Genomic DNA, 57,671 nt, shown 5'->3' with positions numbered 1-57,671 from the left:
ATCGACGGCGGTCAGCCCGCCGCCAATGACCACCGCCGGCATGCGCACCTGTAGGTTGGCAATGCTCTCACTCTTGCCGGCCCCAGTCAGCTGCAGGGCCATGAGGAAGTCGTTGGCCTGGCGCATGCCCCGGGCCAGGCTGTTGCCGACCTCCAGCACCCGGGGGTAGCCGGCCCCGGTGGCGATGCAGACGTGGTCGAACCCGAGCGCCCAGGCATCCTCTAGGGTGAGGGTGCCGCCCAGCCGGACGCCGCCGTGGACGGCATAGCGCTCGCGCCGGGCCAGGGTGAGGTAGATGAGCTTAAGGAAGTTCTTGTCCCAGCGGTTGGTGATGCCGTACTCGGCGACGCCCCCAAAGCCGTAGAGGGTGCGCGTCTGCAGCGGTTCCCAGACGTCGCCCCAGTCGCGGATCGGTCCGTCCAGCCACGCCTGGGGCAGCGGTTCGATTTTCAGGCCGTCGACGGCCACCACGGTGCACCCGGCCATGGTCAGGTGGTGGGCCATGGTGAAGCCCGCGGGCCCTTGCCCGGCGATCAGCACCCGGCGGCCGTTCTCCTCGGCGGGCAGGTACTGACGGGCGCGCAGCGGGTTCCAGCGCGCGAGGAGGTGGTAAAGTTCGACGCCCCAGGGCAGCCCGAGCACGTCGGTGAGGGTGCGGGTCTCGATCTGCGGGACGTCCACCGGGTCCTGCTTCTGGTAGATACAGGCCTTCATGCAGTCGTTGCAGATCCGGTGGCCGGTGGCCGGAATCATGGGGTTATCCACCATCGCCACGGCGAGCGCGGCCAGCGGGTGGCCGTCGCGGTAGAGGCGGTTCATCTCCGAGATGCGCTCCTCCAGCGGGCAGCCGGTGAGCTGTACCCCGAGCGGATCCGCCTTGTACCCAAGCTCCGGGTCGCCCTTCCTCTCGGGGAAGCCCCGTGAGCAGAAGTCGCCCTCGTGGTCGTGGCAGTAGATGCAGTAGTGGGCCTCGGCGCTGACTTGGCGCTGCGGGGCGCGGCCGTCAGTGAGCTCGAAGCCGTCCCGGCTGCGCCAGCGCGCGCGGGGGGCGTGGAAGCGGACGGGCTGGCCCTGCGCCTCGGTGGCCTCGGCCTCCAGCGCCACCAGGTTGGTGTGGTCCACCCGCTGCGGCAGCCGGAACGCCGCCCAGTCGGCGACGGCGGCCTGGCCCGGCGGGGTGTGCAGGGCCGCGGCACACCAGTCCAGCAGACGCTCACGTTCGGCTTCTGCGTCGCTTTCGGCGGTGTACTGTGCGGCCAGCCGGGCTACGGCCAGTTCGCGGTCCCGGCGGTCAATGCCCCGGGCGTCCAAGGCCTGATCCAGCCACCTGTCGAGCTCGGCGAATGACACCTGGGGGGGCGTCTTGCGTCGGCGGGCCCGCTTCTGGACCCAGTCCCGCCGGAAGGCGAGCACCTCGCCGTCCCGGGTCAGGGCGTCACGGACGGTCTGCAGGGAGGCCTTGATGCCGAAGGCCTCGGCCAGGAACGCCTCAAGGCAGGGTGCCGTGGCGATGAGCCATTCCCCCAGGTCGCGGTCACTGAGGTTCGGGCGGTCCGGGTCGCGGTGCGCCTCGAGCTGCGCCGCCCGTTCCGGAGCCACGGCGCGGAGGTGCGCCAGGAAGCGCCGATCGAGTTCCAGCAGGCCGGTCCGGCTATGCAGATCCCTGTAGTTCAGGCCCTCGAGGCAGATGGGGTCTTCGCTCATTCCTCTCGCTCCACGCGCACCCGGTATTCGAGGGTTGTCTCGTCATCGGCCTCCAGCGCCAGGTCCCACAGGGCCCAACGGCCTTCAGCGCGTTTCGGCTCGTGGCTGGTCTCGAGCAGCTCCCAGTCGCCGGGGAAACGTTCCTCGAGCTCGATCCGAGTGGCGGCCTCGCCGCGGTTGCGCAGGCGGATGCGCCAGGCGGCCTCGAAGCCTTCGGTCGTCTCCAGTGCCCGGCGCTCGCGCAGGGTGCGCTCGCCGGTGACGGTGAAGGCGGGGCCCAGCTCCACCTCGATTTCGTCCCCGGCGGCGGTCCCCGGGATGCGCCCCTCGCCCACCGGCTCGGCGGCCCCGGGCGGGCCGGTGAGCAGCGTTACGCGGCCAGGGGGCAGATCGGTGCCGGCCTGCCAGCTGGCTACGCGCCGGGCCGGCGAGTGCTGCGGGCGGTCTGGCTCGGCACCGGCGTTGCTGCGCAGCCGGTGATAGCGGTCGAAGGCGTCGGGCGTCTGGCTGAAGAGCTGGATGCGGTGGCTGCGCCCGGCGAGCAGATCGTGGGGTTCGGCGGTCTGGAACCGGGGCAGGCCGTCGAGTCGATCGGCCGTGACCGACTCGGCCCGGGCGAGGGTGCGGACAGGGGCGTCACCGAGGCTGGCGCCGATCAGGCTCAAGCGGGCCTGTTGCAGGTCGATACCGGTTTCGTTCTCCACGCGGGCGTAGCCGTCCAGGCGCGGCTCGGCGTCTTCGATGACGCGCAGCTGGTAGTCGGGATGCCAGGTCAGGCCCTCGCTGCGGTAGGCCAGGTTAGCGGGGTGGGTGCCGCCGCGCTCGCTGTCGATGGCCAGCTCGAGGGTGGGTCGCCCGTGCAGCCGGGGCGGTCGCTCCGGGAAGGCGAAGCGGGTCTCGCTGCCGCGTGGCAGCGGGTAGACCGCCTCGTCGGTGGCGACAATCACCTCGTCGGCGTCGAAGGCGAGCAGATAGCCACGTTCCCAGGTGCGGTCGGCGCCCGCGCGGTAGCGGATCTCGCTGCCCAAGTGGTGGCGCAGCAGCCCATCCTCATCGAGGTCGCCCGGCGTGAAGGCAACCGCACCGACCCGGGGGAGGTGCTCGGAATCAAGGCTGACCGTGCCGGCATCGATGTGTTCCGGGACGTCGGTGAGGACGAGCCGCGCCGGCTCGTCGGGGAGCCCGATCTCGCGGGTCTCGCGGAACACCGCCGGCCCCCGCAGGTAGACGGTGACCGCTAGCGCCGTGCGATCCTGTCCGTCGCTGATTACCTCACGCACACCCTCGGGCAGCGTGCGGGTGCCGAGCGGGACCGGTTCCAGCTCCGCCGGCGCGGTCTCGGCGGCGTGGCCGGGGTTGGCGAGAGCGAAGAGCAGCAACGGGGTGACAAGCATGGGCAGCGGGACGGGCGTGGTCATGGTCAGCCGGCGAATCATCGGTGGTCCTGGTGCGCGGCGCGGGTCAGGGTCGAATGTAGCATGCAGGCCAGGCGCCTTTCTCGGGGCACTCGGGGTAGGGTTGTCGCTAGCTGCCGGTGTGCCCGGCCCGGCGGCGGGTGAGGAGGCCGCGCTGCCGCCGGTGGTCGCCACCGTGCCCGGGCTCGATGTGGATCCCGACGCCTATCCGGCGGCGGTCTCCGTAGTCGGCCGGGAGGCCTACGCCGATCGCCGCCGCCTCTCCCTGGACCAGGGGCTCGACCGCGTACCCGGGGTGCACACCCAGAACCGCTACAACGCCGCCCAGGATCTGCGCCTGTCGGTGCGGGGTTTCGGCGCCCGCTCGCCCTTCGGGCTGCGCGGCGTCCGCGCCTTCGTGGACGATGTGCCGTACACGGTGGCCGACGGCCAGAGCCAGCTCGATGCGCTGGACCCGGCCTTCGTGGAGCGCCTGGAGGTCATCCGCGGGCCGGCCTCCGCCCTCTACGGCAACGCCGCCGGGGGCGTCTTTCGCTTCACCACGCTGGAGCCCCCGGACAGCGGTGACTTCCTGGGCGGCGAGGTGCTCTTCGGCAGCCACGGCGAGCGGGCCCAGCGGGTCTGGGGCGGGCGCGCCGAGGAGACGTGGCGGACGGCGGTGACCGCCTCCAATCAGGAGATGGATGGCTACCGCGACCACTCGGGCTCGGCGCAGCGGCGGCTGAACATCAAGCTCGATCGCGATCTGGAAGGCGGTGAGCGGCTGCGTTTCATCGCCAACCTCCTCGATGCCCCGGAGGCCCAGGACCCGGGGGGGCTCAGTCGCCGCGATGTACGGGAGGATCGGCGGCAGGCGGCGGGCAGCGCGCTCCAGTACGACGCCGGCGAGGAGGTGGAGCAGCAGAGCGGGGCGGTGATCCTCACCGCGGAGCCGTCGGCCACCGAACGCTGGGAGGGCCGGGCCTTCCTGCAGCGCCGGGACTTCTACCGGCGGAATCCTTTTGACGGCGGTGATGAATATCAGGGGCCGGATGGTGAAGACCGGCTCAGTCCTGGTGGCATTGTGACCTTCGAGCGCTACTTCGGCGGCGTCGGTGGCCGCCACGTGCGCCGCACCGAGGCCGCCGGGCGGCCGGTGCAGGTCTCCGTGGGCGCCGACGCCGAGTGGCAGTACGACGACCGGCAGCGCTACGAGAACCTCGATGGGCGCGAGGGCGAGCGGACTAACGATCAGATTGAGCAGGCCCAGGTGGTGGCGGGCTATCTGCAGGCGGAGTGGCAGGTGGCGCCGCGCTGGCGGCTGGTCGGCGGCGGCCGTCTGGACTGGACCCGGATGAGCATCGACGATCGCAAGGCGACGCATGGGGGAACCGAAAGTCAGACCTACACCGAGCCGAGCTACCTGGCCGGGGTGCGCTACGCCGTGGCGGAGGATCACAGCCTCTACGCCAACGCCAGCTCCGCCTTCGAGACGCCGACCCTCTGGGAGCTCTGGGACCGCGACGAAGGGGGCATCAACGACGCGATCGAGCCGCAGCAGGCGCGCTCCCTGGAGGTCGGGGTCAAGGGGCGGGCCCTGGATCGGCGGCTGCGCTACGAGGTGAGCCTCTTCCAGGTGGTGACCGAAGACGAGCTGGTCCCGCAGGGGGAGACCGACGGTCCGGAGTGGTATAGGAACGCCGGCGAGACCCGCCGGCGGGGCGTGGAGCTGGGGGTGGAGGCGTTCCCGACGGATCGCCTGGAGCTGACCGCCGCGCTGGCCTACGGGCAGTTCACCTTCCGGGATTATGTTACGCCGGCACTGGATGAGGTCGACGGCGCCCAGAACAACGATCAGGTCCGCGGCAACCGCATCCCGGGCGTGCCCCGCGCCCACGGCTATCTGGAGGCCGCCTGGCAGGCCCCCAACGGCTGGCGGGTGGCCGGTGACCTGCGGGCCAGCGAGGGTATTTGGGCCGACGACCGCAACACCCAGCGCAGCTCCGGCTACTCCGAGGTCGGCCTGCACGCCAGCCGCACCTTCGTCACCGACGCCTACGAGGCGCAGCCCTTTTTCGGGGTCAACAACCTCTTCGACGAGACCTACGACGCCAACGTGCGCATCAACCAGGCCAACGAGTTCGATAATCGGCTCGAGGATGGGGGCTACTTCGAACCCGCCCCGGAGCGCACCATCTACGCCGGGATTCGCTTCGAGACCTACTGAAACGAGGGCCGGGAGGGGTTATCCTCCCGGCCTTCGTCGCGACGCCAAGCCTCCCGCCGGGCCGGCGGGGTCATCCAACAGGGAGTTCAGTCAGTATGCCGCGGAGCGCTGCGCCCTTCGGCGCCCAGGACCGTGCCAAGGGCCTGATGATCGCCGCCGCCGGAGTGACGGCGCTGAGCTTCGATGCGGTGCTGGTGCGCCTGGCCGGGGCCGGGGGCTGGGATGTGGTCTTCTGGCGGGGGCTGCTGATGGCGGTGGCGGTCAGCGCCCTGCTCTTCGCCACCCAGGGCCGCTACACCCTGCGCATCTGGCGCCGGGGAGGCTGGGCCGCGGCGGCCTCCGGGCTGTTCTTCGGGCTGAACTCGATCCTCTTTGTCTTCGCGGTGCTCAACACCCACGCCGCCAACGTGCTGGTGCTCTTCGCCACCGCACCGCTTTTCTCGGCGGTGTTCACCTGGCTCTTCCTGCGTGAGCCGATCCAGAGCCGGACCTGGTGGACCATCGCCGCGGTGATCGTCGGCATGGCCGTGATCTTCAGCGCTCCGGCGGAACCCGGCGGGCGGCTGGGCGACCTGGCGGCCCTGCTGGCCGCCGCCAATATGGGCGCCAACCTCACGCTGCTGCGTGCCCGTCCGGAGATCAACCGCCTGCCGGTGGTGGCCACCGGCGGCGTCGTCGCCGCCCTGTGTGCCGCCCCCTGGGCGGCGCCGTTGGCCCTGGGCTGGGAGAGCTACGCGGTGCTCGGCGTCATGGGTCTGGTGCAGATGCCCCTGGCCCTGGTGCTCATCGCCCAGTCCACCCGCTACCTGCCCTCGCCGGAGGTCAGCCTGGTGCTGCTGCTCGAGGCGGCCCTGGGGCCGGTCTGGGTGTGGCTGGTCTTCGCCGAGGTGCCGCCGGTGCCGTCGATGCTTGGCGGGGCGGTGATCGTGCTGGCGCTGCTGGGGTATTTCGCCCGGGACGCCTGGGAGGGCGCGGTGGGGTGGCGCTTCGGGCGGAGCTGAGGGTGGCACTCAGGCGCCGTCGTGCACGGCGCCGGCGATCTGCGTCTCGGCCCAGTCGAGGACCTCGCGGACACGCGGCGACGCAAGTCGGTACGCCTCGCCCGGCGTGACCCATCGGTACTCGTGGTGCTCCGGGCGGCCGAGTTCCGGGTTGATGCCGAGGACCACGCGCCGCGTGGTGGTCTCGGCGACGTAGTAGCGGGCCACCTTGCCCTGGGCGTAGGGGCCGGTCTCGAAGAACGCGTAGCCCCAGCGGAAGGTCAGCTCGGTGATTCCGGCCTCTTCCTGGACCTCGCGCCGGGCTGCCTCGAGTGGCTCCTCGCCGGGCTCGACCTTGCCCTTGGGGAAGTCCCAGTACTGGAAGGCGCGCAGGAGCAGATAGAGACGCCCCCGCTCGGCGAAGCGCACCGGAATGACGCCCGCCGAGAGGGTACGCCGTCTCCGCCGCCTACGACGTGGCCGAGGTGGCCGCTGCGTCATGGTAGGCCGGGGAGAGTTCGTGAAGGGCACGGATCATGGCGTCGACGTTCTCGGGCGGCGTCTCCGGCTGGATCCCGTGGCCGAGGTTGAAGACGTGGCCCGGCCCGTGGCCGAACTCCTCGAGGCAGCGGGCCACCTCGCGGCGGATTACCTCGGGGTTGGCGTGCAGCATGCACGGATCCAGGTTGCCCTGCAGCGCCACCCGGTCGCCGATGCGGCGGCGGGCTTCGGTCAGTGAGGTGGTCCAGTCAAGACCGACGCCGTCACAGCCGGTGTCGGCGATGTCTTCCAGCCACTGCCCGCCGCCCTTGGTGAACAGGGTCACCGGGATGCGCCGCCCCTCGCGCTCGCGGGGCAGCTGCTCGACGATGCGCTGCATGTAGGCCAGCGAGAACTCCCGGTAGCGCACCGGGTCCAGCGCGCCGCCCCAGGTATCGAAGATCATCAGCGCCTGGGCACCGGCCTCGATCTGCCCGTTGAGGTAGTCGGCCACCGTGTCGGCCAGCTTGGTCATCAGCCGGTGGGCGGCCTCCGGCTCGTTGAAGAGCAGGCTCTTGCTGGCCGCGAAGGTCTTGCTGGAGCCGCCCTCGATCATGTAAGTGGCCAGCGTCCAGGGGCTGCCGGTGAAGCCGATCAGCGGCACCTGACCGGCCAGCTCCTTGCGGCAGGCCGCGACCGCGTCCATGACGTAGCTCAGCTCCTTGTCGGCGGAGGGCTGCGGCAGGCGGTCGATGTCGGCGGCCGTCTTGACCCGGTGCTCGAAGACCGGTCCCTCACCGGAGACGAAGTTCAGCCCCAGCCCCATGGCCTCCGGGATGGTGAGGATGTCCGAAAAGAGGATGGCGGCATCGAGCTCATAGCGCTCCAGCGGCTGCAGCGTGACCCGGGCCGCCAGCTCGGGGCTGCGGCACAGGCCCATGAAGCTGCCGGCCTGGGCCCGCACCTCTCGGTATTCGGCCAGATAGCGGCCGGCCTGGCGCATCATCCAGACCGGGGTCCGGTCCACGGGCTGGCGCTGGAACGCGCGCAGGATTCGATCGTTCTTGAGCTCAGAGCTGCTCACCGCGTCACTCCTATACCTGTAGGTGATCAAGGATGCCCTTGGCTGCCTCACGGCCCTCCCAGACAGCCGTCACGACCAGATCGGAGCCGCGGACCATGTCGCCGCCGGCGAAGATCTTCGGGTTGGTGGTCTGCCCGAAGGTTCCGTCCTGCCGGCTGACCCGCACCTGGCCCCAATCGTCGAGCTCGACGCCGTGCTGCTCCAGCCAATGCGGCGGGCTGGGCCGAAAGCCGAAGGCGATGATGAGGCTGTCGGCCGGCAGCACCTCTTCGGAGCCGGGCACCGGCTCCGGCCGGCGTCGCCCGTGTTCGTCCGGGGCACCGAGCTCGGTCCGGACTACCTTAACCCCTTCGATGTGGTTTTCTCCAATGACTTCGATTGGCTGGCGATTCCAGAGGAACTCGACGCCCTCCTCCTTGGCGTTCTCGACCTCGCGCCGGGAGCCGGGCATGTTCTGCTCGTCGCGGCGGTAGGCGCAGGTGACGCTGGCCGCCCCCTGCCGGATGGCGGTGCGGTTGCAGTCCATGGCCGTGTCGCCGCCGCCGAGGACCACGACGCGCTTGCCGCGCATGTCGATGAACTCGTCCTCGGTGCCCTGCCAGCCCTCCTCGCGGTTGATGTTCGAGACCAGGTAGGGCAGCGCCTCGTAGACCCCGGGCAGATCCTCGCCGGGGAAGCCGCCGCGCATGTAGGTGTAGGTGCCGGTACCAAGGAAGACGGCGTCGTACTCGGCGAGGAGTTCGTCGAAGCTGACCGCCTGCCCGACCTCGGTGTTGAGGCGGAACTCGACGCCGATGCCCTCGAGGATTTCGCGGCGCCGGCGGACGATGTCCTTGTCGAGCTTGAACGGCGGGATGCCGAAGGTCAGCAGGCCGCCGATCTCCGGGTAGCGGTCGAAGACCACCGGCCGGACCCCGTTGCGGGCGAGCACGTCGGCCGCACCAAGCCCGGCGGGACCGGCGCCGATGATCGCCACCCGTTTGCCCGTGTCGACCACGTCGCTGACATCGGGCCGCCAGCCCTGGCGCAGGGCCTCGTCGCTGATGTACTTCTCCACCGACCCGATGGTCACTGCACCGAAGCCGTCGTTGAGGGTGCAAGCCCCCTCGCAGAGCCGGTCCTGTGGGCAGACGCGACCGCAAACGTCGGGCAGGGTGTTGGTCTTGTGGGAGAGTTCCGCGGCCTCGAACAGGTTGCCCTCGGCCACCAGCCGCAGCCAGTGCGGGATGTAGTTATGGACCGGGCACTTCCACTCACAGTAGGGGTTGCCGCAGTCGAGGCAGCGCCCCGCCTGGGCGGCGGCGGTCTGCTCGTCGTAGCGGCCGTAGATCTCGGCGAAGCGGCGGATGCGCTCGTCGACCTGGAGCTTGTCCGGGTCGCGGCGCGGGATCTCGAGGAACTGGAAGACACTGCTGGACATGGCTGACTAATCCGTCCGTGCTCGGGCGCCGCCGGCGGCCGTCAGGCCGCCTGGCGGAGCGTATCGAGGATGGTGTGAAGATCGGCGGCCTTCGGCTTGACCAGCCAGAAGCGGGGCAGGTAGCCGCGGAAGTCGTCGAGGACCGCCCGTCCCCACACGCTGCCGGTCTCGGCCACGAACTCGCGGATCAGCTCGCGCAGGTAGTTGCGGTGAGCCTCCATGTTTTCCGACTGCAGTCGGTGGATGTCGATGAGCTCGTGGTTGTAGCGGTCGGCGAAGGTGCCGGCCTCGTCAAGGACGAAGGCGAGACCGCCGGTCATGCCGGCACCGAAGTTGACCCCGGTGGGCCCGAGCACGCAGACCACGCCGCCGGTCATGTACTCGCAGCCGTGGTCGCCGACGCCCTCGACCACCGCGGTGGCGCCGGAGTTGCGCACACCGAAGCGCTCGCCGACGGTGCCGGCGGCGTAGAGCCGCCCGCCGGTGGCGCCGTAGAGGCAGGTGTTGCCCATGATGGTGGTCTTGCGCGCCTCGAACCGGCTGCCTTCGGGTGGGTAGAGGACGAGCTTACCGCCGGCCATGCCCTTGCCCACGTAGTCGTTGGCGTCCCCCTCGAGCACCATGTGCAGCCCGCCGGCGTTCCAGACGCCGAAGCTCTGCCCCGCGGTACCGGTCAGGCGTAGGGTGACCGGGCTGTTCGCCATGCCCTGGTTGCCGTGGCGGCGGGCGATTTCGCCGCTGAGCCGGGCGCCGATGGAGCGGTTGTTGTTGCGCAGGGTGTAGTGGAACTCACCGCCGGTGCCGGCCTCGATGGTCGGTAGGCAGTCGGCCACCATCCGCTCGGCCAGCTCGCCCTTGTCGAAGGGCACGTTGGACGGCTCCAGGCAGCGCTTGGGCTTGTCTTCGGGGACACCGCCGTCGGAGAGGATCGGCGACAGGTCCAGACGCCCCTGGCGCTCGGTCTCGCCGGGCAGGATCTCCAGCAGGTCGGTTCGCCCGATGAGGTCCTCGAGCCGGCGTACACCGAGCAACGCCAACCACTCGCGGGTTTCCTCGGCGACGAAGCGGAAGTAGTTCGCCACCTTCTCAGCGGTCCCGACGAAGTGCTTCAGGCGCAGGACGTTGTCCTGGGTGGCCACGCCGGTGGCGCAGTTGTTCAGGTGGCAGATGCGCAGGTACTTGCAGCCGAGGGCCACCATGGGCGCGGTGCCAAAGCCGAAGCTCTCGGCGCCGAGGATCGCCCCCTTGATCACGTCCAGGCCGGTCTTCATGCCGCCGTCGGCCTGCAGCCGCACCTTGTCGCGCAGGTCGTTGGCGCGCAGGGTCTGGTGGGTCTCGGTCAGGCCCAGCTCCCACGGGCCGCCGGCGTACTTCACGGAGGTCAGCGGGCTGGCGCCGGTGCCGCCGTCGTAGCCGGCGATGGTGATCAGGTCGGCATACGCCTTGGCCACGCCGGCGGCCACGGTGCCGACGCCGGCCTCGGCCACCAGCTTCACCGAGACCTGCGCCTGCGGGTTGACCTGCTTGAGGTCGAAGATCAGCTGCGCCAGGTCCTCGATGGAGTAGATGTCGTGGTGCGGCGGCGGCGAGATCAGGGCCACCCCGGGCTTGGAGTAGCGCAGCCGGGCGATCATCTCATTGACCTTGTGCCCCGGCAGCTGTCCGCCCTCGCCGGGCTTGGCGCCCTGGGCCACCTTGATCTGCAGCACCTCGGCGTTGACGAGGTAGTGCGGGGTGACGCCAAAGCGCCCCGAGGCGATCTGCTTGATCTTCGAGACCCGATCAGTGCCGTAGCGGGCCGGGTCTTCGCCGCCTTCGCCGGAGTTCGACCGGCCGCCGAGGCGGTTCATGGCCATGGCCAGGGCCTCGTGGGCCTCTGGCGACAGCGCCCCGAGGCTCATCCCGGCGGAGTCGAACCGGGTGAGGATGTCGTCGATGGGCTGGACCTCGTCCACCGCAATGCCCTGCTCCGGGGCCTTGAGCCCGAGCAGATCACGCAGGGTGGCGGTGGGGCGCTGGTTCACCTCGTCCGCGAACCGCTTGTAGGTGGCGTAGTCGCCGTTCTCCACCGCCTGCTGCAGGTAGGAGACCACCTCGGGGTTGTAGCAGTGGTACTCGCCGCCGTGGACGTACTTGAAGACCCCGCCCTGGTCGAGGAGTTCGGTGGGGCGGTGGGCGCGCCGGGCCAGTTCGCGCGCGTCGGCCTCGAGGTCGGTGAAGTCCATGCCCTGGATGCGGTTGGTGGTGCCGGTGAAGCACAGGTCCACCACCTCGTCGGACAGGCCCACGGACTCGAACAGCTGTGCCCCGCGGTAGCTGGCGATGGTGGAGATCCCCATCTTGGAGAGGATCTTGTACAGCCCCTTGTTCAGCCCCTTGCGGTAGTTGAGGCAGAGCTCCTCGACGTCCCCCTCGATCCGCCCGGAGCGGGCCATCTCGGCCACGACTTCGTAGGCGAGGTAGGGGTAGACGCAGGTTGCCCCGTAACCGATCAGGCAGCCGATGTGGTGGGGGTCGCGGGCGGTGCCGGTCTCGACGATGAGATTGGCGTTGCAGCGCAGGCCCCGGGCCACCAAGCGGTGGTGGACGGCGCCGGTGGCCAGCAGGGCGTGGATGGTCAGCCGGCCGCGCTCGACCCGGCGGTCGGAGAGCACCACCAGCGTCGACCCGGCGCGGACCGCTGCCTCGGCCTCGGCGGCGACGGCCTCGATGGCGCTGCGCAGACTCAGTTGAGCGGGGTCGTAGGTCAGGTCGATGACGGTGTGGGCGTACTCCGGGTCGTCCAGGGCCTTGAGCGCCGCGAACTTTGCGCCGGAGAGCACCGGCGAGTCCACGGTAATGCGCTTGGCGTGATCCTCGGACTCGTCGAAGAGGTTCTTTTCCCGGCCCAGACAGGTCTCCAGCGACATCACGATCCGCTCGCGCAGCGGGTCGATCGCCGGGTTGGTGACCTGGGCGAACTGCTGTCGGAAGGTGTCGTAGAGGGCTCGGACCTTGCGCGAGAGCACCGGCAGTGGGGTGTCGTCGCCCATCGAGCCGACGGCCTCCTGGCCGTCCTCGGCCATCACCTTCATCACCTGGTCGCGCTCCTCGAACGAGACGCCGAAGAGCTTCTGGTGGACTTCAAGGGCCTTGGCATCGAGCTGCGGCGTGCGGCCGTCGTGGCCGGCGAGGGGCTCGAGGCGGCGCAGGTGGTCGCTGAGCCAGACCTTATAAGGCTTGCGGCGCATCAGCCGCTCGTCGATCTGCTCGGGAGTGAGCAGCTGTCCGGTTTCGGTATCGGCGGCGAGCATTTCGCCGGGCTTGAGTCGCCCCTTGGCCACCACCTCGGCCGGGTCGTAGTCCCAGACGCCGATCTCCGAGGCCAGGGTGATGTGGCGATCGCGGGTCATCACCCAGCGTGCCGGCCGCAGGCCGTTGCGATCCAGGGTGCAGGCGGCGTGGCGGCCGTCGGTGAGGACGATGCCGGCCGGACCGTCCCAGGGCTCGCAGTGCATGGAGTGGTACTCGTAGAACGCGCGCAGGTCCGCGTCCATAGAGTCGACGTTCTGCCAAGCCGGGGGCATGAGGAGGCGCATGGCGCGGAAGATGTCCATCCCCCCCTGGAGGAGCACGTCGAGCATGTTGTCGAGGCTCGAGGAATCGGAACCCTCGCTGTTGACCAGCGGGTGCACCGCTTCCATGTCAGGGATCAGCGGGGTGTTCAGCGTGAAAGCCCGGGCATTGGCCCAGTTGCGGTTGCCCTGGATGGTGTTGATCTCGCCATTATGGGCCAGGTAGCGGAACGGCTGGGCGAGGCGCCATTGGGGCAGGGTGTTGGTGGAGAAACGCTGGTGGAAGACGCAAAGGGAAGAGGCGAGGCGCGGGTCCTGAAGGTCCTGGTAGAAGGAGGGGAGGTAATCCGGCATCACCAGCCCCTTGTAGGAGAGGACCCGGCCCGAAAGGCTGGCGACGTAGAAGACCTCGTCTTCGCTGCTGATTGCCTTCTCGGTAAGCCGGCGGGCGATGAACAACCGCCGTTCCAGGTCCTGGGCCTCCATCCCCGGATCGGCGTTGACGAAGACTTGTTCGATCCGGGGACGGGTTTGGAGGGCCTGGGCCCCCAGCGCCGAGGGGTCCACCGGGACCTCGCGGAATCCGGCCGGCTCCAGCTCCTGGCTGCGCAGCGCCTCACGTAGGGCCTCGCGGGCGGCTTCCGCGCGCTGGTCGTCGGGGTGGAGGAACAGGCTGCCCACGGCGTACTGCTCGCCGAGTTCCAGGCCAGCCTCCTCTGCCACGGCGCGCAGGAAGGCGTCGGGCTTGGTCAGCAGCAGGCCGCAGCCGTCGCCGGTCTTGCCGTCGGCCGCCACCGCGCCACGGTGAGTGAGTCGCCCGAGGGCGGCTACAGCGGTTTCGATGAGCCAATGGCTGGGGTTACCATCCATATGGGCAATCAGCCCGAAACCGCAGTTGTCTCGTTCGAAGCTGGGCCGGTACAGGCCGGGTGCGTTTTCGTCCGTCACGGTCGCCTCTGGGATGCTGCGGGGTCGTTTTTTTCAGGGGGCGGCCGGCCCTCTGGGCGCGGTGCGCCGCCGGTGTCGATCACCCGCCGACAAAAGCGGGACGGTAGTATATGCACGAGCCCCCGTGGGCGCAAACGCCGATTGCCGGCGGTCCGGCACGGCGTCCCACTGGCCTTTTTGCACCCGCGCGTGTCAGAGTGACAACCCAGTCACCATCCGTATTTACCGCGTTCAACGACGGCGAGCGGGAGCAAGAAGCGCATGGTTCATGAGCTGCAGGGGTATTGCGTCGAGGATCTGGAGCCGGGGATGGCGGGATCCTACACGCGGACCGTCACCGAGGCCGACCTGGTCCTCTTCGCCGGCCTCTCCGGGGACAATAACCCCGTGCACATCAACGAGGAGTTTGCCTCGACGACCTTCGCCAAGGGGCGCATCGCCCACGGGCTGTTCCTCGGTGGGCTGATCTCCTGCGTCCTCGGCACCCGCATGCCGGGGCCGGGGGCCATTTACCTCGGTCAGCAGCTGCGCTTCCAGGCGCCGGTGCGCATCGGTGACACCGTGCGCGCCGAGGCCACAGTCATCGAGGTGGAGCGCGAGCGCCATCGCGTGCGCCTGGATACCCGCTGCTACGTGCGCAAGCGCACCGTGCTCACCGGTGAGGCCGAGGTCATGGTCAACAGCCGCGAGGCCTGAGCGGCCCCGCGCGTAGACAGGCGGTTCAGGCCCCGCCGCGCAGCGCCTCGATGACCGGAGCAGTCTGCGGGTAGGTGCCGCGCCAGAGATAGAACGATTCCGCTGCCTGCTCAACGAGCATGCCCAGACCGTCGCAGACCACGGCGGCGCCGCGCGCCCGTGCCCAGGCCATGAACGGCGTGTCGCCGTCGGCATAGACCAGGTCGTAGGCGGCGGCGCCGGGGGCGAGCAAGTCGTCGGGCAGGGGTGGCATCTCGCCCTGCAGCCCGGCGGCGGTGGTGTTCAGTACCACGTCAAAGGTATGCCCGTGCAGCGCTTCGAAGCCGCAACCGCGGATGCGCGTGTCGGCGGAGGCGAGGGCCTCGGCGCGACTCACCGTGCGGTTGGCGATGACCAGCGTCTGTGGCCCCTCGGCGAGCAGCTCGCTCAGGACCCCTCGGGCGGCGCCGCCGGCGCCGAGCAGGAGCAGGCGCCGGCCGGCCAGCTGGACCCCGTGATTGTCGCGCAGGTCGCGCAGCAGGCCGATACCGTCGGTGTTGTCGCCGAAGCGGCGACCGTCGGCCTCGGCGCGCAGGGTGTTCACGGCGCCGGCGGTTCGGGCCCGCTCGCTGAGGGTGTCGGCGAAGGCACAGGCTGCCTCCTTGAACGGCACGGTGACGTTGAGCCCGTGGCCGCCGCCGGCGAAGAACGCTTGCGCCACGGCGTCGAAGTGTTCCTCCGGGGCCCACAAGCGCTGGTAGAACAGGTCGGCCCCTACCTCCGCGGCGAAGCGGGCGTGGATTTGGGGTGATTTGCTGTGGGCAATCGGGTTGCCGACGACGGCGTAGTGATCGCTCATGGGTCTGTCCCGGTTCAGCCGAAGCTCCAGTAGAGCAAGTAGAAAAAGACCACGGCGAGGATGCCACCGGCGGGCAGGGTGACGAGCCACGACATGAACACCCCGGTCACCACCCGCAGGTCGATGGCGGCCAGTCCACGGGCCAGCCCGACGCCGAGCACGGCCCCGACCAGGGTGTGGGTGGTGGAGATGGGCAGGCCGATGCCCGAGGCGGTGACCACGGTCCCGGCGGTGGCCAGATTGCAGGCGAACCCCCGGCTCGGGGTGAGCTGGGTGATGTTCTTGCCCACTGTGGCGATGACGTGGCGGCCGAGCATCAGCAATCCAGCGACGATACCCACTGCGCCCAGGACCAGGACCCACACCGGGACCGGTGCCTCGGGCTGGATCTCGCCGCTGGTCACGGTGGCGACCACCGCGGCCACCGGCCCGACGGCGTTGGCTACGTCGTTGGAGCCGTGGGCGAAGGCCATGGCGCAGGCGGTGATGATCATCAGTACGGCGAAGACCCGTTCGACGTTACGGAACTGGTAGCGCCGGTGAGGGCGCTCGTCGAAGCGGGTGCGATGGATCGCCAGCTTGCCGGCCCAGGCCATGACCAGGCCGATGGCGAGCGACAGCAGGAGGTTGGTGGCGAAGCCCAGCTCCAGCCCGATGTGCTGCAGCCCACGGAAGAGGGTGATGACCGAGACGAAGAACCCGGTGAGGAAGATATAGAAGGGCACCCACTTCTTGGCCGCCTCCAGCGGATGGCGGCGGTCAAGGACCAGCATCTGCACTGAGCGGAACAGGGCGAAGCTGACCACCGCAGCGATCAGCGGCGAGGTGACCCAGCTGGCGGCCACCTGCCCGACGGCCGGCCAGTGGATGGCCCCCCAGCCCAGTCCGGCGATACCGAAGCCGACCAGGGCGCCGATGATCGAGTGCGTGGTGGAGACCGGCCAACCTCGCCAGGAGGCCACCAGCAGCCAGCAGCCAGCGGCGGCGAGGGCGGCGAGCATGCCGAAGACGAGGATCTCCTCCTCGCCGACCAGTGATGAGGTGTCGACGATGCCGCCGCGGACCGTGGCTGCCACCGCGCCGCCGGCGAGCACCGCGCCGGCGAACTCGAAGATGGCGGCGATCACCACCGCCTGGCGAATGGTCAGTGCCCGCGAGCCCACCGACGTGGCCATGGCGTTGGCCACGTCGTTGGCCCCGATGCCCCAGGCCATGAACAGTCCGAACGCAGCGGCGAGGGCCAGGTAGACGACGGCGTATTCCATGCCTCAGCGCGCGAGCAGGATCTGAAAGCGGGCGCCCGTCTGCTGGGCACGGTCGGCGAGGGTGCCGAGGGCCTCGATGATCTGGTAGAGGAACATGACATCCACCGGGTAGAGCTCGCGCTCGATCTCGAACAGCTGCGAGCGCAGCTGGACCTGCATGCGGTCGGTTTCGGCCTCTACGTCGTCGAGTTTGTCCAGCAGGCTCTCGACGATCTCCAGCTCCGCGCCGCGGAAGCCGGCCTCGACCAGCTCATCGAGCTCGCGTACCGAGGCCTTGGCCTGGCGGGCCGCCTCGATGCCCTGATCGAGCAGACCCAGGGTGGCCTCTTCCAGTGCCGCCGGCCACTGCATCTGGCGGCCGATCATCAGCCCGGCGATGTCCTTGCTCTTGTTGGCGATCCGATCCTGGGCGCGCAGCAGCTCGAGGAAGTCACGCCGGTCCCACGGCATGAACAGATCCGGCGGCAGGTGTGCGCGGATCTCCTTCTTCAGGCGGTCCGCCTCGTGCTCGTGCTGGACGATCTGGCGGTGGGCGTCGCGCATGCGCTGCACGTCGCCCGCCGCCGAGGCCCGGAAGAGTTCCGGCAGCACCTCCACGCAGTCGACCACCTCGGCCATGTGTTGCTGCAAAGGTGCGACCGGCGAGGAGCCGAAGATCCGGGCGAAGTAGCTCTTCAAGATCTCAGTCCTCTTCGCGCATCCACTGAGCCGCAGCCCGTGCGTGGTAGGTCAGGATGCCATCGGCGCCCGCCCGGCGCAGCGAGAGCAGCGCCTCGAGCACGCACTCGCGCTCGTCGAGCCAGCCGTTCTGGGCGGCTGCCTTGAGCATGGAGTACTCGCCGCTGACCTGGTAGGCGAAGGTCGGCACCCCGAATTCGTCCTTGATCCGCCGGATGACGTCCAGGTAGGGGAGGCCGGGTTTGACCATGAACATGTCGGCCCCCTCCTGCAGATCGAGGGCCACCTCGTGCAGGGCCTCGTCGCTGTTGCCCGGGTCCATCTGATAGCTGTCCTTGCCCGGTCCGGCCACGCCGCTGCCGAGGTTGTCCGAGGAGCCCACGGCATCGCGGAACGGACCGTAGTAGCAGGAGGCGTACTTGGCCGCGTAGGAGAGGATGCGCACATTGCGGTGGTCGTGGGACTCCAGGGCGCTGCGGATCGCCCCCACGCGGCCATCCATCATGTCGGAGGGGCCGACCACGTCGGCTCCGGCCTCGGCGTGGGAGAGCGCCTGGCGGACCAGGACCTCGACGGTCTCCTCGTTCATGACGTAGCCGGTTTCGTCGATCAGCCCGTCCTGGCCGTGACTGGTGAACGGGTCGAGGGCGACGTCGGTCATGACGCCCATCCCGGGGACCGCATCCTTGACCGCACGCACGGCGCGCTGGGCGATGCCGCTCGGGTTGTAGGCTTCGCGCGCGTCCTCGCTTTTCACTTCGGCGGGGGTCACCGGGAAGATGGCGATCAGCGGGATGCCGAGGGCGTGCAGCTCCCGCGCCTCCTGGACCAGTCGGTCGATGGTCATGCGCTCGACGCCGGGCATGGAGGGCACCGGCTCGGTGCGATCCTCGCCGTCGAGGACGAAGACCGGCTGGATCAGATCCTCCGGGCCGAGCCGAGTCTCCCGCATGAGTCGGCGGGAGAAGGCGTCGCGGCGCATCCGGCGCGGGCGCCGTAGGGGGTAGCCGCCATTGAACTGCGGTTGGGAGCTCCGTGTCACGACCGCCTCCATTGTTTCACGCTGCCGTTGAAGGCCTTGATTATGCCCGCTCCCCTGGCGTCGCCCAAGGGTTCACCCCGGGGGAACTTGACGCAGTGTGCCGGTGTCCTTGTGATTGAGGCGGGGGCGCGTGCTGATGCGCGCTTCCCCGGATCATTCCAAATCGCCTAGAGAGGAGAGGACTGATGCGCAAGCTGGCAACCATCCTGGGGGTCCTGACCATCGCCGGCGGGCTGACGCTGGCGGGCTGCGGCGGCGGCGACGACTTCGAGGAGCTCGACGAGTTCGAGGAGATGCCGGAGGGCGATGAGCCGGCCCCGATGGACGAGGACGAGGCCTTTGATGACTTCGAGGACGACTTTGATGACGACTTCGATGACGACTTCGAGGATGACTTCGGCGACGAGGATCTCGAAGAGCAGTTCTAAGTCCTGACGGCCCGCCCCGAGGTGGGTCGATCCCGAATAAAGAGGGGGCGTCACCGCGGTGACGCCCCCTCTTTCGGTTTCTCCTGCCGGCCGCGGGTCGCGCCGCCTAGCGCGAGCCCTTGAGCTTGCGACTGCGCTCGACGAACTCGTGGATGATCGGCGTCATAATCAGCTCCATGGCGAAGCCGGTCTTGCCGCCGGGGACCACCATGGTGTTCCGCCGCGACATGAAGGAGTCGGGGATCATGTTCAGCAGGTACGGGAAATCGATCCCGAAGCGCTCCGGCTGACGGAAGCGGATCACCGTAAAGGACTCATCCGGCGTCGGCACGTCCCGGGCGATAAACGGGTTCGAGGTATCCACCGTGGGTACGCGCTGGAAGTTGATGTCGGTCCGCGAGAACTGCGGCGTGACGTAGTTCACGTAGTCCGGCATGCGCCGCAGGATGGTGTCCACGGTCTTCTCGGCTGTGTAGCCGCGCTCGGCGCCGTCGCGATGGATCTTCTGGATCCACTCCAGGTTGACGATGGGCACCACGCCGACGAGCAGGTCCACGTGCTGCGCCACGTTGTGCTCCTCGGTCACGACGCCGCCGTGCAGCCCCTCGTAGAAGAGCAGATCGCTGTCCTGGCCGGCGTCCTCCCAGTCGGTGAACTCGCCGGGGCGCAGTCCGTAGGGTTCCGCCTCCTCATCGCTGTGAAGGTACCTGCGGCGTCGACAGATGCCCTCCTGGCCGTACCGGCGGAAGGAGTGCTCGAGCTCGTCGAAGACGTTGGCCTCCGGCCCGAAGTGGCTCAGGTTGCGCCCCTCCTCGGCGGCTCGGGCCAGCTGGTCGCGCATCTCCTGCCGGTTGAAGCGGTGGAAAGCGTCGCCCTCGATCACCACCGGGGTGACCTGTTCCCGGCGGAAGATGTGCTCGAAGGCGTTCTTGACGGTGCTGGTCCCTGCCCCGGAGGAGCCTGTGACCGCAATGATGGGATGCTTCTCGGACATGGCTTGACCCTCTTGCTCGCTGACTAGAAATTCCCTTGAACGCGAGCTCAACCGGCGCGGTGCGCAGCCTCGAGCTCCTTGCGCATATCGGCGATGGCCTGGCCGTAGTCTTCGGCCCCGAAGACCGCCGAGCCGGCCACGAAGGTGTCCGCGCCGGCCTCGGCCACCTGACGGATGTTCTCGGCCTTGATCCCGCCGTCGACCTGCAGGCGGGCGTCCGGGTTCAGCTCATCGATCAGTTGCCGCGCCTCGCGGATCTTGTCGATGGTCCCGGGGATGAACTTCTGCCCCCCGAAGCCGGGGTTGACCGACATCAGCAGCGCCATGTCGACCTTATCGGCGACGTAGCGCAGGCAGTCGAGCGGCGTGGCCGGGTTGAAGACCAGGCCGGCCCGGCAGCCGTGCTCGCGGATCAGGCTCAGGGAGCGGTCGACGTGCTCGCTGGCCTCGGGGTGGAAGGTGATCCAGTCGGCCCCGGCCGCGGCGAAATCGGGGATGATCCGGTCCACCGGCTTGATCATCAGATGCACGTCAATGGGCGCAGTGATGCCGTGATCGCGCAGCGCCTGGCAGACCAGCGGGCCGATGGTCAGATTGGGGACATAGTGGTTGTCCATGACATCGAAGTGGATGGCATCGGCGCCGGCCCGGAGAACGGCGTTGACCTCATCGCCCAGGCGGGCGAAATCGGCGGACAGGATGGACGGTGCGATCCACGGCTTGTTCATGGGTACTCCTCCCGGCTTGAACCCAGGGCGCCCCGGCAAGCTAAGCCCGGGGCGCCCCGCGGGGAACTAAGGATTGATGATTATTGGAATAAACGGGCTCACGGAACGGCCTGCAGCGGCGGTTCCTGCGGGGGCGCAACCCCTGGCGTCTCCGGGACCTGCCAGTGCCGGTGGGCCTCGTCGAGGATGAACTGACGGAACGCCTCCGCCGCCGGCGAGAGGCGCTTGCCCGAGCGGTGGACCAGGTACCACTGCCGCTCCAGAGGGAAGCCCTCGACGTTGAGCACCCGCAGCCGGCCCAGCTCGAGCTCCAGGGCTACGGTGTGGATGGAGACGACGCCGAGCCCGAGTCCGGCCTGTACCGACTGCTTGATGGCCTCGTTGGAACTCATTTCGAGTCCGCCGCGCAGGTTCATGCCGCGTTCCTCGAGCACGCGCTGGACCGCGTTGCGGGTGCCCGAGCCCTGCTCGCGCAGCACGAAGAGCTCGTCCTGCAGGCGTTCGAGTGGGATCGGCGAGCCGTCTGCCAGTGGGTGGTCCGGCGCGGCGATGATCACCAGCGGATTCGGCATGAAGGCCTCGGCGGCGACATCCAGCCCCTCCGGCGGGCGACCCATGACCGCCAGGTCCATCTCATTGTCCTGAATGCGGCGGATCACCCCCTCCCGGTTGGTGACCTCTAGCTGGAACGTCACCCCGGGCTGTCGCCGGGTGAAGGCGGCGAGCAGGTCGGTGGCGAAGTAGTTGGCGGTCGAGGCCACCGTCAGTCGCAGTCGGCCGCTGTTCAGCCCGCGCAGGGCTTCGAGGCCGTCGGCGAGCTCGCGCAGTTCGGCGGAGATGCGCTGGGCATAGCGCCGCACCTCCTCGCCGGCCTCGGTGAGGTAGATTCGTTTACCGATCTGCTCGAACAGGGGCAGTCCGACCTGCTGCTCGAGCTGCTTGATCTGCATGGAGACCGCCGGCTGCGTGAGATACAGCTCCTCGGCGGCACGGGTGAAGCTGAGATGTCGGGCTACAGACTCGAACACCTGTAGCTGCCGTAGTGTGATGTTCATCCTCCTGGGCCTCCCCCAATGCTTGTTAATAATGGAAAACTTATCCAAGCACCAAAAACAATTTCTTTTTCTTCTTGAACTGCAAGGCTATGCTGTCTGAAGACATGCCGCAAGGGGCAGCCACAAGAACCGGTGCTGCTCATCAAAGCCCCGGGGCGTGTTTGGACTTACGAGCAGAAACGCTTGAGGAGAGGATCGATGGCTAGCAAGACGTACACCGCGGGCGTCAAGGATTATCGGGAGACCTACTGGGAGCCCGATTACAAGATCAAGGATAGCGACCTTCTGGCCGTGTTCAAGGTGACGCCGCAGCCCGGCGTGGACCGCGAGGAGGCGGCCGCCGCCGTCGCCGCCGAGTCCTCCACCGGGACCTGGACCACGGTCTGGACCGACCTGCTCACCGACCTGGAGCACTACAAGGGTCGCGCCTACAAGGTCGAGGACGTGCCGGGCGACGACGAGGCCTTCTACGCCTTCATCGCCTACCCCATCGACCTCTTCGAAGAGGGCTCGATCGTCAACGTCTTCACCTCGCTGGTGGGCAACGTCTTCGGCTTCAAGGCCGTGCGCGCCCTGCGCCTGGAGGACGTGCGCTTCCCGCTGCACTTCGTGATGACCTGCCCCGGGCCGCCGAACGGCATCCAGGTCGAGCGGGACAAGATGAACAAGTACGGCCGGCCGCTGCTCGGCTGCACCATCAAGCCCAAGCTCGGCCTCTCGGCCAAGAACTACGGCCGCGCGGTCTACGAGTGCCTGCGCGGCGGTCTCGACTTCACCAAGGACGACGAGAACGTCAACTCCCAGCCCTTCATGCGCTGGCGCGACCGCTTCGAGTTCGTCATGGAGGCGATCCACAAGGCCGAGGAGGAAACCGGTGAGCGCAAGGGCCACTACCTCAACGTCACCGCCCCGACGCCGGAGGAGATGTACAAGCGTGCCGAGTTTGCCAAGGAGATCGGCGCGCCGATCATCATGCACGACTACATCACCGCCGGCTTCTGTGCCCACCAGGGCCTGGCCAACTGGTGCCGCGACAACGGCATGCTGCTGCACATCCACCGCGCCATGCACGCGGTGCTCGACCGCAACCCGAACCACGGCATCCACTTCCGGGTGCTGACCAAGATCCTGCGCCTGATGGGCGGCGACCAGCTGCACACCGGAACGGTGGTCGGCAAGCTCGAGGGTGACCGCCAGTCGACGCTGGGCTGGATCGACCTGCTGCGCAAGCCTTACATCGAGGAGGACCGCTCCCGCGGCCTGTTCTTCGATCAGGAGTGGGGCGCGATGCCGGGCGCCTTCGCCGTCGCTTCCGGCGGGATCCACGTCTGGCACATGCCGGCTCTGTTGTCGATCTTCGGTGACGATGCGGTCTTCCAGTTCGGCGGCGGTACGCTGGGCCACCCCTGGGGCAATGCCGCCGGCGCCGCGGCCAACCGCGTGGCCCTGGAGGCCTGCGTCAAGGCCCGCAACGAGGGCCGCGAGCTCGAGAAGGAGGGCAAGGAGATCCTCACCGAGGCCGCCAAGAGCAGCCCCGAGCTGAAGGCCGCCATGGAGACGTGGAAGGAGATCAAGTTCGAGTTCGACACCGTGGACAAGCTGGACACGGCGCACCGGTAAAGGGGAAGGAGACTGAGCAATGAGTGAGATCCAGGATTACAAGTCCAAGCTGTCCGATCCGAACAGCCGTCGCTTCGAGACCTTCTCCTACCTGCCGGAGATGAGCGACGCGGACGTCCGCAAGCAGGTCCAGTACATCGTCGACCAGGGCTGGAACCCGGCCATCGAGCACACCGAGCCGGAGAACGCCTTCGACCACTACTGGTACATGTGGAAGCTGCCGATGTTCGGCGAGACCGACGTGGACGCCATCCTCAAAGAGGCCGAGGCGTGCCACAAGGAGCACCCGGAGCACCACGTGCGCCTGATTGGCTACGACAACTACCGGCAGACGCAGGGCACCGCGATGGTGATCTATCGGGGTCCCATCGACGCCTAGTGGCCGAGGTGTGCCCGGCGATCGCCGCCCGCGCCGGGCGGTGGTCGCCGGGACCGCACCGCTGCTTTTCGAATGGTGGCCGGGATCGCCCCCGTCGCCATTCGAAAAGCCAGTACCCGAGCGGAGGGGCCGATGACCGAGCACGATGTGGACCAGTATCGCGTCACTGAAGCGCCGTACTACCGGCCGGTCAGTGACGAGGTCGATCTCTACCAGGCCGCCTACCAGGCCCGCATGCCGGTGATGCTCAAGGGGCCGACCGGCTGCGGCAAGTCTCGTTTCGTCGAGTACATGGCCTGGCAGCTGCAGCGTCCCCTGGTTACGGTGGCCTGCAACGAGGATATGACCGCCGCCGACCTGGTGGGCCGCTACCTGCTCGACGCCAATGGCACCCGCTGGCAGGACGGGCCGCTGACCACCGCGGCGCGGATCGGCGCCATCTGCTACCTCGACGAGGTGGTCGAGGCGCGTCAGGACACCACCGTGGTGATCCACCCCCTGACCGACCACCGGCGCACCCTGCCGCTCGAGAAGAAGGGCGAGCTGGTGCACGCCCACCCGGACTTCCACCTGGTGATCTCCTACAACCCCGGCTATCAGTCGCTGATGAAGGACCTCAAGCAGTCCACCAAGCAGCGTTTCGGCGCCCTCGACTTCGACTACCCGGAGGCCGCGGCCGAGGCGGAGATCGTCGCCCACGAGACCGGCGTCGACAGCGATATCGCCGACAAGCTGGTGCAGATCGCCCACCGCGCCCGCAACCTCAAAGGTCACGGGCTGGATGAAGGGATCTCCACGCGTCTGCTGGTCTACGCCGGCAACCTGATCGCCAAGGGCATCGAGCCGCGCTCAGCCTGCACCATGTCGCTGGTGCGCCCCCTGACCGACGATCCGGACATGCGCGAGACGCTGGATCAGGCGGTGGCGACCTACTTCTGAACGACCGGGTGATCACCCGGGGGCAGTGCGGGGGATTGCGATGACGGTGCGCCTCGAGGACTACCGTGAGACCCTGGTGGCGGCGGATCCGCGGATCGCCGAGACGCTGGAGGCGAGCTTCGCCGAGGCGTCGCGGGTGATGTCGCCACGGGGGCTGCACAACTACCTGGAAGGGGCCCGGGCCCTGGCCGAGCTGGGCCGCGGCGCCGACTTGGTCATCTGCTACCTGGAGGCGATGCCTGCGGTGGCCAAGGAAGTGGGCGAGGACGTGCTCACCGAGGTGGTCACTGCCGCCATGAAGCTCTCCTCGATGGTCAGCGGCCAGGTGATTGCCCTGCTGCTGGCCGGCTTACCCACTGCCGCGCGACGGCTCGGCGATCCGGAGCTGCTGCGCCAGTTCCTGAACCTCGTCCACCAGCTTTCGGCCAAGGCTCCGCGCGGCCTGCGGCCGATGCTCGAGAACCTCGACGAGCTCTTCTCCAAGCTCACCCTGGGCGGGTTCCGGCGCTGGGCGCTGTGGGGCGCCCAGGCCCACGCCCGCGATTTCGAGCAGCAGCGCGCCTACTTCGGCCTGCAGAGTGCCGACAGTCAGGCGATGCTCCAGCAGGAGCGCCGCGGCACGCTGCTGGTGGATAACCAGCGCAAGCTCAACTTCTACCTGCGTGCGCTCTGGGCCCGGGACTTCTTCATGCGGCCGACCTCCGGGGACTTCGAGACCCGCGAGGGGTACAAGCCGTTCATCGAGCAGCGGGTGATCCATCTGCCCGACGCTTACGACGACTACCACGGGCTGCCGGGCAAGGACCTCTATCGGGCCGCGGCCGCCCACGCGGCCGCGCACCTGGTCCATACCATCGAGCCGCTCTCGCCCGAGATGCTCAATCCGGCGCAGATGGCCGTCATCGGCCTGATCGAGGACGCCCGGGTCGAGGCGCTGGCCATCGACGAGTTTCCGGGGCTGCAGCGGCTGTGGCTGCCTTTCCACCGGGCCCGGGCCGCCGAGCGCGAGGCGGAGCTGGATCCGGTGGTCGAGCGCCTGGAGCGGGCTGCCCACGCCCTGCTTGACCCGGAGTACGCCGACGACGACCCCTGGGTCCAGCAGGTGCGCGAGATCTTCCACTACCACTTCGCCGATCGCCCCCGGGACGTGGGGCTGTCGTGGGAGCTGGGCATGGAGCTGCACAATAGCCTGGCGCAGCGCTACCCCATGCCATCGGCCCGCGTCCTGCAGCGGATGGCCGTCCCTTACCGCGACGACAACCGCTACCTCTTCGCCAGCGATGAGGAGGAGTGGCTCGAGGCGGAGTACATCCCGGCCAGCCACCGGCAGGTGCGCCGCCAGGTCAACCTGATGGAGTTCGTCAACGAGGTTGACTGCGAACTCGCCGGCGACGACGCGCAGGAGGTCTGGGTCCTCGGGACGGAGCTCTTCCCCTACGAGGACTTCGGGGTCAGCTACAACGAGATGGAAGGGGTGGAGCCGGCCAGCCCGCCGTTCCATTACCCGGAGTGGGATTACCAGGTCCAGCTCAATCGCCCCGACTGGGTCACGGTGGTCGAGCGCCGTCCGAAACGCGGCGACCCCGAGGTCATGGACCAGGTCCTCAAGGACTACCGGCCGGTGGCCAGCCGCCTGCGCTACCTCGTCGACGCCTTGCAGCCCCAGGGGGTGATCCGCGAGCGCCGACAGGAGGACGGCGACGAGCTGGATATCGACGCCGCCGTGCGCTCCATGGTCGACCTGCGCCTGGGCATGAGCCCCGATCCGCGCATCAACACCCGCTACATCCGTAAGACCCGGGATCTGTCGGTGCTGCTTCTGCTCGATCTCTCCGAGTCCACCAACGACGCTATGGGCGGCAGCGAGAAGACCGTCATCGAGCTGACCCGCGAGGCCACCTCGCTGCTCGGCTGGGCCATCAACGGCATCGGTGACCCCTTCGCCGTCCACGGCTTCTCCTCGGACGGTCGGCACGACGTCCAGTACTACCGGTTCAAGGACTTCCATCAGCCGTGGAGCGAGGAAGCGAAGTCCCGCCTGGCTGGGATGCGCGGGCAGTACTCGACCCGCATGGGCGCGGCAATGCGCCACGCCGGGGCCCACTTGGTGCGTCAACCGCAGCGGCGCAAGCTGTTATTGATCGTCACCGACGGAGAGCCGCACGACGTCGACGTGCGGGATCCGCAGTACCTGCGCCACGACGCCCGCAAGGCTGCCGAGGAGCTGTCCGCCCGAGGAGTGACCAGCTACTGCCTGACCCTGGATCGGGACGCGGACGCCTACGTGTCACGGATCTTCGGGGCCAGCGGCTACTCGGTGGTCGAGCACGTGGAGCGCCTGCCGGAGCGCCTGCCGGCGGTGTTCGCCCAGCTGACCCGGTAGCCGCTTATTCGGACGATCAGGACGGTTTGCTTTTGCTGATCGTTCGCGATCCGTAAAGTTTCGGGGCAGTATGGCGGCATGCTCGACCCGAGCCGCAACAGAACAATATTCCATTGAGGGAGGTAGAACATGGCGTCGACCGAACTGAGCCGACGAGAGCTCGCCAACGGCATTCGCGCCCTGGCCATGGACGCTGTCCAAAAGGCCAACTCCGGCCACCCGGGGGCACCGATGGGTATGGCGGACATCGCCGAGGTGCTGTGGCGGGACTACATGCGCCATGCGCCCCAGCGGCCGGGCTGGTTCGACCGCGATCGTTTCGTCCTCTCCAATGGTCACGGGTCGATGCTGCAGTATGCGCTGCTCCATCTGACCGGCTACGACCTCACCACCGACGACCTCAAGAACTTCCGCCAGCTGCACTCCCGGACCCCGGGGCACCCGGAGTACGGCTACACGCCGGGCGTGGAGACCACCACCGGGCCGCTGGGCCAGGGGCTGGCGAACAGCGTTGGCCTGGCGCTGGCCGAGCGGATGCTGGCGGCGCGCTTCAACCGCCCGGGCCACGAGATCATCGATCACTACACCTACGTCTTCATGGGCGACGGCTGCCTGATGGAGGGGGTCTCCCATGAGGCGTGCTCGCTGGCCGGCACCCTGGGGCTGGGCAAGCTGATTGCCTTCTACGACGACAACAGCATCTCCATCGACGGCAACGTCGAGGGCTGGTACACGGAGGATGTCCGCAAGCGTTTCGAGGCTTACGGCTGGCAGGTGATCGGCCCGGTGGATGGTCACGACGGCGAGGCCGTGCGGCAGGCCATCGAGCAGGCGCGCGCCGATACCAGCCGCCCGACGCTGATCGACTGCAAGACGGTGATCGGCTTCGGTGCGCCCAATCAGTGCGGCACCGCTGGCGTGCACGGTGCCCCCTTGGGCGAAGAGGAGATCGCCGCCTGCCGCAAGCAGCTGGGCTGGGAGCACGGCCCGTTCGAGATCCCCGAAGCCCATTACAAGGCGTGGGATGCGCGTGCTGGTGGCGAGCAGCTGCTCCAGGAGTGGGGCGAGCGCCTCGAGGCGTACCGCAAGGAACACCCCGAGCTGGCCGACGAGCTGGAGCGGCGGATGCGCGGTGAGTTGCCGGGCAACTGGCAGGAGCTGGTTGCCGAGGGCCTGGAGAAGTTCGCCGGCGGCAAGAAGGACGCCACCCGCAAGTCTTCCCAGGCGGTGCTCGGTCACTTCGGGCCGCAACTGCCCGAGCTGCTCGGCGGTTCCGCCGACCTGACAGGCTCGAACAACACCTGGTGGGACGGTTGCTCGACGGTCAGCCAGGAGCAGCCCGACGGCAACTACGTCTTTTACGGCGTGCGCGAGTTCGGGATGACCGCTATCATGAACGGCATCGCCCTGCACGGCGGGTTCATCCCCTACGGCGGCACCTTCCTGATCTTCTCCGACTACGCCCGCAACGCCGTGCGTATGGCGGCGCTGATGAAGCAGCGGGTGGTGATGGTCTACACCCACGACTCCATCGGCCTCGGCGAGGACGGACCCACGCACCAGCCTGTCGAGCAGCTGGCCAGTCTGCGCCTGATCCCCAACCTGCACGTTTGGCGTCCGTGTGACGCCCAGGAGACTGCAGCGGCCTGGGCGGCGGCCATCGCCCGCGAGGACGGACCGAGCGTGCTGGCACTGTCGCGCCAGGGCATGGAGCCGCAGCAGCGCAGCGGCGACCAAGCCCGGTCCATCGCCCGCGGTGGCTATGTCCTCAAGGAGGCCGGCTCCGGCAAGCCCGAGCTGGTCATCCTGGCCACCGGCTCCGAGGTGGATCTGGCCATGGCGGCCCGGGACCGTCTCGAGGGCGAGGGGCGCAGCGTTCGCGTGGTCTCCATGCCCTGTGTCGAGGCGTTCTGCGCGCAGGACGAGGCCTACCGTCAGCAGGTGCTGCCCGGTGATGTACCGCGGGTGGCCGTCGAGGCCGGTGCCACCGGCCTGTGGCAGGGCTGGGTCGGTCAGTGCGGCCTCGTAGTCGGCCTCGACACCTTCGGCGAATCGGCGCCGGGGCCGGAACTCTACGAGCACTTCGGCCTGACCGCGGACAGCGTGGCTGATGCGGGCCGGCGGGTCCTCGGCTGAGGGCCCCCGCCCGCGGGCGCAGAACCAGAATCGACTAGAGGAGAGTGGCCGTGAAAGCGAAGCGCATGACCGATCTCGACCTGGCGGGCAAGCGGGTGCTCATCCGCGAGGACCTGAACGTCCCGATCAAGGAGGGCCAGGTCGCCGACGATACCCGCGTGCGCGCTGCCGCCGAGAGCATCCGCCAGGCCATGCAGGCCGGTGGCCGGGTGCTGGTGATGTCCCACCTCGGGCGGCCCAAGGAGGGCGAATACGACGCCGAGGCCTCGATGGCTCCGGTGGCCCGCCGCCTGGGCGAGATCCTGGGTTGCGAGGTGCCGGTGGTGCGTGAATGGCTCGATGGCGTCGACGTTGCCGAGGGCGGCGTCGCGCTGGCGGAGAACGTGCGCTTTCAGCCCGGCGAGACCAAGGACGACGAGGATCTGGCCCGACGCATGGCGGCACTGTGCGATGTCTTCGTCATGGATGCCTTCGGCACCGCGCACCGTGCCCAGGCCTCCACCCACGGCGTGGCCCGTTTCGCGCCCGAGGCGTGTGCCGGTCCGCTGCTCGCCGCCGAGCTGGAGGCCCTGGGCAAGGCGCTGGACAACCCGGCCCGGCCGATGATCGCCATCGTCGGCGGCTCCAAGGTCTCCGGTAAGGTGCAGGTGCTGGAGGCGCTCACTCACAAGGTGGATCAGCTCATTGTCGGCGGCGGGATCGCCAACACCTTCATTGCCGCGGCGGGATACTCCGTCGGCAAGTCCCTCTATGAGGCTGACTTCGTCGAAACCGCCAAGCGCCTGATGCAAGAGGCCCGCGCCAAGGGTGGCGAGATCCCGATCCCCGAGGATGTGATCACCGCCAGGGAGTTCTCCGCGGACGCCGAGGCCAGCGTCCACCCGGTGGAGGCCGTGCCCGACGACGAGATGATCCTCGATGTCGGGCCGAAGACCCGTGCCCGCTACGACGGCATGCTGCGCAATGCCGGTACGGTGGTCTGGAACGGCCCGGTGGGCGTGTTCGAGATGGCGCCCTTCGCCGGCGGTACCGAGGCACTGGCCGAGGCCATTGCCGCCAGTGACGGCTTCTCGATCGCCGGCGGCGGTGACACCCTGGCCGCCGTGGAGCAGTTCGGCATCACCGAGCGGGTCTCCTACATCTCCACCGGCGGTGGCGCCTTCCTCGAGTTCCTCGAGGGTCGCGAGCTGCCCGGTGTTGCGGCCCTCGAGCAGCACGCGGCGGCGCATTCGTGATCGACGCGGTACTCAGTCAGGGAGTCGGTGGCGTGATGCCCCGCAGAACCAAGATCCTGGCGACCCTCGGGCCGGCGACGGACCGGCCCGAGGGCCTGGAGGCCGTCCTCGCCGCCGGGGTGGATGTGGTGCGCATCAACCTCTCCCACGGCGAGGCCAGCGACCACCGCCAGCGGGTCGAGGCCGTGCGCGCCTGGGGCGAGGCCCATGGTCGCCGTGTCGGGGTGCTGGTGGATCTGCAGGGGCCGAAGATCCGCATCGAGCGCTTTCGCAATGGCCCGATCCAGCTGCGCCGCGGCGACCCCTTTATCCTCGATCCCGCCGTGGATCCGGATGCTGGGGACCACACCCGCGTCGGGGTCGCCTACCGGGCCCTGCCGGATGACCTGCATCCCGGCGACGAACTGCTGCTCGACGACGGCCGCCTGGTGGTCCGGGTCGAGCGCATCGAGGGGACCGCCGTCCACACCACCGTGCAGGTTGGCGGTGAACTCAGCGATCGCAAGGGCATCAACCGCCGCGGTGGCGGGCTCTCCGCACCGGCGCTCACCGACAAGGACCGGGTCGATATCGTTACGGCCGCCGAGTTGGCCGCCGATTACGTGGCGGTCTCGTTCCCGCGGTGCGCTGACGACATCCACGAGGCCCGGCGGCTGCTCACCGAGGCCGGTGGGCGCTCCGGGATCGTGGCCAAGATCGAGCGCGCCGAAGCGCTGGACGCCGCCGAGGAGATCATGGATGCCGCCGATGCCATCATGGTCGCCCGCGGCGATCTCGGCGTGGAGATCGGCGATGCTGCGTTGCCCGAGGTCCAGAAGCAGCTCATCCAGACCGCCCGGGCTCGCAACCGGGTGGCCATCACGGCGACGCAGATGATGGAGTCGATGATCGACAACCCCATCCCGACGCGGGCCGAGGTCTTCGACGTGGCCAACGCCGTGCGGGACGGCACCGACGCCGTGATGCTATCGGCCGAAACCGCCACCGGCTCGTTCCCGGCCGAGACGGTGGCCGCCATGGACCGGGTCTGTCGGGCGGCCGAGCGCAGTCGCACGGTGACGGTTTCCCACCACCGGCTGGACGAGCACTTCACACAGGTCGACGAGACGGTGGCCATGGCGGCGATGTACGCCGCCAACCACTTCTCCATCAAGGCGCTGATCGCCATCACCGAATCCGGGGGAACGGCCTCGTGGATGTCGCGGATTAGCTCGGGGCTGCCGATCTACGTCCTGACCCGCCACCCGGAGACCCGGGGGCGGGTGACCCTCTACCGCGGCGTCTATCCGCTGGAGTTCGATGCCGAGCAGGAGGACCTCAACGCCCTCAAGAGCCGGCTACTGGCGCGCCTCTCCCGTCAGGGACTGGTCAACCAGGGCGACTACGTCCTGGTCACCCACGGCGAGGAGCTCGGTGCCGCGGGCGGTACGAACACGTTGCGCATCGTCTGCGTGGACGATTATCTCTAGAGTGAATGCACAGATAGCGGAGGAGTCGAGACTATGGCGATGATCACCCTGCGACAGCTGCTCGATCATGCAGCCGAGCACGGCTACGGCATGCCGGCGTTCAACGCCAACAATATGGAGCAGCTCCACGCCATCATGGAGGCGGCCAAGGAGTGCGATAGCCCGGCTATCGTCCAGGCGTCCGCCGGGGCCCGCAAGTACGCCGGCGTCCCCTTCTATCGGCACCTGATGGAGGCCGCCGTGGAGTCCTATCCGGACGTCCCGCTGGTGGTCCACCTGGACCACGGTGCCAACCCCGGTGCCTGCATGCGCGCCATCCAGTCCGGGTTCACCTCGGTGATGATGGACGGCTCGCTGAAGGAAGATGGCAAGACCCCCGCCGACTATGACTACAACGCCGGAGTGACCCGCCGCGCTGCCGAGATGGCGCATGCCGGCGGTGTCTCGGTCGAGGGCGAGATCGGCGTGCTCGGCTCCCTCGAAACCGGTGAGGCCGGCAAGGAGGACGGCGTCGGGGCCGAGGGCAAGATGGACAAGGACAAACTGCTCACCGACCCGGAGGAGGCGGCGCAGTTCGTCCGCGATACCCATGTCGACGCCCTCGCCATCGCCTGCGGCACCAGCCACGGCGCCTACAAGTTCACCCGTCCGCCCACGGGCGACATCCTGGCCATCAGCCGGATCAAGGAGATCCACCAGCGCCTGCCGGACACCCACCTGGTCATGCACGGCAGCTCCCAGGTGCCGCAGGAGTGGCTGGAGCTGATCAACCAGTTCGGCGGTGAGATCCCCGAGACCTACGGCGTACCGGTCGAGGAGGTCCAAGAGGGCATCCGCAACGGGGTGCGCAAGGTCAACATCGATACCGACCTGCGCCTGGCCTCCACCGGCGCGGTGCGCAAGCACCTGGCCGAGAACCCGTCCAACTTCGACCCGCGCAAGTTCCTGAAGGCCTCCACCGAGGCTATGAAGGAGATCTGCAAGGCCCGCTACGAGGCCTTCGGCTCGGCGGGGATGGCGTCCAAGATCAAGCCGGTCCCCCTAGAGACCATGGTCGAGCGTTACGAGTCCGGCGAGCTCGCCCCCAAGGTGAGCTGAACCGGGAGCTGTCCCCAGAGCCTTGCCGGGGCGCCACGGCGCCCCGGCAAGCCAGCGGGGAGCAATACCATGCGCAGGATTAGCGGTATTTTCCTCAAGGGGCTGCTGGCGGTTCTGCCGGCGGTCGTCACCCTCTATCTTCTCTACTGGCTGATCATGACCGCCGAGCGGGCGCTCGGGAGCGTCGTGCAGCTGATCATCCCCGAGACCTGGTATCACCCCGGCCTGGGCGTGGCCCTGGCACTGGCCGGCATCTTCGCCATCGGCGTCCTCCTCAACTTCTACCTTCTGCGCCGCCTGTGGGAGTGGTTCGAGCAGATCCTCCTGCAGCTGCCGGTGGTCAAGACCATCTACGGGGCGGTGCAGGACCTGACCGGGTTTGTCTCCCGGGCCGAGGAGCTGGGCGACCAGGTGGTCACGGTGCCGCTGCCCGGTAGCGATTACCGGGTGCTCGGCGTGGTGACGCGCAGGCAGTGGGCGGGGGTGGCCGAAGGGCTCGGTGACGAGCACACCATCGCCGTCTACACCCCCATGAGTTACCAGGTGGGTGGCTACACGCTGCTGGTTCCGGCCTCGGTGGTCGAGCCCGTCGATATGAGTGTCGAGGACGCCATGCGCTTTGCGGTCACCGCGGGGATGTCGACGCGCAAGAGCGCCTCGCTCGACGAGCTGCTCGAGGAACCGCCCGAGGGAGCGGAGAGGCAGCCGTGACCTAGCGACGACAAGAACAACAAAGCTCGCCCGTCTGCGGGGATCCCCCGGGGGCCCACAAGGCCGCCGGGTGCGGGACGGCCACCCGCCGTGTCGCGCCCCGTGGGTCCCGGCGACTCTTAACCAGGAGGTGGACCATGAAATCGATACCCGAGTTGCGCGACGATCCGGATCCGGAGGAGATCCAGGAGTGGCTCGACGCCCTGGATGCGGTGATCGAGCACGAGGGGCCCGAGCGGGCGCAGCAGATCCTCGAGCACCTGGTCAGCAAGGGCCGGCGCCGGCTCGGCCATCTGCCCTTCAAGGCCACCACCGGCTACATCAACACCATCCCCCGGCACCTCGAGGTGCGCCCGCCGGAGTACACCGATCACCACCTGGAGTGGCGTATCCGGGCGCTGGTGCGCTGGAACGCCATCGCCATGGTGGTTGCCGCCAACCGTGAGCACGACGGCATCGGCGGGCACATCGCCAGCTACGCCTCGGCCTGCACCCTCTACGAGGTCGGCTTCAACCACTTCTGGCGGGCGCCCAACGAGGAGCAGGACGGCGATCTGGTCTTCCTCCAGGGGCACTCCGCGCCGGGGATCTACGCCCGCGCCTTCCTCGAGGGGCGGCTCAGCGCCGAGCAGCTGGCCGGTTTTCGTCAGGACGTCGACGGCGACGGCATCAGCTCCTATCCCCACCCTTGGCTGATGCCCAACTTCTGGCAGTTCCCCACCGTCTCCATGGGCCTCGGCCCGATCCAGGCGGTGCAGCAGGCGCGCATGATGAAGTACCTGCACCACCGCGGGATCGAGGACACCGCAGACCGCAAGGTCTGGTGCTTCATGGGCGACGGCGAGATGGACGAGCCGGAGTCGATGGGCTCGATCGGCCTGGCCGCCCGCGAGCAGCTCGACAACCTGATCTTCGTGGTCAACTGCAACCTGCAGCGCCTCGACGGTCCGGTGCGCGGCAACGGCAAGATCATCCAGGAGCTCGAGGGCGAGTTCCGCGGCGCCGGCTGGAACGTGATCAAGGTGATCTGGGGCTCGCGCTGGGATCCGCTGCTCGAGCTTGACCACGAGGGGCTGCTGCAGCAGCGCATGGAGGAGGCCGTCGACGGCGAGTACCAGGCCTTCAAGGCGCGCGGCGGTGATTACACCCGCAAGCACTTCTTCGCCAAGTACCCGGAGCTGGAGAAGATGGTCGCCGGCATGTCCGACTACGACATCTACCGGCTCAACCGCGGTGGCCACGACCCGCACAAGGTCTACGCGGCCTACCACGCCGCGGTGAACCATACCGGGCAGCCGACCGTGATCCTGGCCAAGACCGTCAAGGGCTACGGCATGGGCGAGGCCGGCGAGGGGCAGAACATCACCCACCAGCAGAAGAAGATGGGTGAGAACGCCCTGCGCCGGTTCCGCGACCACTACGAGATCCCCATCCCCGACGAGCAGCTCAAGGAGACGCCCTTCTACAAGCCCGATGACGACGCCCCGGAGATGCGCTACCTCCACGAGCGTAGGCAGGCCCTGGGCGGCTACATGCCGGTGCGCTACGAGCGGGCGCCGGCGCTCGAGGTCCCGCAGCTCTCCGCCTTCGACGCGCTGCTCAAGGACAGCGGCGAGCGGGAGCTGTCCACCACCATGGCCTTCGTGCGCGCGCTGACGGTGCTCACCCGCGACAAGCAGATCGGCCAGCGGGTGGTGCCCATCATCCCCGACGAGGCGCGCACCTTCGGGATGGAGGGGCTGTTCCGTCAGCTCGGCATCTACTCCAACGTGGGGCAGCTCTACGAGCCCGAGGACGCCGATCAGCTGATGTCCTACCGCGAGGCGCAGACCGGGCAGATCCTCGAGGAGGGGCTGGATGAGGCCGGTGCCATGTCCTCGTGGATGGCGGCGGCCACGGCCTACGCCAACCACGGCGTCAACATGATCCCCTTCTACATCTTCTACTCCATGTTCGGCTTCCAGCGGGTGGGGGACCTGTGCTGGGCCGCCGGGGATATCCAGGCCCGGGGCTTCCTGATTGGTGGCACCGCCGGCCGGACCACCCTCAACGGCGAGGGGCTGCAGCACCAGGACGGCCACAGCCACGTCCTCGCCTCGACCATCCCCAACTGCGTCTCCTACGACCCGGCCTTCGACTACGAGCTGGCGGTGATCGTCCAGGACGGGCTGCGCCGGATGTACGCCGAGCAGGAGAACTGCTTCTACTACCTGACCGTCTACAACGAAAACCACACCCATCCGGCGATGCCCGAGGGGGCCGAGGAGGGCATCCGCCGCGGCATGTACCTCTTCCGCGCCGGCCCCAAGAAGAAGGGGCCGCGGGTGCAGCTGATGGGCTCGGGGAGCATCTTCCGCGAGGTGATCGCCGCCGCGGAGCTGCTCGCTGGCGATTTCGGCGTCCATGCCGATATCTGGAGCTGCCCCTCGTTCACCGAGCTGGCCCGCGACGGCATGGCCTGCGCCCGGGGCAACCGCCTCCACCCGGAGTCCGAGCGTCGGCAGTCGTACCTGCAGGCGTGCCTGGAGGGCTACAGTGGCCCGGCCATTGCCGCCACCGACTACATGCGCGCCTACCCGGATCAGATCCGTCCCTACATCGGACGCAAGTTCTGGTCCCTGGGTACCGACGGCTTCGGCCGCTCGGATACCCGCGAGAAGCTGCGGCGCTTCTTCGAGGTGGATCGCTACCACATCGCCGCGGCAGCCCTCTACGCCCTGGCCGATGAGGGCGAGATCGAGGCCGGGAAGGTCAGCGAGGCCATCGGCAAGTACCAGCTGGCGGCGGATGCCCCGAACCCGTGGGAGGTGTGACCGTGGCGGAACAGGAGCTCAAGGTACCGGATATCGGCGGCTTCGAGGCCGTGGAGGTGATCGAGGTCCTGGTCGCGCCCGGGGACCGGATCGAGCCGGAGCAGTCGCTGATTACCCTCGAGTCCGACAAGGCGAGCATGGAGGTGCCGGCGGAGGTCGGGGGCGAGATCCGGGCGGTGCACATCGCCGTCGGTGATATGGTCTCCGAGGGGAGTGTGATCGCCACCGTCGACACGGCCGCCGCCGATGCCGCATCCGGGCCGGCTGAGCCGGCGGCACCGGCCGAGGCCCCGGCTGCTGAGGGCGCCCCGGCCGAGGAAACGGCCGGATCGTCCGGAAGCGAGAAGCCGGCCGGCGGATCGGCGCCGGTGGCCCCTGCGCCCGCCCCGGCGGGCAGCGGCACAGGGCCCGCCGCGTCCAGCGGCGGGCAGCCGCCGATCGATCGCGACGGCCACCGCGCCGCCCACGCCAGCCCTTCGGTTCGTCGCTACGCCCGCGAGCTCGGCGTCGACCTCGGGCGCGTCAGCGGCAGCGGACGCAAGGGGCGTATTCGGCGCGAGGACGTGGAGGCCTACGTCAAGCGCGTGATGCAGGGCCAGGAGGTCCCGCCAACGGGTGCCGCCGCCGGCGCCCCGGCCGCCGAAGGGGTCGGGATCCCGCCGATCCCCGAGCAGGACTTCAGTCGTTTCGGCGAGGTGGAGCGGGTGGCGCTGACCCGCATCCAGCGGCTCTCGGGGCCGCACCTGCACCGCAGCTGGCTGAATGTCCCCCACGTCACACAGTTCGATGAAGCCGACATCACCGAGATGGAGGCCTTCCGCCAGTCGTTGAAGAAGGAGGCCGAGGCCCGGGGCGTGAAGCTCACCCCGCTGGCCTTCCTGGTCAAGGCGGCCACCGCGGCCCTCGCCGAGTACCCGCGTTTCAACGCCAGCCTCTCGGCGGACGGGCAGGAGCTGATCATCAAGCACTACTGCCATATCGGCGTGGCCGTCGACACCCCCGAGGGGCTGGTGGTCCCGGTCCTGCGCGACGCCGATCAGAAAGGTGTGCTGCAGATCGCCGAGGACCTCGGCGCCCTCTCGGCCAAGGCCCGCGACGGCAAGCTCTCTCCGGCGGACATGCAGGGAGGCTGTTTCTCCATCTCGAGCCTCGGTGGCATCGGTGGTACGGCGTTCACGCCCATCGTCAACGCCCCGGAGGTGGCGATCCTCGGCGTCTCCAAGTCGGAGACCCGGCCGGTGTGGGATGGGCAGGCCTTCCAACCGCGGCTGATGCTCCCGTTGTCGCTCTCCTACGACCACCGCGTCATTGACGGCGCCATGGCCGCCCGGTTCACCACCTACCTGAGCCAGGTCCTCGGCGACCTGCGCCGGCTGGTGCTGTAAGGGGCGCCCAGCGGGCGGGGGCGGCCGCCGGCCGCCCCCGCGCAAACCAGCGCCGGCGTGCTGCGCCGGCGGACTCGGCAAGGATTGGAGCACGGCATGGCTGAGCAACAGGTCAAGGTACCGGATATCGGCGGCTTCGAGGCCGTGGAGGTCATCGAGGTGCTGGTCGGACCGGGGGATCGGGCCGCGTCCGAGCAATCACTGATCACCCTGGAATCCGACAAGGCGAGCATGGAGGTGCCCGCATCCGCGGCCGGGGTGGTGCGTGAGGTGCACGTGGCGGTGGGCGATACGGTCTCCGAGGGGTCTCCGATCCTGACCCTCCAGGCGGAAGAGGCCGCCGGCGGTGATCCGGCTGCCGGCGAGGGCGCGGCCGGTGGGGCCGCCACCGGGGCACCCGCCGAGCAGACCCCGGCGGACGAAGGGGTGGCCGCGGCCGCCACCGATGCCCCGCAGGAGGCGGACTGCGACCTGGTCGTCCTCGGCGCGGGGCCGGGGGGGTACAGTGCCGCCTTCCGGGCCGCCGACCTGGGGCTGAAGGTGATGCTGGTGGATCGGTACCCGGTCCTCGGCGGCGTCTGCCTGAACGTCGGCTGCATCCCCTCCAAGGCGCTGCTCCACGCCGCCAAGGTGGTGGACGAGGCGGATCAGTTCGCCGCCCACGGGATCGCCTTCGGTAAGCCGAAGATCGATCTGGAGCGGCTCAACGACTGGAAGCGCGGCATCATCAAGCAGCTGACCCAGGGGCTGGCCGGCATCGCCAAACAGCGCAAGGTTGAGGTGGTCACCGGCGAGGCGACCTTCGCCGATGCCCACCACCTGCGGGTGGCCGGTGAGGAGGGAACGCGGACCATCAGTTTCCGGCACTGCATCATCGCCGCCGGGTCGCGGCCGGCGATCCCGCCGTCGCTGGCCGTGGACGACCCGCGGGTGATGGACTCCACCGGTGCCCTCAAGCTCGAGGAGATCCCCGAGCGATTGCTGGTGGTTGGCGGCGGGATCATCGGCCTGGAGATGGCCTCGGTCTACTCCGGGCTGGGCAGCAAGGTGACGGTGGTCGAACTCTCCGACCGGCTCATGCCCGGGGCCGACCCGGATCTGGTCAAGGTCCTGCGCAAGCGCCTGGCCAAGCGCTGCGAGGCGATCCACCTCAACACGGAGGTGACCGGCGTCAAGGCGAACAAGAAGTCGCTGACGGTCACCTTGAGCGGTGCGGATGCCCCGGAGAGTGACCGCTTCGATCGCGTCTTGGTGGCGGTGGGCCGCCGTCCGAACAGCGACGGTATCGGCCTTGAGGCCGCCGGGCTGACGCCGGGCGATGACGGCTGCCTGAGCGTGGACGAGCACATGCGCACCGCAGTGCCGCACATCCACGCCATCGGCGATATCGTCGGCCAGCCCATGCTGGCCCACAAGGCGGTGCACGAGGGCAAGATCGCCGCCGAGGTGATCGCTGGGGAGAAGAGCGCCTGGGACGCCCGGGCCATCCCCTCGGTGGCCTACACCGATCCGGAGGTCGCCTGGGTGGGGGTGACCGAGGAGCAGGCGAAGGCCGAGGCGATCGCCTACGAGAAGGGGGCCTTCCCGTGGGCGGCCAACGGTCGCGCGCTGTCGCTCGATGCCAGCGATGGCGTCTCCAAGATCCTCTTCGATGCGGACACTGGGCGGGTGATCGGCGGCGGCATCGTGGGCCCCGGTGCCGGCGATCTGATCGGCGAGATCGGCCTGGCCCTGGAGATGGGGGCGGATGCCCACGACATCGGTCTGACGGTCCATCCCCACCCGACCCTCTCCGAGACGGTGGCCATGGCGGCGGAGATGGCCAGCGGCAGCATCACCGATCTGCTGCCGCCGAAGAAACGCAGGTAGCCACCGCTCGTCGCCGCGGATGGCGGGGATGGCCCCTGCCGGGTGCGGCGTCGAACGAGCGCGCCCCTGCGGGGTCCCCTGCGCTGCTCACCGGCGCGGGGCCGCTCGCTTAAATCGCGGCGCTGAAGCGCCGCTCGGACAAAACCTCGCTGACCAGCGCGAACCGGCAAAGGTTCGCGCTGGTCCCCCGCGACGGCTGCGCTGCTCGGCGCGCTCAATGACGCCGCACCCGGCAGGGGCCATCCCCGCAATCCGCGCGGCTCGGCGCCATTCAGGCGTAGCGGCAGGCTTCGCTCAGGCCGGCGATCGGTTAGAATGCATCGGTTAGTCGGTGAGCGACGGAGGAACCCATGGAACTGCTCTGCCCGGCCGGTAACCTGACCGCCCTGCGCGCCGCCGTGGACAACGGGGCCGACACGGTCTACATCGGCTTCCGGGATGCGACCAACGCACGCCACTTCCCGGGGCTCAACTTTACCCCGGAGCAGGCCGCACGGGGCGTCGAGCACGCCCATCAGCGGGGCGTGCGCGTCCTCGTCGCCGTCAACTCCTACGTCCAGGCCGGTGGATGGGCGCAATGGCAGCGCTCCATCGACGAAGCCGCCCGCATCGGCGCCGACGCCGTCATCGTTGCCGATCTGGGCCTGCTCGAGTACACCGCTGAACAGTGGCCGGATCTGGGCCTGCACCTCTCCGTCCAGGCCTCGGCGACCACCCCCGAGGCCCTCGACTTCTACAAGCGCTGCTACGGGGTCAGCCGCGCCGTGCTGCCGCGCGTGCTTTCCATCCAGCAGGTCGAGGCCCTGGCCGGTGATACCGACGTCGAGCTCGAGGTCTTCGGCTTCGGCTCGCTGTGCGTCATGGCCGAAGGGCGCTGCCTGCTCTCCTCTTACGCCACCGGCGAATCGCCCAATACCGTGGGGGCGTGCTCGCCGGCGTGGGCCGTGCAGTGGCAGGAGACCCCCCAGGGCCGCGAGGCGCGGCTCGGTGGGCTGCTCATCGACCGCTTCGCGCCCGACGAGCCGGCGGGCTATCCGACCATCTGCAAGGGGCGCTACGACGTCGAGGGGGCCTTGGAGCACGCCTTCGAGTCGCCCACCAGCCTGGAGACCGCCGAGCTGTTGCCGCGGCTCAAGCGCGCCGGCATCCACGCGGTCAAGATCGAGGGACGCCAGCGCAGCCCGGCCTACGTGGGTAAGGTGACCCGCATCTGGCGACAGCTCATCGACCGCATCCCCGAAGCCGAGGGCGACTACACCCCGGACCCGGCGCAGGTGGCGGCCCTGCGCGAGTTCTCCGAGGGGGCCACCACCACCCTCGGCCCCTACGAGCGCAACTGGCAGTGACCGGCGAGAGGGCAAGCCGATGAAGATCGCGATCGGGCCGATTCTCTACCACTGGCCGGCGGCCGATATCCGCCGGTTCTACGACGGGTTGCGCGGGCGGGTCGATACCTTCTACCTGGGTGAGACAGTCTGCGGCCGCCGCCGCGAGCTGCGTCCCGAGGAGTGGATCGGTCTCGGCCGCGAGCTGGCCGAGGAGGGCCACGAGGTGGTGCTCTCCACCCTGAGCCTCGTCGAGGCGCGCTCCGAGGCGTCGGTGGTACGTCGGCTGTGCGATAACGGCGAGCTGCGGGTCGAAGCCAACGACTTCACCGCGGTCAGCGAACTGGAGCGCCGCGGCCTCCCCTTTGTCGCCGGGCCGACCCTCAACCTCTACAGCGGTCGCGCCCTGCGTGCCATGCAGCGCGCCGGCGCGGTGCGCTGGGTGCCGCCCATGGAGTTGCCCGGTGACTCCCTGCGCGGGGTGCTCGGCGAACTCACCGAACTCGGCGGCGAAGCCATGGAGACCGAGGTCTTCGCCTACGGCCGCCAGCCGCTGGCCTTCTCGGCCCGGTGTTTCTCGGCCCGGCACTACGACCGCCCCAAGGACGACTGCGGCTTTGTCTGCGGTCACCACCCCGAGGGGTTGCCGGTGACCACCCGGGCCGGGGAGCCGTTTCTGGTCATCAACGGTATCCAGACCCAGTCCTGGGGCTGCGCCAATCTGCTCCCGGCCATCCCGGACATGCAGCAGATGGGCGTGAGCGCGGTGCGCCTTTCACCACGCCCCGGTGCCATGGACCAGGTGGTGGCCGCTTTCCGGTCCGCGATCGCCGGCGAGCCGGCGACGCTGCACGAGCCGGAGCCGGGGCAGCAGTGCGACGGCTACTGGTGGGGCGAGGCCGGACACACCCGCAAGGCCCCCGAGCCGGGGATGGCGGAGGCAGACCGATGAAGAGACCGCAGCTCGATCAGGCCCTGCCGCTGCTACTGGCACCGCTACGCTTCGTGCCCGGGCCGGTCAATGCCGCCGTGGTGCCGGCAGTTCTGCAGCAGGTGCTGGCGGACGCGCTGGCCGACGGCGAGCTGGAGATCCTCGTCGACCGGACGCTGGCGTTGGAGGTCACCGACGCCCGGCTGGCCTACGGCTTCACCCTCCGCGATGGACGACTGGCCACGGCCGAGCCCGCTGGGGCGGATGTCACCATCCGTGGAGATGCCGCCGCGTTCCTGGCGCTGGCCGGCGGCGCTGCCGACCCGGACATGCTCTTCTTCCGCCGGCGGCTTAGCGTCGAGGGCGATGTTGCCCTGGGCCTGTCGGTGAAGAACCTGCTGGAGAGCTACGAGCCCCGCCACCGGTTGCCCGGGCCCCTGTGCCGCGCCCTCGAGGCGGCCGCTGCCCAGGTCAAGGTGTAGCGGCCGCCTCCCTGGCCGCGGTGCCCCCCGAGCCACTACAGTGGAGTGGCGCGCCACGCGGGGTGGGGGGGCTGGCGGACAGAGGGGCAGGTGATGAGCGGTGCTGGTGAGCGGGGTTGCGGCGGCAGCGACGATCCGCGTCGACGCCTGGGCGAGCGGATCGGCAGGCGCTGGCCCCGACAACAGGCGGACGATCTGGCGCGTTTCGTGACGCGCTATTACGCCCGGGTCGCGGCCGAGGATCTCGAGGATCGGGATCCCGAGGACCTCCTCGGCGCCGCCGTCGCCCACTGGCGCCTGGCCGGGCGCCGGCCGCCAGGCCAGGCGGCGATTCGCGTCTACAACCCGGACCCGGAGCAGCACGGCTGGGAGAGCCGTCACACCGTCGTCGACCTGGTCGTCGACGACCGTGCCTTCCTGATCGATTCGGTGACCATGGCCCTGCAGCAGCAGGGGCTCGCCATCCACCGTTTGTTCCACCCGGTGCTCGCCGTGCGCCGCCAGGAAGGGGGCGAGGGCGTCGCGGCGGTGGACGACGCGGATGCCCCCCTGACCGCGTTCATGCACTTCGAGGTGGATCGGCGCACCGCCCCCGAGGAGCTTGATGCCCTGCATCGGCGACTGCAGGCCGTCCTCGACGACGTCGCCACCGTTGTCGACGACTGGCGCGCGATGCGCAGCCAGCTCCTGGCTGCCGCCGACGAGCTCCAGGAGTGTCCGCCACCCGGGCTCGCCGCCGCAGACCGGGCCGAGGTGGACGCCTTTCTGCGTTGGGCGGCCGAGCACCATTTCACCTTCATCGGCTACCGGGCCTACCGCCTCGAGCAGGCCGACGACGGCCTCTGCCTGGTGCCGGAGCCGGACCGGGCCTGCGGCATCCTGCGTCACGCGCCGGCGACCCCCTCGCTGCGCTTTGCCGCTCTGGCCCCGGAGGTGCAGGAGCGCGCACTGGAGCCCGAGCCGCTGATCCTGACCCAGACCAACGCCCGCTCGCCGGTGCACCGTCCCGGCCCCATGGACTACCTCGGGGTCAAACGTTTCGATGCGCAGGGGCGGGTGGTGGGCGAGCACCGTTTCCTGGGTCTCTACACCTCGGCGGCCTACTACCGCAGCGCTCAGGAGATTCCGCTGCTGCGCCGCAAGGTGGCCACGGTCCTTCAGCGCGCCGGTTACCCGGCCGAGAGTCACGCCGGTAAGGCGCTGCTCAACATCCTTGAGACCTACCCGCGGGACGAGCTCTTCCAGATCGAGGTTGACGAACTCGAGCGCATCGCTCGCGCCGTGCTCCACCTGCGCGAGCGCCCGCGGGTGCGCCTGCTGGTGCGCTACGATCCCTGGCAGCGCTTCGCCTCCTGCCTGGTCTACGTCCCGCGGGAGCGCTACGACACGGCCAATCGGCGGCGCATCCAGGCCCGCCTCGAGCAGGCCCTGGGGGCGCCCGAGAGCGATTTCAGCGTCCAGATCGGCGAGTCGCTCCTGGCGCGCATCCGCTTCATCCTGCCCCTGCCCGGGCGCGGCGTGCCCGATGTCGACCTGTGCGCTCTCGAGGGGCGTCTGGCCGAGGCCGTGCGCTCGTGGGCCGACAGCCTGCAGGAGGCTCTGCACGAGCGGCTCGGCGAGGAACAGGGCAGTCGCCTGGCGCAGTGCTACGCCGACGCCTTCCCGGTGGCCTACCAGGAGGGGGTGCCCGCCCGGGTGGCGGCCCAGGACGTAGAGCGGATCGAGCGCGTGAACCGCGGCGCGGGCCCGCAGATGGTCCTCTACCGGCCCGTGGAGGCCGGTGCTGGGGCGCTGCGCTTCAAACTCTTCCACGGGGCACGCCCGGCCAGCCTTTCCGACGCGCTGCCGGTGTTCGAGGACATGGGCCTGCGGGTGGTGGACGAGCAACCCTTCGAGGTCGCCGCCACCGGTGCTCCGGTCTGCTGGATTCACGATTTCGGTCTGTGCTGGCAGGGGGTGGGGGGGTGCGACCCCCAGGCGGTGGGCGAGCGTTTCCGCGACGCCTTCGGCGCCGTCTGGTCACAGGCGGCCGAGAGCGACGGCTTCAATCGCCTGGTCCTGGCCGCTGGCCTGGACTGGCGCGAGGTGGCTGTGCTGCGTGCCTATGCCCGCTATCTGCGTCAGATCGGGAGCACCTTCTCCCAGGCCTACATGGCCGAGACCCTGGCGGCGCATCCGCGCATCGCCGCGCTGCTGGTGGCCCTTTTCCACGCCCGCTTCGACCCCGGACGCGCCGACGCCGAGCGGGTCGCCGGCGAGGCGGCGGCCATCCGCGAGGCGCTGCAGGGGGTGGCCAGCCTGGATCAGGATCGGATCCTGCGCCAGCTGCTGGCGGCGCTGGAGGCCACCGCCCGCACCAACCACTACACCGCCGCGACAGGGGCACCGCTGGCCCTCAAGCTGCATCCGGCCAGTATCCCCGACCTGCCGCGGCCGGTGCCGTGGGCGGAGATCTTCGTCTATGCCCCGGCCTTCGAGGGGGTTCACCTGCGCGGCGGCGAGGTGGCCCGCGGCGGGCTGCGCTGGTCGACGCGGCGCGAGGATTTCCGCAGTGAGGTGCTCGGGCTGATGAAAGCGCAGATGGTCAAAAACGCCGCTATCGTGCCGGTCGGGGCCAAGGGCGGTTTCGTGGTCAAGGATTTGCCCGGCGCCGGGGCGGCGCAGCGTGAAGCGGTCCGCGACGCCTACCGGTCCTACATCGAGGCGCTGCTCCAGGTTACCGACAACCTCCGCGATGGCCGGGTGGTGCCGCCGGAAGGGGTGCTCCGCCACGACGGTGACGACCCCTATCTAGTGGTCGCGGCGGACAAGGGTACGGCTAGCTTCTCGGATCTGGCCAACAGCGTTTCGGCGGCCCACGGCTTCTGGTTGGACGATGCCTTCGCCTCGGGTGGCTCGGCTGGTTACGACCACAAGGCGATGGGCATCACCGCGCGCGGTGCCTGGGAGTCGGTGCGGCGGCACTTCCGCGAGCTTGGTCGCGATGTCCAGCGCGAGCCTCTGACAGTAGTCGGCATCGGCGACATGTCCGGCGATGTCTTCGGCAACGGCATGCTCTGCTCCGAGCAGATCCGCCTGGTGGCCGCCTTCGACCACCGGCACGTCTTCATCGACCCGCAGCCGGACGCGGCGCTTGCCTACGCTGAGCGTCAGCGGCTGTTCGCTCTGGAGGGTTCTAGCTGGGCGGACTACGATCCGGCGCGGATCTCCGCCGGCGGCGGCGTCTATCCGCGCAGTGCCAAGTCCGTCTCGCTCTCCTCCGAGGCGTGCCGGGCGCTCGGCATTGAGACCGCTGAGCTGACCCCGGACCAGCTCATCCAGGCTGTGCTGCGCGCCCCGGTGGATCTGCTCTGGAACGGCGGCATCGGTACCTACGTCAAGGCCCGGGAGCAGAGCCACACCGAGGTCGGCGACAAGGCCACCGACGGAGTGCGAATCGACGCGCGTCAGCTGCGCTGCCGCGTGGTGGGCGAGGGCGGCAACCTGGGCTTCACCCAGGCGGCGCGGGTGGAGTACGCCGCCGCCGGCGGCCGGATCAACACCGACGCCATCGACAACGTCGGCGGTGTGGCCTGCTCCGACCACGAGGTCAATATCAAAATCCTGCTTAACGAAGCCCGCGACGACGGCGAACTCACCGGCCGTCACCGTGATGCGCTTCTGGCGGAAATGACCGAGGAGGTGGCGGAACGGGTCCTCGAGACCTGCCGCGCCCAGGCCGGCGCCCTGAGCCTGGCCGAAGCCGAGGCCACGGCGCGGCTCGATGAGCACGCCGAGCTGATGCGCCGGCTCGAGCGTGACGGCGTTCTCGATCGGACCCTCGAGGGGCTGCCCGACGATGAGGCACTGGCCGAGCGGGCCGCGCGGGAGTTGGGGCTGCTGCGGCCCGAACTGGCGGTACTACTGGCCTACGCCAAGATCGTCGTCCAGCGCGAACTGCGCGCCTCGGCGCTGCCCGGTGAGGCGTTCATGGAGCCGTTGCTGTTCGACTACTTCCCGCCGGCGCTCGGCGAGCGTTACGCCGAGCGCGTCCGCGGCCACCGTCTGCGCCGGGAACTGGTGGCCACCGCCGCCGCCAACCGGGTGGTCAACCGCATGGGCGAGACCTTCTGCGCGCGGCTGGCCGCGCGCTCGGGCTGCGAGGTGGCGGAGGTGGTGCGGGCGTGGTTCGTGGCCGAGGCGATGTTCGCGCTCGACGCCGCCTGGGAGGGTGTCGAGGCGCGGGCGAGCGAGGTGGACCACGGCGTGGTCACCGGCCTGCTCCAGGGGGTGCGAGAACTCCACGAGCACGCGACGCTGTGGCTGCTGCGCAACCTCGGTGCCGGGCTCGGGGACGCCGAGGGCGGCGCCGCGGCTGCGGTATCTCGCGTGCGGCCGAGCCTGCAGCGGCTCAACGAGCACCTCAGCGATCTGCTGCCCGCCGCTCGGGCGGAGGCTCTGGCGGCCGAGGGAAAGCGGCTCGAGCAGGCCGGCCTGCCGCCGGGGCTGGCGCGGCGGATGGCGACCCTGCCCGAGCTCTACCCGGCGCTGGACTGGGTGAAGGTGGCAGAATCCACCGGGGCCGACATCCTGGCCATCGCAGCCAGCCACTTCCGTCTGGTCGAGGGCCTCGGCCTGGCGGGTCTGCGTCGGCGGTTGGAGCGGCTCGAGGCCCATGACGGTTGGCAGGTGCGCTTCCGCGAGGGGCTGGTGGCGGATTACGATCTCCAGTTGCGCGGCCTGACGGCGCAGCTGGTGGCGACCCGCGGCGCCGATCCGGCGGCCGTCGACGGTTTCCTGGGCGAGCGGCGCGTGGCGTTGGAGCGCCTGCAGACCGTGCTGGCCGAGGTGCAGCAGAGCGCGGCGCCGGGCGGCGCCGTCCTGGCCGTGGCCGTCCAGGAGCTCAAGGCGCTGGTCCAGGTGGGCGATGCCCGCCGTCTCCCCGAGTCCTGAATCATACGAGGTCCTATGCGCGAACCGGTGCAACTCTCCCTGACCACCCGCGGTGCGGGGGCGCCGCTGCTCCTGCTCCACGGCCTCTACGGCAGTGGCGGCAACCTCAACCGCTTCACCCGCCGCTTCGCCGCTGACTACCGGGTGTTGACCCCGGATCTGCGCAACCACGGCCGGTCACCGCATCGGCCGGGCATGGACTACCCGGCACTGGCCACCGATGTGGAGGCGCTGCTCGATCGCGAGGGTGTTGAGCGGGTGGCCGTGCTGGGCCACTCCATGGGCGGCAAGGTGGCCATGACCCTCGCCCTGACCCGGCCTCGGCGGGTGGCGGCGGTGGTCGCCGCAGACATCGCTCCGGTGGCCTACCGGCACGAGCACGCCACCGTGATCGCCGCCCTGCAACGGGTCGATGTGGCCGGGGCCGCCAGTCGGCGCGAGGTGGATGCCGCCCTGGCGGCCGAGATCACGTCGCCGGCGGTCCGCCAGTTCCTGCTGACCAACCTGGTCCCTGCCGCCGGGGGTGGTTACCAGTGGCGTATCCCGTTGCAGCTCCTCGCCGAGGCGGTGCCGGATATACAGGGTTTTCCGGATCTGGCGGGTACTTATGACGGCCCGGCACTGTTCCTCTATGGAACGGCCTCTGACTACTTCGACCCGGTCCGGCACCGGGATGCCGCGGCCGGGTATTTTCCGGCGGCCGAGTTCGAGGCCCTGGAGGGCGCTGGTCACTGGCTGCACGCCGAGCAGCCCGAGGCCTTCGCGGCTGCCGTGGAGCGTTTCCTGGCGCGGACCTACCCGGCCCGGTAGGCCCGGCCACCCTGGAAGCAAGCATCAAGCTCACCCTATACTGGGCTGATTCAACACCCCAAGGGAATTTATATGTCCGACGACTTCAAAGAAGCCGCCCTCGAATACCACCGACAGCCAACCCCTGGCAAGATCGAGGTCATCCCCAGCAAACCGCTGGCTAACCAGCGTGACCTCGCCCTGGCCTACTCGCCCGGCGTGGCCTCGGCCTGCGAAGCCATTGTCAACGATCCCCGCGAGGCGGCCGCCATGACCACCCGGGGCAACCTGGTGGCGGTGATCACCAACGGCTCCGCCGTCCTCGGACTGGGCAACATCGGTCCGCTGGCGTCGAAGCCGGTGATGGAGGGCAAGGGCGTCCTGTTCAAGAAGTTCGCCGGCATCGATGTCTTCGATATCGAGGTCGACGAGCCGGACGCCGAGCGCTTCGTCGACATCGTCTCCGCCCTGGAGCCGACCTTCGGGGGCATCAACCTGGAGGACATCAAGGCGCCGGAGTGCTTCGAGATCGAGGAGGCCCTCAAGCGCCGGATGAACATCCCGGTCTTCCACGACGATCAACACGGCACCGCCATCATCACCGCCGCGGCCATCCGCAACGGCCTGCGCGTGGTGGGTAAGCGCCTGGAGGACGTCACCCTGGTCTGCTCCGGTGCCGGGGCGGCGGCTATCGCCTGCCTCGACCTGCTGGTGGCCATGGGCCTGCCCAGGGAGCAGATCACCGTCACCGATCGAAAGGGCGTGGTCTATAAGGGGCGCAAGGAGTACATGGATCCGCGCAAGGAGGGCTACGCCCGGGAGACGGCCGCGCGGAGCCTGCGTGAAGTGATCGAGGGTGCGGATATCTTCCTGGGCCTGTCGGCACCGGGGGTGCTCAACGCCGAGATGGTCAATCTGATGGCCGATCGGCCGATCATCATGGCGCTGGCCAATCCGGTCCCCGAGATCCTCCCCGAGGAGGCGCGGGAGGCCCGTCCCGATGCGGTGCTCGCCACCGGCCGCTCGGATTATCCGAACCAGGTGAACAACGTCCTGTGCTTCCCATTCATCTTCCGTGGGGCGCTGGACGTGGGCGCCAGCGCCATCAACGAGGCGATGAAGATCGCCGCGGTGGAGGCCATCGCCGACCTGGCCACCGAGGAGTCCTCCGAGGAAGTGGTGGCGGCCTACGGGGGGCGGCCCTGGAGCTTCGGGGCCGACTACCTGATCCCCAAGCCGTTCGACCCCCGGTTGATCAGCCGCGTGGCGCCGGCAGTGGCCCACGCCGCCATGGAGAGCGGGGTTGCCTGCCGGCCGATCAACGACTTCGAGGCCTATCGGCTGCAGCTGCAGCAGTACGTGTTCCAGTCGGGCCTGGTGATGAAGCCGATCTTCGAGCGCGCCCGCGAGCAGCCCAAGCGGGTGGTTTACACCGACGGCGAGGAGGAGCGCATCCTGCGCGCCGTGCAGCTGGTCGTGGACGAGAATCTGGCGCGGCCCATCGTGGTCGGGCGGCGGCGAGTGGTCGAGAAGCGGCTGCGTCAGCTCGGCCTGCGCGTGCAGATCGACGAGGACTTCGAGCTGGTCGACCCGGAGGGCGACCCGCGCTACCGCGACTACTGGCAGGCGTACTACCACCTGATGGCCCGCCGCGGTGTGACCCCGGCGCGGGCACGGACCGTGGTGCGCACGCGCAATACCGTCATCGGTGCGCTGATGGTCCACTTGGGCGATGCAGATGCCCTGGTCGGCGGTATCGAGGGGCGCTACCAGCGGCAGATGCAGCATATCCAGGACGTTATCGGTCGACGCCGTGGGGTGCGGAACCTGGCGGCCATGAACGTGCTGATCATGCCCAAGGGGACTTTCTTCCTGGCGGACACCTACGTCAACCAGGATCCCAACCCCCACGAGATTGCCGAGATGACCCTGCTGGCCGCCGATGAGGTGCGCCGTTTCGGAACCACGCCGAAGGTGGCCCTGCTCTCGCACTCGAACTTCGGGACCTCGTCGCAGCCATCGGCGGAAAAGATGCGCCACGCCCTGGAGCTGATCCAGGATCGGGACCCGGCCCTCGAGGTCGAGGGCGAGATGCACGGCGATGCGGCGATCTCCGAGGAGGTGCGGCGGCGCATCTTCCCCGATGCGCAGCTGGAGGGCGAAGCGAACCTGCTGATCATGCCCGGGCTGGACGCCGCCAACATCTCCTTCAATCTGCTCAAGGCGACCACCGACAGTGTCTCGGTGGGGCCGATCCTGCTCGGGACCGCCAAGCCGGCCCACCTGCTAACGCCGTCCTCGACGGTCCGGGCCATCGTCAACCTCACCGCCCTGTCGGTGGTCGAGGCGCAGATGACCGAGGCTGTGGACGCCGGGAAGCAGACGTAGCGCCGGGGCGGCGGCAGAAGGGGGTACGAAAAAGGCCCCGGGCCACTCTAAGTGGCCCGGGGCCTCTCGTTTGCCCGCCGGTCGCCCGCAGCGTGGGTGTCAGTCGTTGCGGGGTCGCCCCTCGGTGTCGTCGCCGGGGGCGTAGTCGGGGGGGGCGTCCGAGCGGCCCTCCTCGAGCTCCGGCGCCGCCGGGTGCTCCGGGGCGGGCCCCGGCAGACCAGGGAGGGCGTCGCTGCCGGCGCCGGAGAGGTCCATGGCCAGGCGATAGGTGGCCCGGGCCCCGTCGTAGTCCCCCAGATGCTCCTGCAGGGCACCGAGGGTGCGCAGGTACTCCGGCCGGGCCGTCTGGTCCACGGCGGCCTGCAGGTAGTCCCGGGCCCGGTCCCACTGCTCGGCCTGCAGGGCCAGGATGCCCGCGGCGTAGAGGGTCTTCGGATCGTCCCGGTGGGCTTGGATCCAGCCCTCGGCCTTCTCCAGCCGCGTCGCGTAGGTGGCGGTGTCGTCGGCCGGCAGGCGAGCGTAGCGCTCGAGCAGCTCGGGGTTCCACTCCTTCTGCAGCTGCTTCTGGATGAGCTCCTCGGCGCTCTGTACCTCCCCGAGGGTGATCAGCCCGTCCACGTAGGCGCAGAGCACCTCGGGATCCTTGCGCAGGCCCCGGCTCAGGTCCTGCCACGCCTCTTGCAGGGCCTGCTTGTCCTCGCCGGAGGCCCGCGCCAGGCGCTCTCGGGCCACCCAGCGGTTGAGATCGAGGAGTTCGTTCTTGGGCAGGATGCCTTGGCGGTCGATGCGCGGCAGCAGGGGCTCGAGCCGCTCCCAGTCGCCCAGGGCGCGACAGCAGCCGATCATCAGCTCCAGGGCCCGGCGATGCTTGGGCTCCTTATCGAGGACGGCCGACACGCTCGCCTGAGCCTCTTCCCACTGCCCCGATTCGGCCTGCAGCTGCGCCTGGAGCAGCCGGACCGCCAGGTTGGCGTCGGGCCCGCTCTTCTCGGCCGTGGTCAGGTAGCCGTCCCGCACCTCGCGGGCGCCCCGGCGCTGGGCGGCGATCGCCGCGGTCAGGTAGTTCACCAGGGGCGCCTCGCTGCGCCGGGCGCTGTGCACCAGCTGCTTTTCGGCGGTGTCGTAGTCACCCTCGGCAAAGCGCAGCAGCCCGGAGGTGAGTTCTGTGCGGGCCGACTCCTGCCGCCGCTGGCCCTGCCAGCTACGCAGCCGGCGCGGCATGCTCCACAGCCGCCCAAGGGCGGCCAGGGCCAGGTAGAGCAGGAGGACCAAGAGCCCCAGGACCACGGCGGAGAAGAGCAAGCTCATCTCCAGCCGCCAAGGCCCCACGGAGAGCATCACGTAGCCCTCCTGCTGGTTGAAGTACAGCGCCGTAAGTACGGCACCGGCCAGGATCAGTAGGTAGATGAACAGGCGGCGCATGTCAGAACGGCTTCACTGGTTCAAGGAGGGGTTCGATATCCGGCAGGTCGTGCCGGATCGGCTCGTCGGCCAAGTCCAGTAGGTCGTCTCTGGCCTCGGCGACGCGCTCGTCGTCGGTGTCGAAGCGGCGTTCCAGCCACCCGGCGGCCCGCTCCAGCCCGGCGCGATAGCTCTCTTGGTCGCCGCTGTGCAGTGCCAGCAGGACGCTCTCCAGCTGCAGACGCAGCCCCTCGCGCAGGAAGTACTGCTGCTCCGGGGTGAGGAGTTCTTCCAGCTCCTCCTCGTGTTGCACCCGGACCAGCTCACCGAGTCCCTCGCGCAGGCGGCTCCAGGCCCGACTCAGAGCGCCCCGCCAGCCCTCCTCGGCTTCGTCGAGCTCCGGCAGATCCGGGGCCACGCCCTCGCCCGGATCGCCGGTGAGGGCAAGGTCATTGATCTCGTCCATGCGCGCAGTGATGCGCTCGCGGATGCCGCCAATATCCGGGCCGGAGTAGTCGAGCAGGGCGTCGATGGCCTCGCGGATGGCTTGGCGCTCCGGGATGCTCTCGCCGCCGAGTTCGGCCAGGAGGCCGTCGGCGCCCCGCAGGGCGGCCAAGGCGGAATCCACGTCGTGGTGGTGGCGGACCCGGTGGATGGCAATCTGCGCCAGGTAGCCGGCCTCGGCCTTCAGCCAGCCTTCCTCTTCCTGCTCGCTGCGCGCCCCGAGGCGCTCCATGTCCTCGTCGAGCCCCTCCTGCGCCGCAGCAAGTTCCTCGACCCGCTCTTCAAGGCGGGACTCGATCTCGTCCATGCGCTCGGTCAGTCGCGCGTCCAGATCCCCCAGCGCGGCCTCGCCGACGCCCTCCGCATCGCCCAGCTCATCGAACCGGGCGGCCAGATCGTCCACGCGGGACTCCAGTGACGCCAGGCTATCGGCGGTATCGTCGCTAGCCTGCTTGGCTGCCTCGACGTCCGCGGCGAGGGCGTCGAAGTCCTCCAGGTACTCTTCCAGGCGGGCGGCGGCCTCGGCCTGCTCGCGTGCCTTCTCAAGGGTCTCGTCGAGCTCGGCATCGCGCTCCTCCTGGGCGGCGACGCGCTCGTCGAGCTCTTGCTGAGCGGCCTGCAGTTCCTCGTAGAGCTGATAACCGTAGACGCCCGCAGCAATGGTGCCGCCGCCGAGCAGAACGATGACGAACCACAGGGTGAAACGGCTGCGCGGTTCGGGGGTGGAACTCAGCCGACTGCCACCGCCTCCGTCGCTGCCGCCGCCACTTCCGGAGCCGGACTTGCCGCTGTCCTGCTCCTTACCCTTGTGGTCCTCCTTGCCTTCCTTGTCGTCGCCGCCGGAGGCTTGCTCCTGGCTCGATTGGGTGCTCGCGGCGGCGCTGCTGGAACGTTCCTGGCCGGTGGCGTCGCTGCTGCTGCCCGCCTCGCCCGGCTGTTCACCGGGCCGGGTATCGCTCTGGCCACCGCCGGCGCTCTCCTGGCTGCCGCTGCCGGTGGCAGCGCCGGGCTGGGGGGCGGGCTGCCCTGGGCGGGCATCGCCGCGACGCGGGCTATCACCGCTGCGCGATTCGGAGGAACTCTGCGCGCCGCGGTTCGGATCCTCCGGGCGATTCCGGTCCTCCGGACGGTTGGGGTTGCTCATCTTCGCCTACTCCTGATCTCTGCCACGGCCCTGGCGGCGCGTGCGGTGGCCGCCGTGAGCTCTTCTTCCGCCGCGGTTGCCGCGATCTCGACATGTCCGGCGTGGGGGCTCGCCATGACCGCCACCCGGTCGCCGATGACGACCACCGCAGCCCGGGCGAGCCACCGTCGGCCACGGTCCCCGACGAGCTCCAGGAAGTTCTCCAGAACCTCGCCGCTGGTGGCGATGACGACCTGAACGCGGTCGGCCTCGGCGGCCGCGAGCAGCGGGGTGGGGTCGGCCGACGGCCGGATGCGTCGATAGACTTCCAGAAAACCCACCTCGGCGCCACAGTCGCGGAGTGTCTCGGCCAAGTGCGGCCGCCCTCCGACTCCGCGGACTATCATGACACGCCCCGAGCTGATGCTGCCAAGTTCCGTTTCCTCCAGCAGATCCTCGCTCGTGGCGCCATGGCGGGGGTAGAGCACCTCCTCGATGCCGTTGCGACGAAGTGCCTCGGCGGTGCCCCGGCCGACGGTGGCGCAGCGGGCGTGGGCGGCGGGGCCACCGGCGGCGCGGATGCGTGGCAGCCCGTGGTCGACGGCGTTCTGACTGACGAAGATCAGCCAGTCGGCGCCGGCGGCCTGCCGGGCTGCCTCCTGCCGTGCCGCGTCGTCCGGCTCGGCGGCGATCTCCAGGGTGGGAAACCGCCACACCTCGGCGCCGGCCTCCTCCAGGGCGTGAGCGAGACCCTCCGCCTGGTGGGCGGGTCGGCTGACGACGACGCCGGTGCCGTCCAGGGGCCCCGTCATGGCTGCTCGGCGAGGGCCTTGAGGATGCGGTCGGCCCCGCGGGCAAGTAGGTCGTCGCCCAGCTGGCGGCCCAGGTTCTCGGCATCGGCGGCGGGGCCGCGGATCTCGCCCCGGATGACTTCGCTGCCGTCAACGGCGCCCACCAGACCGCGCAGGTGGACCTCGTCGCCGTCGAGCTCGGCGTAGCCGCCGATGGGAACCTGGCAGCTGCCCTCGAGCCGGGCGTTCATGCCCCGCTCGGCGCTGATGCGGATGCGGGTGGGCTCGTGGTTGAGACCCTCCACGAGTTTCATGACCCGCTCGTCGCCCTCCCGGCATTCGATGCCGAGCGCACCCTGGCCCACCGCAGGCAGGCTCTGTTCCGGCGTCAGGCGCCCGGCGATGCGGTGCGTCAGCTCCAGGCGGTCGAGCCCGGAGGCGGCCAGGATGATGGCGTCGTAAACGCCATCGTCGAGCTTGCGCAGCCGGGTCTGGACGTTGCCGCGCAGGACCTCGATGTGCAGGTCGGGCCGGCGGTCCATGATCTGGCATTGACGGCGCAGGCTCGCCGTACCGACCCGGGCGCCGTGGGGGAGCTCATCCAGGTCCGTGTAGTGGTTGGAGACGAAGGCGTCCCGCGGATCGGCCCGGTCCGAGACGGCGGCCAGGGCGAAGCCGTCGGGCAGGCGCCAGGGGATGTCCTTCATCGAGTGCACGGCCAGATCGGCGTCGCCGCGCAGCATGCCGTCCTCGAGTTCCTTCATGAACAAGCCCTTGCCGCCAATGCGCGCCAGCGGCTGATCGAGGATCTCGTCGCCGCGGGTGGACATGGGGACCAGCTCCACCTCCAGGCCGGGGTGCAGGCGCTGCAGTTCGGCGGCGATGTGCTCGGCCTGCCACATGGCAAGCTGGGAACGGCGGGTGGCGATTCGCAGGGATTCAGCGGCCATTACGGTCCATCCTGACTGGTTAGACTCGGAGAAAAACACGCTAAAGTGTCGTCGCAATGCCGCCCCGGTTTCAACCTGTTGTCGCCGATAGTGACGCCGCAGGGGGCGCGCGCGACGGCCGCTCGGCACTACAATGACGGCCGCGCCGGCGCCCCCGCCGGGCGGGACGACCGGCTTGAGACCCTTTCCGCCCACTGAAAAGCGATCGTGAGCACCCGCTATGAGCCAGAAAGACGCAGCCCCCGGCCAGCAGCTGTGGACCGGCCGTTTCACTGAGGCGACCGACGCATTCGTCGAGCGCTTCTCGGCCTCGGTGCAGTTCGATGCCCGCCTCGCCCTGCACGACATACAGGGCTCCGAGGCGCACGCCCGCATGCTTGCCGAGCGCGGTGTGCTGACCGAGGCCGAGCGCGACGCCATCCTCCAGGGCCTGGCCGAGATCCGCCAGGAGGTGGTCGAGGAGCGCTTCCCCTGGTCGCCGCAGCTCGAGGATGTCCACATGAACATCGAGCACCGGTTGACCCAGCGCATCGGCGAGGCCGGCAAGAAGCTCCATACCGGCCGCTCGCGCAACGACCAGATCGCCACCGACGTGCGTCTCTTCCTGCGCGAGGCCATCGACACCATCCGCGCCGAGCTTGCCCGCTTCCAGAACGGCCTGGTCGATCTGGCCGAGCGCGAGGCCGACACCATCATGCCCGGCTTCACCCACCTGCAGGTGGCCCAGCCGGTGACCTTCGGCCACCACATGCTGGCCTGGTACGAGATGCTCGAGCGCGATCGCGACCGGCTGGCCGACTGCCGTCGCCGGCTCAACCAGTGCCCCCTGGGCGCCGCGGCGCTGGCCGGGACTTCGTTCCCCATCGACCGCGAGGCGACCGCCCGCGAGCTGGGCTTTGATGGGCCGACGCGCAACTCCCTGGACTCGGTCAGTGACCGCGACTTCGCCATCGAGTTCTGTGCCGACGCCAGCCTGGTCCTCGTGCACCTCTCGCGCATGGCCGAGGAGCTGGTGCTGTGGACGTCGCAGCAGTTTGGCTTCATCGACTTGCCGGATCGCTTCTGCACCGGTTCGTCGATCATGCCGCAGAAGAAGAACCCCGACGTGGCGGAGCTGGTGCGCGGCAAGGCCGCCCGGGCCCAGGGCAGCCTGGTTCAGCTGCTGACCCTGATGAAGGGCCAGCCGCTGGCCTACAACCGGGACAACCAGGAGGACAAGGAGCCGCTGTTCGATGCCGTGGATACGGCCCGTGATGCGCTCACCGCCTTCGCCGATATGGTCCCGGCGCTGACCGTCAACCGCGAACGCTGCCGCGAGGCGGCCCGGGCCGGTTTCGCCACCGCCACCGATCTGGCCGATTACCTGGTTCGCCAGGGGCTGGCTTTCCGCGACGCCCACGAGGTGGTCGGCCGTGCCGTGCGCTACGCCACGGAGGCCGACCGCGACCTGGCCGAGCTCAGCCTCGAGGAGCTGCGGCAGTTCTCCGCGGCCATCGGCGACGACGTCTTTGCGGTCCTGACCCTCGATGGCTCGGTGGCGGCGCGTTCCCACATCGGCGGCACGGCGCCGGAGCAGGTCCGTGCCCAGGCCCGTGCGGCCCGGGAGCGCCTGGCTTGAGCCACCGCCCGCGTAAGCGTTTCGGGCAGAACTTCCTGCGCGATCCGTCGGTCATCCAGCGCATGATCACGGCGATCGCCCCGCGGCAGGGGCAGACGCTGCTGGAGATCGGCCCCGGCGAGGGGGCACTGACCGAGCCGCTGCTCGAACGCCTGGGCAGCCTGACGGCGGTGGAGCTCGACCGCGATCTGGCGCCCCGGCTGCGCGAGCGTTTCGGCCCTGCCCTGACGGTGATCGAGGGTGACGCCCTGGAGCTGGATCCGGCCGGGCTGGCTCCGGCCCAGGGGCGACTGCGCGTGGTGGGGAATCTGCCCTACAACGTCTCGACGCCGATCCTGTTTCACCTGCTCGCCGCCGCGGACACCATCGAGGATCTGCACCTGCTCCTCCAGCGGGAGGTGGTGGATCGGATGGTGGCGCCGCCGGGGAGCCGGACCCGGGGGCGGCTGTCGGTGATGGTGCAGTACCGCTGCCGGGTGGAGCGCTGCTTCAACGTGCCGGCCGGGGCGTTCTTCCCGGCGCCGAAGGTGATGTCGTCGTTTGTTCGCCTCGTCCCCCACCGTCCGCTGCCGGCGCCGGCCCAGGACGAGGCGTGGCTGCAGGAGGTGGTGACGGCGGCCTTCGCCGGGCGGCGCAAGACGCTGCGCAACAGCCTCAAGGGGCGGGTCGCGGAGGCGGCGTTCGAGGCGGCGGGGGTCGATCCCGGGGCGCGGGCCGAGACGCTCTCGGTGGAGGCCTTCGTGCGCCTCGCCGATGCCGCACGGGGCGCACCGGAGACCGCCGCAGGGCGGTGAGAGGGAGTCGTACTGACTGACGGTGCTTGCTCCGAGGAGGGCGGGGACGCCGGGGTGACCCGGGGGCATTGAGCGCGCCGAGCATCGCAGG

At 69.4% G+C, this 57,671-nt stretch carries 41 protein-coding genes (1 of these 41 running past the window's edge); 24 read left to right on the top strand and 17 right to left on the bottom strand.

All coding sequences use genetic code 11. The features are described 5' to 3' along the window. Positions 1 to 1,704, bottom strand: the start of a protein-coding gene (locus CCR79_RS06200) for an FAD-dependent oxidoreductase (RefSeq protein ID WP_201169925.1). The gene continues 1,791 nt to the left of window position 1, outside the view; 1,704 of the gene's 3,495 nt are visible here — the first part of the coding sequence; its start codon is at positions 1,702 to 1,704; its stop codon lies off the left edge, out of view. After that, entirely contained in the window at positions 1,701 to 3,122 is a 1,422-nt protein-coding gene (locus CCR79_RS06195; protein ID WP_201169922.1) for a DUF4139 domain-containing protein, read from the bottom strand. The genes CCR79_RS06200 and CCR79_RS06195 overlap by 4 nt, the downstream gene beginning before the upstream one ends. 100 nt (positions 3,123 to 3,222) lie before the next feature. On the opposite strand from CCR79_RS06195, the gene CCR79_RS06190 reads away from it, so the two are divergent. Next, the gene (locus tag CCR79_RS06190) at positions 3,223 to 5,325 is read left to right on the top strand and encodes a TonB-dependent receptor family protein (protein WP_201169921.1); all 2,103 of its coding nucleotides are present in this window, start codon (positions 3,223 to 3,225) and stop codon (positions 5,323 to 5,325) included. 95 nt (positions 5,326 to 5,420) lie between these two features. Further along, positions 5,421 to 6,326 (top strand): DMT family transporter, encoded by a 906-nt coding sequence (locus CCR79_RS06185; protein ID WP_201169919.1) that lies wholly within the window; start codon positions 5,421 to 5,423, stop codon positions 6,324 to 6,326. A 9-nt stretch (positions 6,327 to 6,335) separates the two neighbouring features. Here CCR79_RS06185 and CCR79_RS06180 read toward each other — a convergent pair whose 3' ends face one another. The 4 genes from CCR79_RS06180 to gltB are packed head-to-tail and all read right to left on the bottom strand — an operon-like array spanning position 6,336 to position 13,791. Further along, complete coding sequence (locus CCR79_RS06180) at positions 6,336 to 6,806, bottom strand: NUDIX domain-containing protein (RefSeq protein ID WP_201169918.1); 471 nt, start codon at positions 6,804 to 6,806, stop codon at positions 6,336 to 6,338. Continuing rightward, positions 6,775 to 7,869 carry a uroporphyrinogen decarboxylase gene (hemE, locus tag CCR79_RS06175; protein WP_201169917.1) on the bottom strand — a complete coding sequence of 365 codons (1,095 nt, stop codon included), beginning with the start codon at positions 7,867 to 7,869 and terminating at the stop codon, positions 6,775 to 6,777. Before hemE ends, CCR79_RS06180 begins: the two co-directional genes overlap by 32 nt. A 10-nt stretch (positions 7,870 to 7,879) precedes the next feature. After that, complete coding sequence (locus CCR79_RS06170) at positions 7,880 to 9,289, bottom strand: FAD-dependent oxidoreductase (RefSeq protein WP_201169916.1); 1,410 nt, start codon at positions 9,287 to 9,289, stop codon at positions 7,880 to 7,882. 41 nt (positions 9,290 to 9,330) lie between these two features. Further along, complete coding sequence (gene gltB, locus CCR79_RS06165; RefSeq protein ID WP_201169915.1) at positions 9,331 to 13,791, bottom strand: glutamate synthase large subunit; 4,461 nt, start codon at positions 13,789 to 13,791, stop codon at positions 9,331 to 9,333. A gap of 261 nt (positions 13,792 to 14,052) precedes the next feature. Here gltB and CCR79_RS06160 point away from each other — a divergent pair, with 261 nt between their 5' ends. After that, positions 14,053 to 14,487, top strand: coding sequence for a MaoC family dehydratase (locus CCR79_RS06160; protein ID WP_201169914.1), 435 nt, complete (start codon positions 14,053 to 14,055; stop codon positions 14,485 to 14,487). Between the two features lie 25 nt (positions 14,488 to 14,512). Here the strand turns inward: CCR79_RS06160 and aroE are convergent, their stop codons facing one another. From aroE to hemB, 4 genes are read right to left on the bottom strand one after another with little or no spacing between them, the layout of a single operon-like run. Next, the gene (aroE, locus tag CCR79_RS06155) at positions 14,513 to 15,325 is read right to left on the bottom strand and encodes a shikimate dehydrogenase (RefSeq protein ID WP_201169912.1); all 813 of its coding nucleotides are present in this window, start codon (positions 15,323 to 15,325) and stop codon (positions 14,513 to 14,515) included. Between the two features lie 14 nt (positions 15,326 to 15,339). Next, positions 15,340 to 16,590 (bottom strand): inorganic phosphate transporter, encoded by a 1,251-nt coding sequence (locus CCR79_RS06150; RefSeq protein ID WP_201169910.1) that lies wholly within the window; start codon positions 16,588 to 16,590, stop codon positions 15,340 to 15,342. A gap of 3 nt (positions 16,591 to 16,593) precedes the next feature. Continuing rightward, on the bottom strand, positions 16,594 to 17,268 hold the full coding sequence (locus CCR79_RS06145) for a TIGR00153 family protein (RefSeq protein WP_201169907.1): 675 nt from the start codon (positions 17,266 to 17,268) through the stop codon (positions 16,594 to 16,596). Between the two features lie 4 nt (positions 17,269 to 17,272). Then, a complete protein-coding gene (hemB, locus tag CCR79_RS06140) occupies positions 17,273 to 18,322 on the bottom strand; it encodes a porphobilinogen synthase (protein ID WP_201169904.1) in 1,050 nt (349 codons plus the stop codon). A gap of 173 nt (positions 18,323 to 18,495) precedes the next feature. Between hemB and CCR79_RS06135 the strand changes: the two genes are divergently transcribed. Then, positions 18,496 to 18,738 carry a hypothetical protein gene (locus CCR79_RS06135; protein WP_201169901.1) on the top strand — a complete coding sequence of 81 codons (243 nt, stop codon included), beginning with the start codon at positions 18,496 to 18,498 and terminating at the stop codon, positions 18,736 to 18,738. A 106-nt stretch (positions 18,739 to 18,844) separates the two neighbouring features. Here the strand turns inward: CCR79_RS06135 and CCR79_RS06130 are convergent, their stop codons facing one another. The 3 genes from CCR79_RS06130 to CCR79_RS06120 all read right to left on the bottom strand — a co-directional run bounded on the left by CCR79_RS06130 (position 18,845) and on the right by CCR79_RS06120 (position 21,515). Next, a complete protein-coding gene (locus tag CCR79_RS06130) occupies positions 18,845 to 19,732 on the bottom strand; it encodes a phosphoribulokinase (RefSeq protein ID WP_201169898.1) in 888 nt (295 codons plus the stop codon). 47 nt (positions 19,733 to 19,779) lie between these two features. Continuing rightward, positions 19,780 to 20,460, bottom strand: a complete 681-nt coding sequence (gene rpe / locus CCR79_RS06125; RefSeq protein WP_201169896.1) for a ribulose-phosphate 3-epimerase — start codon at positions 20,458 to 20,460, stop codon at positions 19,780 to 19,782. A gap of 98 nt (positions 20,461 to 20,558) precedes the next feature. Next, the gene (locus tag CCR79_RS06120; RefSeq protein WP_011813846.1) at positions 20,559 to 21,515 is read right to left on the bottom strand and encodes a LysR family transcriptional regulator; all 957 of its coding nucleotides are present in this window, start codon (positions 21,513 to 21,515) and stop codon (positions 20,559 to 20,561) included. 198 nt (positions 21,516 to 21,713) lie between these two features. Here CCR79_RS06120 and CCR79_RS06115 point away from each other — a divergent pair, with 198 nt between their 5' ends. The 18 genes from CCR79_RS06115 to CCR79_RS06030 all read left to right on the top strand — a co-directional run bounded on the left by CCR79_RS06115 (position 21,714) and on the right by CCR79_RS06030 (position 50,399). Next, positions 21,714 to 23,135: a form I ribulose bisphosphate carboxylase large subunit gene (locus tag CCR79_RS06115; protein ID WP_201169894.1), complete on the top strand. Its 1,422-nt coding sequence runs from the start codon at positions 21,714 to 21,716 to the stop codon at positions 23,133 to 23,135. A gap of 19 nt (positions 23,136 to 23,154) precedes the next feature. After that, positions 23,155 to 23,514 carry a ribulose bisphosphate carboxylase small subunit gene (locus CCR79_RS06110; protein WP_201169891.1) on the top strand — a complete coding sequence of 120 codons (360 nt, stop codon included), beginning with the start codon at positions 23,155 to 23,157 and terminating at the stop codon, positions 23,512 to 23,514. Between the two features lie 132 nt (positions 23,515 to 23,646). Beyond that, positions 23,647 to 24,453, top strand: coding sequence for a CbbQ/NirQ/NorQ/GpvN family protein (locus tag CCR79_RS06105; protein ID WP_201169889.1), 807 nt, complete (start codon positions 23,647 to 23,649; stop codon positions 24,451 to 24,453). A gap of 40 nt (positions 24,454 to 24,493) precedes the next feature. Next, positions 24,494 to 26,836 (top strand): nitric oxide reductase activation protein NorD, encoded by a 2,343-nt coding sequence (locus tag CCR79_RS06100; RefSeq protein WP_201169886.1) that lies wholly within the window; start codon positions 24,494 to 24,496, stop codon positions 26,834 to 26,836. Between the two features lie 129 nt (positions 26,837 to 26,965). Beyond that, positions 26,966 to 28,972: a transketolase gene (tkt, locus tag CCR79_RS06095; protein WP_201169884.1), complete on the top strand. Its 2,007-nt coding sequence runs from the start codon at positions 26,966 to 26,968 to the stop codon at positions 28,970 to 28,972. A gap of 50 nt (positions 28,973 to 29,022) precedes the next feature. Continuing rightward, on the top strand, positions 29,023 to 30,207 hold the full coding sequence (locus tag CCR79_RS06090) for a phosphoglycerate kinase (RefSeq protein WP_201169882.1): 1,185 nt from the start codon (positions 29,023 to 29,025) through the stop codon (positions 30,205 to 30,207). Positions 30,208 to 30,242: 35 nt separating this feature from the next. After that, positions 30,243 to 31,676 carry a pyruvate kinase gene (gene pyk / locus CCR79_RS06085; protein ID WP_201169880.1) on the top strand — a complete coding sequence of 478 codons (1,434 nt, stop codon included), beginning with the start codon at positions 30,243 to 30,245 and terminating at the stop codon, positions 31,674 to 31,676. Positions 31,677 to 31,709: 33 nt separating this feature from the next. Next, positions 31,710 to 32,774 carry a class II fructose-bisphosphate aldolase gene (gene fba, locus CCR79_RS06080; RefSeq protein WP_201169878.1) on the top strand — a complete coding sequence of 355 codons (1,065 nt, stop codon included), beginning with the start codon at positions 31,710 to 31,712 and terminating at the stop codon, positions 32,772 to 32,774. 69 nt (positions 32,775 to 32,843) lie between these two features. Then, a complete protein-coding gene (locus CCR79_RS06075) occupies positions 32,844 to 33,485 on the top strand; it encodes a DUF502 domain-containing protein (RefSeq protein WP_201169876.1) in 642 nt (213 codons plus the stop codon). Positions 33,486 to 33,622: 137 nt separating this feature from the next. Beyond that, on the top strand, positions 33,623 to 36,298 hold the full coding sequence (gene aceE / locus CCR79_RS06070) for a pyruvate dehydrogenase (acetyl-transferring), homodimeric type (RefSeq protein ID WP_201169874.1): 2,676 nt from the start codon (positions 33,623 to 33,625) through the stop codon (positions 36,296 to 36,298). Positions 36,299 to 36,300: 2 nt separating this feature from the next. Beyond that, complete coding sequence (gene aceF, locus CCR79_RS06065; RefSeq protein WP_201169871.1) at positions 36,301 to 37,683, top strand: dihydrolipoyllysine-residue acetyltransferase; 1,383 nt, start codon at positions 36,301 to 36,303, stop codon at positions 37,681 to 37,683. A gap of 96 nt (positions 37,684 to 37,779) precedes the next feature. Further along, on the top strand, positions 37,780 to 39,552 hold the full coding sequence (gene lpdA / locus CCR79_RS06060; protein ID WP_201169869.1) for a dihydrolipoyl dehydrogenase: 1,773 nt from the start codon (positions 37,780 to 37,782) through the stop codon (positions 39,550 to 39,552). A 350-nt stretch (positions 39,553 to 39,902) separates the two neighbouring features. Beyond that, positions 39,903 to 40,898, top strand: coding sequence for a ubiquinone anaerobic biosynthesis protein UbiU (ubiU, locus tag CCR79_RS06055; protein ID WP_201169867.1), 996 nt, complete (start codon positions 39,903 to 39,905; stop codon positions 40,896 to 40,898). 19 nt (positions 40,899 to 40,917) lie between these two features. After that, positions 40,918 to 41,829 carry a U32 family peptidase gene (locus CCR79_RS06050; RefSeq protein WP_201169865.1) on the top strand — a complete coding sequence of 304 codons (912 nt, stop codon included), beginning with the start codon at positions 40,918 to 40,920 and terminating at the stop codon, positions 41,827 to 41,829. After that, complete coding sequence (gene ubiT / locus CCR79_RS06045) at positions 41,826 to 42,290, top strand: ubiquinone anaerobic biosynthesis accessory factor UbiT (RefSeq protein WP_201169863.1); 465 nt, start codon at positions 41,826 to 41,828, stop codon at positions 42,288 to 42,290. Before CCR79_RS06050 ends, ubiT begins: the two co-directional genes overlap by 4 nt. A gap of 93 nt (positions 42,291 to 42,383) precedes the next feature. Further along, entirely contained in the window at positions 42,384 to 47,222 is a 4,839-nt protein-coding gene (locus CCR79_RS06040; RefSeq protein ID WP_201169861.1) for an NAD-glutamate dehydrogenase, read from the top strand. Between the two features lie 15 nt (positions 47,223 to 47,237). Then, positions 47,238 to 48,032 carry an alpha/beta fold hydrolase gene (locus tag CCR79_RS06035; protein ID WP_201169859.1) on the top strand — a complete coding sequence of 265 codons (795 nt, stop codon included), beginning with the start codon at positions 47,238 to 47,240 and terminating at the stop codon, positions 48,030 to 48,032. 72 nt (positions 48,033 to 48,104) lie between these two features. After that, entirely contained in the window at positions 48,105 to 50,399 is a 2,295-nt protein-coding gene (locus CCR79_RS06030; protein WP_201169856.1) for an NADP-dependent malic enzyme, read from the top strand. A gap of 99 nt (positions 50,400 to 50,498) precedes the next feature. On the opposite strand, the gene CCR79_RS06025 is transcribed toward CCR79_RS06030, so the two are convergent. From CCR79_RS06025 to hemC, 4 genes are read right to left on the bottom strand one after another with little or no spacing between them, the layout of a single operon-like run. Further along, positions 50,499 to 51,821 carry a heme biosynthesis HemY N-terminal domain-containing protein gene (locus CCR79_RS06025; RefSeq protein WP_201169852.1) on the bottom strand — a complete coding sequence of 441 codons (1,323 nt, stop codon included), beginning with the start codon at positions 51,819 to 51,821 and terminating at the stop codon, positions 50,499 to 50,501. Between the two features lies 1 nt (position 51,822). Continuing rightward, positions 51,823 to 53,448 carry a uroporphyrinogen-III C-methyltransferase gene (locus tag CCR79_RS06020; RefSeq protein ID WP_201169849.1) on the bottom strand — a complete coding sequence of 542 codons (1,626 nt, stop codon included), beginning with the start codon at positions 53,446 to 53,448 and terminating at the stop codon, positions 51,823 to 51,825. After that, complete coding sequence (locus tag CCR79_RS06015) at positions 53,445 to 54,239, bottom strand: uroporphyrinogen-III synthase (protein ID WP_201169846.1); 795 nt, start codon at positions 54,237 to 54,239, stop codon at positions 53,445 to 53,447. Before CCR79_RS06015 ends, CCR79_RS06020 begins: the two co-directional genes overlap by 4 nt. Further along, complete coding sequence (hemC, locus tag CCR79_RS06010; protein ID WP_201169844.1) at positions 54,236 to 55,168, bottom strand: hydroxymethylbilane synthase; 933 nt, start codon at positions 55,166 to 55,168, stop codon at positions 54,236 to 54,238. The genes CCR79_RS06015 and hemC overlap by 4 nt, the downstream gene beginning before the upstream one ends. Positions 55,169 to 55,388: 220 nt before the next feature. Here hemC and argH point away from each other — a divergent pair, with 220 nt between their 5' ends. Both argH and rsmA read left to right on the top strand, forming a co-directional pair. Further along, positions 55,389 to 56,786 carry an argininosuccinate lyase gene (gene argH / locus CCR79_RS06005; RefSeq protein WP_201169842.1) on the top strand — a complete coding sequence of 466 codons (1,398 nt, stop codon included), beginning with the start codon at positions 55,389 to 55,391 and terminating at the stop codon, positions 56,784 to 56,786. Beyond that, positions 56,783 to 57,580, top strand: a complete 798-nt coding sequence (gene rsmA / locus CCR79_RS06000) for a 16S rRNA (adenine(1518)-N(6)/adenine(1519)-N(6))-dimethyltransferase RsmA (protein WP_201169840.1) — start codon at positions 56,783 to 56,785, stop codon at positions 57,578 to 57,580. Before argH ends, rsmA begins: the two co-directional genes overlap by 4 nt. Positions 57,581 to 57,671 lie beyond the last annotated feature (91 nt).

Source organism: Halorhodospira halophila, from assembly GCF_016653405.1.
GTDB classification, from domain to species: domain Bacteria; phylum Pseudomonadota; class Gammaproteobacteria; order Nitrococcales; family Halorhodospiraceae; genus Halorhodospira; species Halorhodospira halophila_A.
Note: the sequence above shows the minus strand (reverse complement) of the source record. Positions and strands in the feature narration are given on the sequence as shown.

Coding starts and splice junctions, on each gene's coding strand:
- CCR79_RS06020 (WP_201169849.1), bottom strand. CDS start 53,448: ATGAGCAACCCCAACCGTCCGGAGGACCGGAATCGCCCGGAGGATCCG.
- CCR79_RS06180 (WP_201169918.1), bottom strand. CDS start 6,806: ATGACGCAGCGGCCACCTCGGCCACGTCGTAGGCGGCGGAGACGGCGT.
- CCR79_RS06050 (WP_201169865.1), top strand. CDS start 40,918: ATGAAGATCGCGATCGGGCCGATTCTCTACCACTGGCCGGCGGCCGAT.
- tkt (WP_201169884.1), top strand. CDS start 26,966: ATGGCGTCGACCGAACTGAGCCGACGAGAGCTCGCCAACGGCATTCGC.
- aroE (WP_201169912.1), bottom strand. CDS start 15,325: ATGAGCGATCACTACGCCGTCGTCGGCAACCCGATTGCCCACAGCAAA.
- ubiU (WP_201169867.1), top strand. CDS start 39,903: ATGGAACTGCTCTGCCCGGCCGGTAACCTGACCGCCCTGCGCGCCGCC.
- hemC (WP_201169844.1), bottom strand. CDS start 55,168: ATGGCCGCTGAATCCCTGCGAATCGCCACCCGCCGTTCCCAGCTTGCC.
- CCR79_RS06075 (WP_201169876.1), top strand. CDS start 32,844: ATGCGCAGGATTAGCGGTATTTTCCTCAAGGGGCTGCTGGCGGTTCTG.
- CCR79_RS06185 (WP_201169919.1), top strand. CDS start 5,421: ATGCCGCGGAGCGCTGCGCCCTTCGGCGCCCAGGACCGTGCCAAGGGC.
- CCR79_RS06195 (WP_201169922.1), bottom strand. CDS start 3,122: ATGACCACGCCCGTCCCGCTGCCCATGCTTGTCACCCCGTTGCTGCTC.
- hemB (WP_201169904.1), bottom strand. CDS start 18,322: ATGGAGGCGGTCGTGACACGGAGCTCCCAACCGCAGTTCAATGGCGGC.
- pyk (WP_201169880.1), top strand. CDS start 30,243: ATGCCCCGCAGAACCAAGATCCTGGCGACCCTCGGGCCGGCGACGGAC.
- argH (WP_201169842.1), top strand. CDS start 55,389: ATGAGCCAGAAAGACGCAGCCCCCGGCCAGCAGCTGTGGACCGGCCGT.
- CCR79_RS06160 (WP_201169914.1), top strand. CDS start 14,053: ATGGTTCATGAGCTGCAGGGGTATTGCGTCGAGGATCTGGAGCCGGGG.
- lpdA (WP_201169869.1), top strand. CDS start 37,780: ATGGCTGAGCAACAGGTCAAGGTACCGGATATCGGCGGCTTCGAGGCC.
- CCR79_RS06030 (WP_201169856.1), top strand. CDS start 48,105: ATGTCCGACGACTTCAAAGAAGCCGCCCTCGAATACCACCGACAGCCA.
- CCR79_RS06015 (WP_201169846.1), bottom strand. CDS start 54,239: ATGACGGGGCCCCTGGACGGCACCGGCGTCGTCGTCAGCCGACCCGCC.
- CCR79_RS06110 (WP_201169891.1), top strand. CDS start 23,155: ATGAGTGAGATCCAGGATTACAAGTCCAAGCTGTCCGATCCGAACAGC.
- CCR79_RS06120 (WP_011813846.1), bottom strand. CDS start 21,515: ATGAACATCACACTACGGCAGCTACAGGTGTTCGAGTCTGTAGCCCGA.
- CCR79_RS06150 (WP_201169910.1), bottom strand. CDS start 16,590: ATGGAATACGCCGTCGTCTACCTGGCCCTCGCCGCTGCGTTCGGACTG.
- CCR79_RS06130 (WP_201169898.1), bottom strand. CDS start 19,732: ATGTCCGAGAAGCATCCCATCATTGCGGTCACAGGCTCCTCCGGGGCA.
- CCR79_RS06040 (WP_201169861.1), top strand. CDS start 42,384: ATGAGCGGTGCTGGTGAGCGGGGTTGCGGCGGCAGCGACGATCCGCGT.
- CCR79_RS06100 (WP_201169886.1), top strand. CDS start 24,494: ATGACGGTGCGCCTCGAGGACTACCGTGAGACCCTGGTGGCGGCGGAT.
- CCR79_RS06135 (WP_201169901.1), top strand. CDS start 18,496: ATGCGCAAGCTGGCAACCATCCTGGGGGTCCTGACCATCGCCGGCGGG.
- CCR79_RS06115 (WP_201169894.1), top strand. CDS start 21,714: ATGGCTAGCAAGACGTACACCGCGGGCGTCAAGGATTATCGGGAGACC.
- rpe (WP_201169896.1), bottom strand. CDS start 20,460: ATGAACAAGCCGTGGATCGCACCGTCCATCCTGTCCGCCGATTTCGCC.
- CCR79_RS06025 (WP_201169852.1), bottom strand. CDS start 51,821: ATGCGCCGCCTGTTCATCTACCTACTGATCCTGGCCGGTGCCGTACTT.
- CCR79_RS06170 (WP_201169916.1), bottom strand. CDS start 9,289: ATGTCCAGCAGTGTCTTCCAGTTCCTCGAGATCCCGCGCCGCGACCCG.
- ubiT (WP_201169863.1), top strand. CDS start 41,826: ATGAAGAGACCGCAGCTCGATCAGGCCCTGCCGCTGCTACTGGCACCG.
- CCR79_RS06035 (WP_201169859.1), top strand. CDS start 47,238: ATGCGCGAACCGGTGCAACTCTCCCTGACCACCCGCGGTGCGGGGGCG.
- fba (WP_201169878.1), top strand. CDS start 31,710: ATGGCGATGATCACCCTGCGACAGCTGCTCGATCATGCAGCCGAGCAC.
- CCR79_RS06105 (WP_201169889.1), top strand. CDS start 23,647: ATGACCGAGCACGATGTGGACCAGTATCGCGTCACTGAAGCGCCGTAC.
- aceE (WP_201169874.1), top strand. CDS start 33,623: ATGAAATCGATACCCGAGTTGCGCGACGATCCGGATCCGGAGGAGATC.